This window comes from Cellulomonas endometrii (assembly GCF_949769265.1).
GTDB classification, from domain to species: Bacteria; Actinomycetota; Actinomycetes; order Actinomycetales; family Cellulomonadaceae; genus Cellulomonas; species Cellulomonas endometrii.
In genome coordinates this window covers 115344-171614 of sequence record NZ_CATKPC010000008.1, presented here as the reverse complement: position 1 = coordinate 171614, position 56271 = coordinate 115344, and the positions used below count along the sequence as shown (strand labels likewise).

Sequence of the window (56271 nt, the reverse complement as noted above, 5' to 3'; positions counted from 1 at the left end):
ATGTCCTACGGCGGCGACGCGGCGCACGTCGCGCTGACCGTGCTCCTGTGCGCGCAGTGGTACCGGTCCGCGGGGCGGCGCAGGGCGTCGGGGCGCGCGCGGCGTCCGGCGGCGCAGGACGCCTGAGGGTCAGGCGCGGGTGCTCGCGGCGCTCGCGGTCGGCTCTCCGGTCCGGGGCTCGACCACGCCGCGCTGCCGTCCGGCGGCCGCCAGCAGCGCGTCCATCGCCGCCGCCGGCTCCGGCCGCCCGAGCGCCCAGCCCTGGGCGGCGTCGCACCCGAGGTCCCGCAGCAGCGCGAGCGTCCGGGGGTCCTCGACGCCCTCCGCGACCACCTGCATGCCGAGCGCGTGCCCGAGGTCGACCGTCGACCGCAGGATCTCGGCGCACACCCGGTCGTCCAGCGCGGGCGCGACGAACGCCCGGTCCACCTTCAGCACCGTGAACGGCAGGCGGCGCAGGTAGTCGAGCGAGCCGTAGCCGACGCCGTAGTCGTCGACCGCGAGCTGCACGCCGAGGTCGGCGAGCGCCCGCAGGGTGCGCTCGGCCTGGACGCCGTCCCGCATGGCCATGGTCTCGGTGACCTCGATGCCGAGGGCGTCCGCCGGCAGGTCGTGCCGGGCGAGGGCGTCCCGCACGTCGGCCACCAGGCGCGGGTCGTCCAGGTCGTGGGCCGAGACGTTCACCGAGACGACGAACGACGGCGCCGCGGCGGACCGCCACCGCGCGCACTGCGCGAGCGCGGCGTCCAGCACGAACAGGGTCACGGGGCGGACCAGGCCGGTGCGCTCGGCGGCGGGCACGAACGCGACGGGCCCGAGCAGCCCGTGCTCGGGGTGCTGCCACCGGACCAGCGCCTCGGCGCCGGCGACCGCGCCACCGCGCACCGCCACGACCGGCTGGAAGTGCACGACGAGCTCCCCGCGGGCCACACCGTCGGCGAGGCCCCGCAGCAGGTCGGCCTCGGGCAGGGCCGTCCCGGACGCGTCGCACCCGCCGGTCCGGTCGAGCGCGACCCGCTCCGGCACGCGCCGCGCCACGGAGAGGGCGGCGTCGGCGCGGGCCACCAGGCCCTCGGAGCCGGCGGGCCGGGCCGTGGCGACCGCGACGCCGACGAGCGCGCCCGCCGTCAGGTCCATCCCGCGGACCGGCAGGGGCGCGCGCAGGGTCTCCAGCAGGCGCAGCGCGCACGCCTCGGCCTCGTCCGGCCCGGTGACGTCGAGCGCCACGCCGAAGACGTCCCGGCCCATCCGCCCGACGGTCGCCCCCGGCTCGGCGTCCGCGGCGACGGCCGCCGCGACCGAGCGCAGCAGGTCGTCGCCGACCCCGTACCCGAGGGTCTCCACGACCTCGCGGTAGCCGTCCAGCGAGACCAGCAGGAGGGCGGGCACGGTGCCGTCCGGGGCCTCCGACGCGGGCCGCTCCACGCGGACCGCGAGGCCGACCGAGCTCGCCAGCCCCGTCAGCGGGTCCGTGACGGCCAGGTGCTCCAGCCGGGCGTGCTGCCGGTGCATCTCGCGCACCAGCCCGCCGAACCGCGTCATGAACGCCACCATCAGCGCGATCCCGACCGAGCACACCTCGACCAGGTGCAGGTCCCCGCCGCGCAGCGCCTCGACGAGCAGCGTCCCGGGGAGCACCGCCACCGACGCGGACAGGAACGCGATGTGCACCCCCGTCAGCTCGCCGGTCGGCCGGGGCGACACGACGGCCGCCGCCGAGGGGTGCCGGGCCGCCGCCGCGAGCAGCACGTAGCCGAGCAGCCAGAGGGTGTCGAGCAGGTAGGCGCGGTCGCCGATCGCCGGCCAGTACGCACCGAGCTGATACAGCACGTCCGCGGCCATGATCACCAGGACCGACAGCGACGTGAGCTGGTGCGCGCGCGACCACGCGCCGACGGCGGCGAACGACCGGGCCAGCACGACCAGGAGCACCGCGTCGCCGACGGGGTACGCGGCGCCGACCAGCGTCGCCAGCGGCGCCTCGGCGAAGCCGCTCAGCGCGGGGTTGAGCACGAGCACCCACAGCATCAGCAGCCCGCCGCTGGCGACCATGAAGGCGTCGAGCAGCCAGACCGGCCGCCGGTTCGGGGGCGCGGGGAACGCGCGCACCAGCCCGGCCGCCAGCAGGGGATAGGACGCGACGTACGCGACGTCGGCGACCGAGGGGAACGGGTCGAGCCCGAGCCCGCGCTCCATCACCGTCCACACGGTGTCGCCGAGCACCCAGGCGAGCAGCCCGAGCGTCAGCAGCTGCCACGCGCGCCGCTGCGGCCCGGTGACGCGCCAGGTGGCCCGCGCCAGGGTCACCGCGGCGGCCAGGCACACGCCCACGTAGACGACGTCTCGCCCCGTGCCGCCCGGCATCAGCGCGTGCACGACCAGCCCGGCGCCCGCGGCGGCGAGCAGGCGCGGCGTCGTCGCCCGGCTGGTCCCTGTCACGGGGGTCTGATCGGCATCACGCGACCGTCCTTGACCCGTCAGGCGGGTGGATTCGCGTGCCGGGGGTCGCCGCGCACCTCAGGGCCCGTGTGGGTAGGGTCACGCCGCGGGGGTGAGGCATGAGGACCACGGGCGTGGGCGAGGTCGGCACGATGCGGGGGGAGGGCCGATGAGGCAGCAGCTGGTGCTCCGGGTGGTCGTGACGGTCACGCTGCTCCTGGGCGTGAACTACATCGCCTGGCGCTGGCTGGAGTCGGTGAACTGGTCGGCGTGGTGGATCGCGGTGCCGCTGGTGGTCGCCGAGACGTACTCGTTCCTCGACGTGTGCCTGTTCGGCATGACCATGTGGCGCGCGCGCCGTCGCCCGGAGCCGCCGGCGCCCGCGCCGGACCTCACCGTGGACGTGTTCGTCACGACGTACGACGAGCCGGTCGAGCTGGTCATGCGGACCGCCGTGGCCGCGCGCGACATCCGGTACCCGCACCGCACCTGGGTGCTCGACGACGGGTCCCGGCCCGACCTCGCGGCCGCGGCGCACGCGGCGGGCGTCGGGTACATCGAGCGGTCCGAGGACTGGACCGACCGGCCCCGGCACGCCAAGGCGGGCAACCTCAACAACGCGCTGTTCGTCACGGAGGGGGAGTTCCTGCTCATCCTCGACGCGGACCAGATCCCCGAGCCGCAGATCCTCGACCGCACGCTCGGCTACTTCGAGGACGACCGCGTCGCGCTCGTGCAGACCCCGCAGTTCTTCACGAACGTGGGGGAGGCCGACCCGCTCGGCAGCCAGGCGCCGCTGTTCTACGGCCCGATCCAGCAGGGCAAGGACGGCTGGAACGCGGCGTTCTTCTGCGGCTCCAACGCCGTCCTGCGCCGGGACGCGCTGATGCAGCTCGGCCTGGTCGGCTACGTCCGCGAGACCGGGCGGTCGGTGCGGGAGGCGCTGCACGCGTCCCGCCGGCTGCTCGCCCGGGCGCAGCGCGACGCGCCGGACGCGGCCCAGGCGGCGGTGCTGCACGAGGTCCAGGAGGCCGCCGCGCAGGCGCTCGGCGCGCTCGACGCCGGGGAGTCGCTGTCCGACGTGACCTACGGGTTCCAGCGGCGGGTGGACGCGATCTCGGCCTCGGTCGTCGCCCAGGACGTCGCGGGCATCCAGGCGGACCTCGCGGCCATCGCGGCGCTGCCGATCGCGCGGGACGACCAGATCGGGGCGGTCGTGGTCGACGAGCCCGCGCTCGCCCGCCTCGCGGACCGCGAGTGGTCCCCGCTCGGCGCGATCGAGTCGGTCCAGGCGCTGCTGCGGGCCGTCGACGTGGACCGCTCCGGCGAGGCGCAGGCCGTCATGCCCGTCGCGACGCTGTCCGTCACGGAGGACATGGCCACCGCGATGCGGCTGCACTCCCTCGGCTGGCGGACCGTCTACCACCACGAGAGCCTCGCCCACGGGCTCGCGCCGGAGGACCTCGGCACGATGATGACCCAGCGCCTGCGCTGGGCCCAGGGCACCATGCAGGTGATGCTCAAGGAGAACCCCCTGGGCGTCCCAGGGCTGAGCGTGGGCCAGAAGCTCATGTACTTCGCCACGATGTGGTCGTACCTGTCGGGCTTCGCCGCGCTGGTCTACCTGGCCGCCCCGATCATCTTCCTGTGCTTCGGGGTGCTGCCGGTGACCGCGTGGACCGTCGACTTCTTCGTGCGGTTCATCCCGTTCTTCCTGGCCAGCCAGCTGCTGTTCCTGGTGGCGGCGCGCGGGGTGAAGACGTGGCGCGGCCAGCAGTACGCGCTGGCGCTGTTCCCGGTGTGGATCAAGGCCGTGTGGACCGCCGCCGCGAACGTGTGGTTCAAGCGGCCGCTCGGGTTCGCCGTGACCCCCAAGGTGCGGCCCGACGGCGCGCCCAGCCAGTGGCGCCTGGTGTGGCCGCAGCTGCTCGCGATGGTGCTGCTCGGGGTGTCCGTCGTGATCGGGGTCGTCCGCGCGGCGCTCGGGCTGTCCTGGTGGGTCGGCACCGCGGTGAACATCGTGTGGGTCGTCTACGACATGGTGGTCCTGAGCGTGGTGGTGCAGGCTCTGCGGTACCGCGGGTACACGCCGGCCGCCGACGAGGGGGCCGCGCAGGCCCCGGACGCGGCGCGCACGCGCCGCACGGCGTGAGGAGGACGTCTCGATGGAGCTGGTGACCGAGCAGGTCGGGCAGGCGGCGGTGGTGCACGTGGTGGGACGGCTGACGATGGCCGCCGCCGGTGAGCTGAAGGCCGCCGTCGACCGCGAGGTGGCCGCCGGCCGCACGCTCGTCGTCGTGGACCTGGAGCCGACGACGTTCCTCGACTCCTCCGGGCTCGGCGCCCTGGTCGGCGGGCTGCGGTCCGCGCGGGCGGCGGGCGGCGACCTGCGGATCGCCCGGGTCGGCGCGCAGGTCCGCACGGTGCTCGAGCTGACCACGATGGACCGGGTGCTCCGGCCGTACGCCACCGTCGAGGACGCGGTCGGTGCCGCCGGCTGACGGGGCCGTCGAGCTCCGCGTGGACGGCGCGGCGGAGCCCGGGTGGCTGGACGAGGTGCACGACGCGCTGGCACGGCTGTGGGCGGTGGCGCCGGCGGTGCCGGACGTCGACCGGTTCCGGTTCGAGACCGCGGTGATCGAGATCGCCACGAACATCGTCCGGCACACCCGGCCGGTCGGTCGCGGCCCCGTGCTCGCGCGGGCCCTGCTGCGCGCGCAGCCCGACCGGATCGAGGCCGAGCTGTCCGACACCGGGACGGCCGTGGACGTGGACCTGGACCCCGAGCCCGTGGACGACCTCGCCGAGAGCGGGCGGGGGATCGCCCTGGTGCTGCGCGCGGTCGACAGCCTCAGCCTGGTGCGCGAGGGCGACCGGAACACCTGGCGGCTGTCCCGGGTGTGGGCGCGCTGACCCGCGGGCCCGACCTGCGCGCGGCGTGGGGCGTGTCGTACCGTCGATGCCGATGAGCACGCAGACACCGCCCCTCGAGGAGCGCCGCCTGGAGGCCCTGCACCGGCTGGGCGCGCTGGACTCGCCCGCCGAGGACCGGTTCGACCGGGTGGTGCGGCTGGCCCGGCAGCTGTTCGGCGTCCCCACGGCCCTGGTCTCGCTCGTCGACCGCGACGTCGTCGTGCACAAGGCGATGCTCGGCTTCGACCAGCGGGTCGTCCCCCGCGAGGACGCCTTCTGCAGCACGACGGTGCAGAGCGACCACATGCTCGTGGTCCCGGACGCGTCGCAGGACCCGCGCTTCGTCGACAACCCGTACGTGGACCAGCCCGAGGGGCTGCGGTTCTACGCCGGGCAGCCGCTGGTGGCACCGGGCGGGTTCCGCGTCGGCACGCTCTGCATCGCGGACACCCGGCCCCGCGAGTTCCCCGCCGAGAGCGCCTCGCTGCTGCGGGACCTCGCGTCCTGGGTGGAGAAGGAGCTGGTCATCGACTCGGAGCTCCAGCGTGCCGCCGAGGTGCAGGCGGCCCTGCTGCCCCGGACGGCGCCGGACGTGCCCGGGTACGAGGTCGCGGGCGCGTGCCTGCCGAGCCGGGCCGTGGGCGGGGACTTCTACGACTGGAGGACCACCCGCGACGGCGGCGTGGTGCTGAGCCTGGTCGACGTGATGGGCAAGGGCGCCGGCGCGGGGATCATGGCCGCGTCGGTCCGCGCGGTGCTGCGCGGCTCGGCGCACGGCGCCGACGTCGCGCGGTCGCTGATGTACGCGGGCTCCCTCCTGCACGGGGACCTGTCGGGCGCCGGCGTGTTCGCGACCGCGTTCCACGCCGCGCTGGACGCCGCCACCGGCGACGTGACCTACGCGGACGCCGGGCACGGCCTCACCGTGCTGCTGCGCGCCGACGGGTCGCAGGAGCGGCTCGCGGCGACGGGCCTGCCGCTCGGCGTGCTCGACGAGGAGCCGCGCGAGCAGCGGACCGTCCACCTGGCGCCGGGAGACCTGCTCGTCACCTTCTCCGACGGCGTCCTGGACCTGGTCGACGGCTCGCTCGCCGCGGTGCCGCTGGTCGTGGACGCGCTGCGCGGGGCGGGATCGGCGGACGCGGCGGTCGACGCGGTGCTGCGGCTCGCCGCCGACCTGCGGGACCGCCCGGACGACCTCACCGTCGTGGCGCTGCGGCGCGCCGCCGACTGACGACCGCGCACCTCCCTCGCCGGGACGACACCTCTCGGCTGATCCCCGCGGCGCGTCAGCGGGCGAGGAGCGTCATCTCGGCGGAACGGGGTGCAGCACCACGTCGCGCAGCGCCCCGTCCGCCACCCGCGCCGTGAGGTACGTGCCCGTCGGCTGACGGCGCCGGTCCGTGGGGGAGCCGGGGTTCAGCAGGCGCGGGCCGCCGGGCGCCGTCGTGTCCCACGGGATGTGGCTGTGCCCGAACACGAGCACGTCGACGTCGGGGTACGCCGCGGCGCAGCGCGCCTCCCGCCCGGCCGCCTGGCCCGTCTCGTGCACCACCGCGAACCGGACGCCCTCCAGCGTCACCCGGGCCACCTCCGGCAGGCGGGCGCGCAGGTCCGCGCCGTCGTTGTTGCCCCAGCAGCCGACGACGCGCCGGGCCCGCGCCTCCAGCGCGTCGAGCAGGGTGACGTCCACCCAGTCGCCGGCGTGCAGCACCACGTCGGCGGCGTCGACCGCGTCCCACACCACGGGCGGGAGGTCGCGGGCGCGGCGCGGCAGGTGCGTGTCGGCGAGCAGCAGCAGGTCCACGCGGGTCTCCTCAGGCGGCGCGCTTGAGGGTCACGACGGTGAGGTCGTCGTCCGCGTGGCGGGTGTCCTCCACCAGGGAGAGCACGGCGTCGGCGGCAGCCTCGGCGGTGTCCGTCCCGCGCACCACGTCCCGCACCTGGTCGAGGTCGCCCATCGACCCCCCGATCGCGTCGAGCACCCCGTCGCTGAACGTGACGAGCAGGTCGCCGGGGCGCATCCGGGTCTGCACGCTCGTCCGGGCCGGGCCGGGGGCGATCCCGAGCGGCAGCCCGGTGGCCGACAGGCGCCGGGAGCTGCCGTCCTCGCCGATGATCATCGAGAGCCCGTGCCCGGCGTCGGTGTACGACACCCGGCCGTCGGTCGCGTCGACGTACGCGCGGAACATCGTGACGAACGCCCCGGCGTTGACCAGGTCGGCGTCCATGGCCCGCTCGGTCGCGGAGAGCGTCCCCGCCACGTCGTGCAGGCTGCCCTGCGCGTGCAGCACCGAGCGGGTCGTCGCCGCGAGGATCGCCGCCGCGGGGCCCTTGCCCATCACGTCCGCCAGGGTGAGCACGAGGCCGTCGGGCAGCCGCTGCCAGTCGTAGAAGTCGCCGCCCACCGACCCCGCCGGCACGAACCGCGCGGCGAGGCCGAAGCCCGGGACCTCCAGGCCGCGGGACGGCAGCAGGCTGGCCTGGACCTGCGCGGCCCGGCGCAGCTCGGTCCGCTCCGCGGTGACGTCCCGGAGGACGGTGACCACGCCACCACCGGAGCTCTCGGGGATCGGCGTGGAGGAGAACGTCACGATCCGCGGCTCGGGGGTCCCCGGCAGGCGGACGAGCAGGTCCTGGTCCCGCACGAGCTCCCCGGCCAGCGCCCGCCGGAACGGCAGCTCGTGCTCGGGCAGCACGGTGCCGTCCAGCCGGGACAGGCCCGCGAGGTCCGACGTGCTGTCCGCCGCGTCGAGCCGGGTGTGCCCGGCGAGCAGCAGCGTCGCGATGGGGTTCCGGACGACGACCCGACCGGCGGCGTCCACCACCCGCACGCCCTCGGACATGGTGTCGACCACGGTCGACAGCAGCGCGGCCTGCTCCTCGGCGCGGTCCCGCGCGGAGCCGAGGTCCCGCAGCAGCCGCCGCCGCTCGTCCCGCGCGATCGCGAGGGCCAGCCCGATGACCGACACCAGGCCGACGTACAGCTGCGCCACGGCGACCTGCGTCGTCGCGTCCGGCAGCCCGGCGAACGGGCCCATCCCCTGCAGCGTGAACTGGATGGTCACGACGCCGCAGATCATCGTGTGCAGGACGACGGAGCGGGTCGGCAGGCGCGAGCCCGCCCACACGGTGAGCGCGATGAGCGGGAAGATCACCGCGAGGTCGGAGAGCTCCAGGAACCACACCACGTACAGCACGGGCGCCAGCAGCAGCGCCGCGACGTAGTCCCCGGCGCTGCCGTCGGTCCACCACTCGATGCGCGCCAGCACGCCGCGACGGCTCTTGCGCTCGTGCAGCCACGTGCCGAACGTCCAGCCGAGCGTGCTGATGCCGATGATGCTCACCGTGTTGCGCGCGCACCACAGCAGCGCGGTCTCCCACGTCCACGGGGCGCCGCCGACCACGACGGCGAGCTCGACCAGCGGCGCGGACAGCACCGAGCTGGTCCCCGCGGCCAGCAGGAGCCACCACAGGTCCGGGACCCGGCGCAGCTGGCGGGTGCCGCGCGCGGCCCACACGTACGGCACCCCGACGGCCAGGATGGACGAGCAGACGAGCGCCTGCGCGACCGCCGCCCCCGCGCCGATCGCCGCCGAGGCGGGCGTCGAGCCGGTGGAGGCCACCACGGCCCAGGTCGCCCCCGCGAGCGCCAGCAGGTCGAGCCAGGGCCACGGCCGCCGGGCCCGGGCGACCAGCCAGAGCACCGACACGCCCGCCGCGGGCCACACGAGGCTGACCTCGGCGCCCTCGACGATCGTGGACCGCCCGAGGTAGCAGGCGCCGACGTACAGGGCCGTGAACACCACGACGACGCGCCAGTCGCGCGCGCTGGGCCGGCGACGGCGCCGCACCGGTGGCCGGGTCGTGACCTGCCGCTCTGCCGTCACCGCACCCTCTCTCCTCCGCCGACGTCTCGCGTCAGGCTACGGGGAAGCGCGCGGCACCGCGCGGCGGTCACCAGGACGTTCGTCCCTGATGCCGTACCGTCGGCGCCGTGGATCCGGCCCCCGCGCGGCGCGAGCCCGTGCCGACGGCGCGCCTGCAGCGCGCGCTCGTCGCGGCGCGGCTGGTGGCGGTCGCCGTCACGGTGCTGGGCCTCGGGTCGGGCGCGCACGTGCTGGGCGGGGGTCCGGCGCCGTCCGCGGGAGTCGTCGGCCTGGTCGCCGCGCCGGTGCTCCTGCTCGCCGCGGCGGTCGCCCGCCGGCCGCTGAGCCGGCCCGTGCTGCTGCCCGTGGCGCTCGCCGGTCAGCTCGGGGTGCACGCGGCGCTCTCCTGGCTCGGCGAGCCGGTCGCGGGCGGGCCGGTCACGCGCGGGGCGTCGGCGCTCGCGGGCCACGCCGCGCACGCCTCGGACGCCGCCGGCGTCGTGCCCGCGGTCGCCGCGCCGCACGCGCACCCGGACGACGCGCTGATGCTCGCCGCCCACGCCGTCGCGGTGGTGGTCGCCGTGCTGCTGCTCGTCGCGACCGAGCGCGGCGTGCTGGACCTCGCCCGCCGGTGGTCCGCGGTGCTGCCCGCGCTGCTCGGCAGCGCGCCCGGCCCGGTCGGGACGCGCTCCCGCCCGGTCCTCCCGGGGGTGCCGGCGCTGCGTCGCCTCCCGGTGCAGCACGGCGGGGTCGGGCGGCGCGGTCCGCCGGTGGTGCTGCGCCCCCGCGCGACCGCCGCCTGACCACGCACGCCCCTGAGCGGGTGCGCCAGGGCGACGGCCGCGCCGTCACCCCCGTCCCGGCGAGGCCGCGCGGCCGCCGGCGGGACGCCCCTGTCGCACACCCGGAGGAACCCCATGTCCGCAACCCCGCAGCACCCCCGCACCCTCGCCCGCGCCGCCGTCCGCACGGTCGCCGGGACCGCGGCGGCCACCACGCTGGCCGCCGCCCTCGTCCTGGGCTCGGCCGCCGGTGCGTCCGCCCACGTCCGGGTGGTCCCCGAGGCCACCGCCGCGGGCGGCTGGACCGTGCTCACGTTCCGCGTGCCGAACGAGTCGCCGACGGCGAGCACCACGCAGGTGTCCGTCGACCTGCCCACCGGCACCCCGCTGACCTCGGTGTCGACCCGGCCGGTCCCGGGCTGGACGGCGGCGGTCGAGGACGGCGCGCTGCCCGAGCCCGTCGAGGTGGACGGCGCCACGATCACGCAGGCCCCCGTCCGCGTGGTCTGGACGGCCGACGGCGACGGCATCGGCGACGGCGAGTTCGAGGAGTTCGCGCTGTCGGTCGGCCCGCTGCCGGCGCCCGGCACGGACGTCGTCCTCCCCGCGCACCAGACGTACTCGGACGGCGAGGTCGTCGACTGGGACGACGTCGCCGAGGGGGACGCAGAGCCGGAGCACCCGGCGCCCGTCTTCACGACCACCGAGGCCGCCGCGGACGGGCACGCCGCGACGGGCGGCGACGCGGCGCACCAGGGTGACGCGCCTGCCACGGGTGAGGCCGGGGGCGACTCGTCCGGCGCCCTGCCGACCGTGCTGGGTGCGCTGGGCCTCGCTGCCGGGGCCGTCGCGCTCGTCGTCGCCCTGCTGGCCTGGCGCCGGGCGGGGACCCCGGCCGGCCGCTGACCGCCGGACTCACGACGACGCCCCCGGAGCCGCAGGTCCGGGGGCGTCGTCGTGGCGTGAGGGGCGCTCAGCCCTCGACGGTGCGCTCCACGAGGTAGGAGGAGCCGTCCGCGCCGACGACCCGCACGAACTCCGTGCGCAGGGCGCGGTCCCGCTCCTGGTCGGCCTCGGCCACCTCGCGGTCGGGGGCCAGCGGGTCGCCGACCTGCGCCGGGCCGAAGACGCTGAGCAGCGCCGCCTCGCGACGGTCGCCCGCCCTGCCGATCGTGCCCATGCCGCACCCCTCCACCGATGATGAGTGCACTGATCATACGTGCACGTACGATCCGGCGCTACGATCGACTTCGTGACCACCGCGACCACGCCCGACGCCGTCGACGCCGCCGACCCCCTGGCCGTCGAGGCCCAGGTCTGCCTCGCGGTGTCCGCGGCGTCCCGCGCGCTGGTCGCGTTCTACAAGCCGCTGCTCGAGCCGCTCGGGCTCACCCACCCGCAGTACCTCGCGATGCTGGCGCTCTGGCAGCACGGGGACCTCACGCTCAAGGCGCTCGCCGAGCTGCTGCACCTCGAGCCCGCCACCACGTCGCCGCTCGTCCGCCGGCTGGAGGCCCTGGGGCTCGTGACCCGCGAGCGCAGCGGCGCGGACGAGCGCGCCCTGGCCATCCGGGTCACCGACCGCGGCCGGGCGATGCGGGAGCAGGCCGTCGGGATCCCCGCCGCCATGCTGGCCGGGCTGCGCCTGGACCTCGACCAGGTGGCGCAGGTCCGGGAGGCCGCGCACCTGCTGCTGGCGGCGTGCGAGTCCGCGGAGTCCGCCCGCGCCTGACGCGCCACGCCACGGTGCGCCCGCCGAGGTCGAGCGTCTCGCGCCGATCGGCACGCTGAACCCCTCGACCTCGCGGCACCCCCTCCGCCTCGCGGCCCGGCGACGACGCAGCCCGTCAGCGGGAGAGGGCGTCCTCCACGAGCACGCAGGGGTCGCCACCGGTGTGCTCGTCGCGGTACTCGCACGCCGCGCGGCGCAGCAGGGCGCCGACGGTGCGGCGGTCGGCGGGGTCGAGCGCGGCGAACACCGCGTCCTCCGCGGCGCCCACCCGGTGCTCCAGGTCGCCGAGCAGCGTGTCGGTCCCCTCGGTGGGCACGACCCGGCGCTGCCGCCGGTCGATCTCGGCGACCCGGCGGGCGACCAGCCCGGCGCGCTCGAGGTCGTCGAGCAGGTAGGTCATCACGGTCCGGTCGATGCCGAGGCTGGCGGCGAGCGCGGCCTGGCTGGGGTGCGCCCCGCGGACCACCTCGCGCAGCACCAGGTAGCCGCGGAACCCGTGCGGCACGCCCTCGACCGCGGACGTCAGCGCGCGCTCGTACGCCCGGAGCAGCACGCCGAGGGACCAGCCCAGGTCCGACGCGGGCTCGGTCGCGGCGTCGTCGGTCCCGGTGCCCCCGGTCGCGGTGTCGTGGCGCGTGACGCTCATGCGCCCGATGCTACGCCGCTCGCGTGGTTGAGCCAATCATCTGCGGGGCATACGATCTCACCGACCACTCGATGCGAAGAGGTGCACATGACGGACTACGGCCACGACCTGCTGTTCGGGTCGTTCATCACGCCGAGCAACGCGGCGCCCGAGCGCGTGGTCGCGCTCGCGCAGCTCTCCGAGCAGGCGGGCCTGGACCTCGTGACGTTCCAGGACCACCCGTACCAGCCGTCGTTCCTGGACACCTGGACCCTGCTGTCCTGGGTCGCCGCCCGCACCGAGCGCATCCGCCTCGCGCCGAACGTCGCGAACCTGCCGCTGCGCCCGCCCGCCGTGCTCGCCCGCTCGGTCGCCAGCCTGGACCTGCTGTCCGGGGGGCGCGTGGAGCTCGGGCTCGGCTCCGGCGCGTTCTGGGACGCGATCGAGGCCATGGGCGGCACGCGGCTCACCCCCGGCCAGGGGGTCGACGCGCTGAGCGAGGCCATCGACGTCATCCGCGCGCTGTGGGACACCGGCGAGCGGTCGCGGGTGGACCTCCCGGGGACGCACTGGTCGGCGGTCGGGGCGAAGCGCGGGCCCGCGCCGGCGCACCCCGTCGGCATCTGGGTGGGGGCGTACAAGCCGCGGATGCTGCGACTGACCGGCGAGAAGGGCGACGGCTGGCTGCCGTCGCTGTCCTACCTCGGTGGTGCGGGCGACCTCGACGGGGCCAACGCGCGGATCGACGACGCCGCCGCCGGTGCGGGTCGCGAGCCGGGGGCCGTGCGCCGGCTGCTGAACGTCGGCGGGCAGCTGACCTCGCGCCCGACCGGCTCGCTGCTGGCCGGCCCGCCCGAGCAGTGGGTCGAGGAGCTGGCGACCCTCGCGCTCGAGCACGGGACGAGCGGCTTCATCGTCACCGGGGACGACCCGACGGTGCTCGCGACCGTCGGCCAGGAGATCGCCCCCGCCGTGCGCGAGCTGGTCGCCGCGGAGCGCACGACGCGCGGCACGACCACGGGGTTCCCGGCGTGAGCGGGGACTTGGGGCACCCGCTGCAGGTCGGGGTCGAGCTGCCCGTCGACGCGGCGGCCCCCGACGCGGCGGTGCGGGCGGCCCGGCACGCCGAGCGGCTCGGCCTGGACCTCGTCGTCGTGCCGGACGCGCCGGGCGGGCTCGACCCGTGGACCACGCTCGGCTGGGTCGCGGCGAGCACGGAGGCCGTGGGCCTCATGACGCGCGACCTCCGCCTGGCCGACCGCCCGCCGGCCGTGCTGGCCCGCGCCGTCGCGAGCCTGGACCAGCTCGCGTCCGGCCGGGTCGCGCTGGGCCTCGCCCCGGCCGGCGACGCGGAAGCGCTGGGGGAGGGCGTCGCGGTGCTGCGCGGGATGTGGGACGCCGCCGACCCGCGGCCGCTCGTGCTCGACGGGCGGCACCACCGGGTCGCCGGCGCCCAGCGCGGCCCCGCCCCGGCGCACGAGCTCCCGGTGTGGCTGGGCGGCGCGCCCGGACCCGACGGCCTCGCGCTGGCCGCTCGGGCGGCGGACGGGTGGTGGCTCACGCCGCCGGGCGGCACGGACGCGGCCGGGCTGTCAGCCGGGCTGGCCGCCGAGCTGGACGAGGGGCTGGACGAGGGGCTGGACGAGGCGCTGCACGAGGAGCAGGACGCCCTGGACGCCGCGCTGACCGCCGCCGGCCGCGACCCCCGCGAGGTCCGCCGCGGCCTCGTCCTCGACGCCGGGGCCCTCCACGCCGGGGCCCTCGGGTCCGCACCGTCCGCCGCCGCGGCCCTGGCCGCGCTGGTCCTCGACGCGGGCGTCGGCACGCTCGTGCTCGCCGGCGCGGACGAGGCGGCGCTGGAGCGGTTCGCCGTCGACGTGCTTCCCCTGCTGCGCGCCCGGGTGGCGAGCGAGCGGGCCGCCCGCGGCACGGTCGTCGGCACGGTCCGGAGCGCCGCCGTGCTCGCGGCACGCCGCCCGGGCATCGACTACGCCGCGGTCCCCGAGGCGCTCGCGGGCTCCGCGGTGGAGCCGGGCGACGTCGGGTACGCGGCCGTGCGGTCGACGTACATGCGCGGCGGCCGGCCGGGGCTCGTCCTGCGGCCGGGCAGCACGGCGGAGGTCGTCGCGGCGCTGGCGTTCGCCCGGGGGCAGGACGTGCCGCTCGCGATCCGCAGCGGCGGGCACGGCATCAGCGGCCGGTCGACCAACGACGGCGGCATCGTCGTCGACCTCGGCCGGATGAACGCGATCGAGGTGCTGGACGTCGCGACCCGGCGGGTCCGGATCGAGCCCGGTGCGCGGTGGGGCGAGGTCGCCGAGGCCCTGCAGCCGTACGGCTGGGCGCTGACGTCCGGCGACTACGGCGGCGTCGGCGTCGGTGGGCTCGCGACGGCCGGCGGCATCGGGTTCCTCGTGCGGGAGCACGGCCTGACGCTCGACCACCTGCGCGCGGCGGAGGTGGTGCTGGCGGACGGATCGGTGGTGCGCGCGAGCGAGGACGAGAACCCGGACCTGTTCTGGGGCGTGCGCGGCGCCGGGGCCAACCTGGGCGTCGTCACGTCGTTCGAGTTCGAGGTGGACCAGGTCGGCGACGTCGGCTTCGCGCAGCTCGCCTTCGACGCGACCGACACCGAGCAGTTCCTGGTCGACTGGGGCGCCACCGTGGAGGCCGCCCCGCGCGACACGACGGCGTTCCTCATCATGGGCCCGCCGCGGGGCGGGCGGGTCGTCGCGCAGGTGATGGCGATGGTCGACTCCGACGACCCGGACACGATCATCGAGCGCCTCCAGCCGTTCGCGCTGATCGCCCCGCTCCTGCAGCAGCAGGTGCAGGTGGTCCCGTACAGCGCGGTGGTGTCCACCCCGGCGCACCACACCTCCGACGGCGAGCCGGTCACACGGACGGGGATGGCCGAGCACCTGACGCCCGCGCTCGCCGCCGACGCCGCCCGGCTGGTCCGCAGCGGGGTCACGCCGTTCTTCCAGATCCGCGCGGCCGGCGGTGCCGTGCACGACGTGCCCGCCGACGCGACCGCGTACGCGCACCGGTCGGCGAACTTCAGCGTGCTCGCGATGGGCAGCAGCCGCCGGCGGCTCGACGCGGTGTGGGACGCGATGGCCCACCACTTCGACGGGCTGTACGTGTCGTTCGAGACGGACCCCCGGCCGGAACGGGTCGCCGAGGCCTTCCCCGGGCCGACCCTGCAGCGGCTCCGCGAGCTGAAGCGCCGGTACGACCCGCACGACGTGTTCCGGCACAACTTCTCGGTCGCCGAGCCGCCCGCCGTGGTCGTGTAGTCCGTCCGGAGGCGGAGGCGCGACGCCGGAAGGACCACGGACCGGCCCCGGCGTACGCCCTGCGTCGTACCCGAAGATACGGCCGGCGGCCGATCCGCTCGCGGTGGTCGGTCCGCGACGATGGACGAGTCAGCACGCACGGGACCCCGGAGCAGCAGGAGCAGTCATGTCGTCGCAGGTGTGGATCGTCGTCGCAGGCCTCGTGGCCGTGATCGTCGTCGTCGGCCTGGGCGACCTGGTGCAGCGCGCCCGGGAGTCCCGCAGCCAGTCCCGCAGCTCCCGTCCGGCGGAGACGCTGGCCGGGTCGTCGCGCGAGCCGCTCGCCGCGCGGCGCTGAGCGTCACGGACGCCCGCACCCGGAGGGGGGTGCGGGCGTCCGTGCGCGTCCGGCTACTCGGCGAGCCCGAGCCGCTCGGCCGCGCGGCGCTCCAGGTCGTCGATCTGCTGCGCGTCGCCGCCGCCGGACTTCTTCGCGGCGGTGTCGGCGACCGGCTCGATGCCGCTCGAGTGGTCGGTGGTGCCGCCCGTGGCGCTGTCGGTCGTGCGGTCGTCGCTCATGTGCGGTCCTCTCGTCGCGGGTGCGCGTCGCCCTCAGTCTCGGCCGGGCGCCCCGCCCCCGCGACCGCTCGGGCCGGCTCAGGCGGTGCTCACGGCCGCGCCATGCGCCGCGCGGCCCGCATCCCGAACACCGCCGCCGGCCCGATGGTCGACCCGGGGCCGGGGTACGTGCGGCCCATGACGGACGCCGAGCTGTTCCCCGCGGAGTACAGCCCGCCGATCACCGTGCCGTCCTCGCGCAGCGCCCGCCCGTCGGCGTCGGTGAGCACGCCGCCCTTGGTGCCCAGGTCCCCGATGACGACCTGGAACGCCGTGAACGGCCCCCGCTCGATCGGCCCGAGGTTGGGGTTCGGGTGCACCGTGGGGTCGCCGTAGTACCGGTCGTAGGCGGAGTTCCCGCGGCCGAAGTCGCCGTCGACCCCCGACCGGGCGAAGCCGTTGAACCGCTGGATCGTCGCCCGGAACCGCGTGGGGTCGACGCCGGTCCGGCGCCCGAGCTCCTCGAGCGTCCCCGCCTTCACGTAGGTGCCGGCCTCGGCCATCGCCTTGAGGGCCCGCGGGTCGAGCGCGTAGTTGCGCAGGTAGCGGCGGGCGTGCCGCGCGTCGGCCACGAGCCAGTACGGGCCGTCGGGGTCGTGCGCCAGCATGTGGTGCCCGAGGTCGACGTAGGACTCCGACTCGTTCGCGAACCGGTCGCCGCGGGCGTCGACCAGGATCGAGTACGGCAGCGACCGCTCGCCGACCAGGAACGCGGGCCCGCCGCCGGGAGGCGCGGCGACCGAGGCGCCCCACCACGCGTCGTCCATGAGCTCGACGGCGGCGCCGACGGACTGGGCGATCTCGATCGGCAGCCCCAGGTTGCCGGGGTTGCCCGAGGGGTCGCCGTCGATGCCGTGGTGCTTCTGCCGCCAGGCGGTGTTGTGGTCGAAGCCGCCCCCGGCGAGCATCACGCCCCGGCGCGCCCGGACGGTCACCGGCCGGCCCTCGCGCGTGACCCGGACGCCGACGACGCGGTCGCCCTCCAGCACCAGCGACTCCAGCGGGCTCTCGAGCCACAGCGGCACGCCCTGCTTCTGCACGACCGCGTCGAGGAACGAGGTCGCGAGCGCCGCCCCGATCCCGGCGAGCCGCTGGCCGCGGGCGACCGCCCCGAGCGCCCGGAACACGAACCGCGCGCCGCGCACGAAGCCGCCGGGCGTCGACCAGGCCCGCTCCAGCAGCCACATGTCGTCGGTCTTGATCGGCAGCGGCACGGCGGCGCGGCAGGACGCCCACCAGTCGCCGATGACCTTGGTGTCGACCGGCCGGTGCTCCACCGACCGGCCGATCTTGCCGCCCGGCAGCTCCGGGTAGTAGTCGGGGTAGTCGGTGGCGCGGGTGAAGACCATGCCGTACCGCTCGGCGGTGGTGACGAAGTCGGCGACCCCGTCGACGAAGGCCTCCTTGCGCTCGCGCGACGAGGCGCGGCCGGCGTCGCCGATCGACGCCTCCATGTAGGTGAGCGCCTCGTCGCGGGAGTCACCCACGCCGTCGCGGCGCATCAGCGGGTTGTCCGGGAGCCACAGGCCACCGCCGGACATGGCGGTGCTGCCGCCCCACTTGTCGGTGCTCTCCAGCAGCAGCACGCTCAGGCCCTCGTCGACGGCACCGAGGGCGGTCGCGAACCCCGCGCCCCCCGTGCCGACCACGACGACGTCGTAGGTGTGGTCGAAGACCTCGGGCATCTGTCCTCCAGCGCGCGATACGGACACCGGTGTCCGGTTGTGTCCAGCATGCGCCCGCCGCGGTCCGAAGGCAATGGCCCCCGGGTCGCCGTGCGCCGGTCGTCAGCCTTCCGGGCGACCCGTCCCGCCCCGGCGTCCCCCTGCGGTCGCTGGCGTACCGCGGTCGCGGTACGCGGAGTCCCTCCCGCAGGATGACGACCGGTGCGAGGCGGGTGGGCAGGCTGGACGCATGACGCCGGACCGGCCGGCGGGCACCCGAGGAGGAGCCGTGCCCCGCACGCCCACGCCCGTCCCGGACGGCGTCCCCGTCGCCCCGGACGTGCGCCTGGCCGCCGCCCTGCACTCCGCCGGGGTGCGCGCCGGCCACCGCGTCTCCCTGCTCGTCGACCCGGGCCCGGTGCGCGGCGCCGTGGTCGCCGCCGCGTTCCGCCTCGGTGCCGTCCTGGTCGCCGCGAGCCCCGAGCTGGGCGAGCGGGCGGCGGCCGACGCGCACGCCGCGGCCGAGCCGGACGTGGTCGTCGCCGACCGGCGCGGGCAGCGCGTGGCCCGGCGGCTGCGGACCCCGTTCCTGCGGGTGGGGACCGAGCGCCGGCGCCTGGCCGTGGGCGGCGCCGTGCCCGTGCACGACCTGGTCACGCGTCACCTGCTGCTGGCCCTGCCCGCGGACCCCGGCCCCGACGGGGACGCCGCGCTGCTGTTCGCCGCCTCCGACGCCCCCGGCGAGGGGCCGCTCGGCGTGCACTGGACCCGGGCGGACCTGACGGCGCTCGCCGCGTCCGCACCGGGGTCCGCCACCGCGGCCCCCCACCGCGGACCCCGCGCGGCGACCACCGCGCTCGCGCGCGACCTCGTGGCGTCAGTCGTCGGCGGGCAGCACGAGGGTGGGCTCCGGCAGCTCGTCCGGCGCGTCGAGCAGGACGCCCCGCAGCGCGAGCACCAGGCCCCGGCGGACGGCCGGGCGCGCCCGCTCGGCGTCCTCCACGGCCAGGACGCCCTCGGCCATGGCGAACAGCAGCCGGACGTCGTCGACCGTCACGTCGGGCCGCACCCGGCCGCGCCCGCGCGCGTCGTCGAGCGCACCGGCGAGCAGGGCGGTGGCGCGGCGCTCGACCACCGCGAGCCCGGGGTCGGTGGCGTGCGTGGCGTGCACGGCGGCGAACAGCCCGGGGGCGTCGGCCTGCAGGGCGCTGATCTCCGCGACCAGGTGCTCGAGCAGCCGCTCGGGGGGGAGGGCCGCGACGTGCCGCTCGAGCGCCTCGACGCGCGCGGTGTAGACGGCGGCGATCAGGGCGGCGCGGTCGGGGAAGTGCCGGTAGAGCGTGCCGCGGCCGACGCCGGCGCGCTGCGCGACCCGGTCGAGCGGGACCGCGGCCCCGGCCTCCCGGAACACGCCCTCGGCCGCGGCGACGATCCTCGCCCGGTTCCGCACCGCGTCCCGTCGCTCGCCCACCCGGCCGAGGGTAGGGGACGGCCGGGCCGGTCGCGGGCGCTCAGCGGGGTGCGGTGACGAAGACGTCGAGCAGCTCGGGGTTGTGGGCGTGCACCAGGACCCCGAACACCACGAGGTCGAACAGCAGGTGCACGGCGACGACGTAGGTCAGCGACGTGCTCCGGGCGAAGATCCACCCCTGGACCAGCGCGAACGGGACGGTGAGCAGCGGCCCCCACTCCCGGTAGCCGAGCTCCCACAGGAACGACACGAACACGGTCGCCTGCAGGACGTTCGCGGTCCACAGCCCCACGTGCTGGCGGAGCAGCGCGAACACGGTGCAGACGAAGAACAGCTCGTCCCAGATGCCGACCGCGTTGACCCCGACGAACAGGCGCGCGATCTCCTGCCCGGTCGTGACCTCCGGCCAGTTGCGGTAGGCCCCGGAGCCGATGAAGTAGAACGGCAGGATGAGGTAGCCGGCCACCACCACGACCAGCAGGTACACGAGCTGCGCGCGGCCCCACCGCCGGCCCGTGCGCACCGGGAACCGGATCGAGCGCTGGCCGAACGCGTACCGGGACAGCGCCCACGGCACGAGGACGGCCAGCGACAGCGCGACCGTGAACCGCGCCATGCCGGCGTCGCTCAGGTCCGCCTCCAGCGAGATGGCGGAGATGATCGCCATCCCGGTCCCGATCAGCGCGAGGTCCCGCCCGAGCGCGCGGTCCACCGCGAGCGCCAGCGCGACGCCCGCGACCAGGGGCAGGTAGCCCACGGGGCGGACGTGCACCGCGAACAGCAGCACGGCGGAGCCGCAGACCAGCGCGGCGGCGAGCAGGCGCACCGGCGAGCCGATCGCCCACGGCGGGCGGGCGGCCGGCGCGGCGGTCGTGGGCGCGGTCGTCACCCTGCGAACGGTGCCACGGGTCCGGTCAGGCCGCGACCGGCTCGGCGACGTGCGCGGCGCGGAACCGCGCCACCGTCACGCTGAACACGAGCGGCACCACCGCGCACAGCAGCAGCGCCGGGCGCAGCCCGCTGCCGCCGTCCTCGGGCAGGAGCCCCGCCACCGGGGCCAGCACGCCGTCGGCCGCGCCCGCGAGCAGGCCCGCGACCCAGGGGCCGAGGGTGCCGCCCGCGTCGCCGGCCAGCGCCAGCAGCGCGAACATCGCGGCGCCGCCGAGCGGGAACCGGGCGGACGTCAGGGAGAACGTGCCGGGCCACAGCAGGCTGACCGAGAGCCCGCACAGCGCGCACGCCAGCAGGCTCACCGCGGGCGTGCCGGCGGTCGCCGCGACGACGTAGCAGACCGCCGCGGCGGCGCTCGACAGCATCAGCACCCGGTGCAGGGCGACCCGGTGCCCCCACAGCCCGTACGCCACCCGGCCCAGGCCCATCAGGACGGCGAACAGCCCCGGCCCGAGCAGGTCCCCGACCTCCTTGCCGACGCCGGTGCCCTGCTCGGCGAAGAACGACGACCACTGCGACACCGTCAGCTCGGCCGCGCCGCCGGTCATCATCAGCACGAGCGCGGCCAGGAACAGCGGGGTGCCCAGCATCGAGCGGATCGACGTCCGGTGCTCCTCGGGCACCGTCTCGGGCAGCGGCACGCGCAGGAACGCCACCAGGTTCGCCAGCGGGACCAGCGCCCACAGCACCGGCAGGACCGGCCACAGCCCGTGCCCGAGCAGCCCGAGCAGGGCCGTCGTCCCGACCACCACCGCGAGCTGGCCCCAGCAGTAGAACGAGTGCAGCAGGGCCATGCCGGCGGCCTTCTGCTCGAGAGGAGTGGGCAGGTGCTCGACGACCGGGCTCACCAGCACCTCCAGCAGGCCGCCGCCGACGGCGTAGACCACGACCGCGAGGCACAGCCCCACGAACGGGTCCGCGGTGACGAACGGCAGGACGGCGAGCAGCACCAGGCCGAGCGCGGCGAGCACGTGCGCGAGCACCAGCGGCCGGCGGTAGCCGATCCGGTCCACGACCCGCATGACGGACAGGTCGGTGAGCAGCTGCACGCCGAAGTTCAGCGCGGCCAGGCCGCCGAGCTGCGCGACGGGGATGTCGAACCGGGTGTGGAAGACGATGAACAGCAGCGGCGTCAGGTTGTTGACGACGGCCTGCACGACGTACCCGGCGTAGCTGGCGCGCCTGGTCGCGGCGAAGTCCGGCACGGGGTGGGGCGCGGGCAGGGTCGGGGTGCGTCGTCGGGCCACCGCGCGACCGTACCGGCTCGCGGTCAGTCGACCCGGACGACGATCCCGGTCACGCCGCCGAGCACCGCGCCGACCCCGGCGCGCACGGCGGCCGCGCAGCGCTCCGCGGTGAACGTCGCCGGGTCGTACGCCGACGCCGCGCCGTTGCCCTCCCCGCGGAACGAGGCGCCGGTCCAGTCGACGGCCGTCACGTTGGCGGTCGGCTCGGCGATCTCCGCCCCGACGACCAGGAACTGCTGGTCCAGGTGGCTGGCGCTCACCACGGCGAGGGGGTCGACCAGGTCGTTCCCCGCGCTGATGACCAGGTCCGCGCCCATCCCGGCGGCCTCGGCGATGTCCGGCACGAGGTCGGCGGGGGCCTCCGGCTCGAGGGTGCGCAGGTCGACGCCCTCCGCCTCGGCCCACTCCCGCACCGCGCCGGCGAGGGTCCGCGTCGGCTCGTCGTCGCCGCTGGTCAGCAGGACGACGCGGTAGCCCTCGCGCGGCCCGATCCCGTCCCAGGACCCGGCCTCGGGGACGACGGTCGCCTCGGGGCTGGGCGTCTCGCCGGGGGCGAGGAACCCGGAGCCGAGCTCGCCGACGGCGACGGGGCCGTCGTGGGGGCGGGTCCAGTCGCCGGCGCCGCACCCCGCGAGGAGCACGGCGAGCGCGAGCGCCGGGGCCGCGACCACGGCGCGGGCGGGGTGGCGGTGCACGGCACCCTTCCTACCCCACGGTGCCGGGGTCTCCGGCGGCCGGGGAGGGCCGCGCGTCGACCGTTCCGCGCGAGTTCGCCCGCGGTGCCCCGCGCGTTCACGCGGGGGCGGCAGATTGCCCGGGCCACCCACCGAGGAGTCCGATGCCGCGCCGCGCCCGTCCCGCCACCCCCGCCCGCCCGACGCGCTCGACCGGGGCGGGTGGAACGTCCGAGCGGACACGCCGGCGGCGTGTCGGTCCGCACGTTCCACCCGGCGGGTCGCGCGGTGGGTCGCGCGGCGGGTCGCGTGCGCTGGTCGCGCTGCTGCTCGTGCTGGGCGGGGTGCTCGCGGGCGCCGCGCCGGCCGCCGCGCACGGGTTCACCTCCGTGGTGTTCGCCTACGTGACCGCGCCCCGGGACGGGGTGGTCCGCTCCGAGCTCGGCCTCGAGTACGACCTGCTCGTCGTGTCGGCGGCCGACGCGCAGGGGGACGACCCGCTGTTCCAGGACGGCACCGCGGCCTTCGAGAGCGGCGACCCGGGCGAGCAGTCCGCCGCGCTGGAGGACCACGCCGGCACCGTGCTGGCGTACGTGGGCGACCGGTACACGGTGACGTCCGCGGGGGAGGACTGCGTGCCCCGCCAGGCCGGGGAGGTGCGGATCGAGCAGCGCGAGGGCGTCCCGTACGCCTTCCTCACGCTCGACCACACGTGCGCCGCGTCCGACGGCGCGCACGAGATCAGCAGCACGCTGTTCGGCGACGACGAGGGCTACGTCACGGGGACCACCACGGTCGTGACGTACGCGCTCGACGCGACGTCGGGGAGCGCCGCGCTGGACGCCGCGCAGCCGTCGTTCTCCACCGAGCAGTCGGGCTGGGAGCGGTTCGCCGAGTTCTTCACCCTCGGCGCCGAGCACCTGCTGTTCGGCCTCGACCACGTCCTGTTCCTGCTGGCGGTGATCGTCGGGTCGCGGCGGCTGCGCGAGATCGTGCTGACGGCGACCGCGTTCACCGTGGCGCACTCGATCACGTTCGTCCTCGCGGCCACCGGGCTCGTGCACGTCTCCGGCGCCGTGGTGGAGCCGGTCATCGCGCTGTCCATCGCCGTGGTCGCCGGCTGGCACCTGTGGCGGATCCGGGACCGCGGCGAGCACGCGGGCGAGCTCGCGCCCGGCACCGGCCGGCTGGGGCTGGACCGGTCCGGCTGGGTGCGCGTCGGCGTCGTGCTGGTGTTCGGGCTGGTGCACGGGCTGGGCTTCGCCGGGGCGCTCGGGATCGACGAGCCGTGGTCCTGGACGCTCCTGTGGTCGCTGCTCGTGTTCAACGTCGGCATCGAGGCCGTGCAGCTGGCGATCATCGCCGTGGTGTTCCCCGTGCTCGCGCTGCTGCGACGGCGGGTGCCCGGCGTCGCGACGTGGGTCACGGGGACCGTCGCGGCCGGCGTGGCCGTCATGGGCCTGGTCTGGTTCGTGCAGCGCCTGTGGGGCGGCTGAGCCCCGGCCAGGTGTTCCGGGGGGTGCCACGCGGCCGATCGGCAAGGTTCACGGGGCGTTTACCTGCGACGTACAGGTTGTCCTTGATCTTCCGGTTCTACCGATTTCTCCGGTTTCTCAGCTTCTCCCACCTCGGATCGAAGAGAACGGACGACGCATGTCCTCCAGCACGAGAGCCCCCCGCGGGCGCGCCCGGCAGCTGTCGGTGCGCCTCACGGCGCTCGCCGTCGGCACCGTCATGGCGGTCGGCGGCATCGCGGCAGCCGCGCCGGCGACCGCCGCCGACACCACCTACACCGGCCTCGTCCTCGGCGTCGGCGCCGACGAGACCCAGCGCATGGTCACCTGGTACACCTCGGCCGACACGCAGCAGGTCGTCCAGGTCGCCCCCACCTCCTCGGTGGTGGCCGGCGCGTTCCCCGCCGGCTCGCCGACCTACTCCGCCACCGGCTCGGCGAACATCGCCTCCAGCGGCGGCTTCAACCGGCACGCGACGATCACGGGCCTGAAGGAGCACACCACGTACTCGTACCGGGTCGGCTCCGAGGGCGCGTGGTCGCAGGCGTACTCCTTCGCGACCCAGTCGTTCGAAGGCGAGTACGACTTCCTGTTCCTCGGCGACCCGCAGATCGGCTCGTCGGGCAACGTGGCCAAGGACCAGGCGGGCTGGCAGGACACCCTCGACGTCGCGCTCGCGGCGAACCCGCAGGCGGAGATCCTCGTCTCCGGCGGCGACCAGGTCGAGACGGCCAACACCGAGGCCCAGTGGGACGCGTTCCTCGCGCCCGACCAGCTGCGCCAGTACCCGTTCGGCGCGACGATCGGCAACCACGACGTCGGCGGCAAGGCCTACGAGCAGCACCTGGCCACGCCCAACACCGACCGGTCCGCCGCGCTGTACGCCAACGGCCAGCCGACGTCCAACACCTCGGGCGGCGACTACTGGTACATGTACAAGGACGTGCTGTTCATCGACCTGAACAGCAACTCCTACGCGACCGCCACGGGCGGCGGCGGCGACGCGGCGCACATCGCCTACGTCACGGACGTGATCGACCAGCACGGCGCGGACGCCAAGTACACGGTCCTCGTCTACCACCACTCGATCTACTCGCCGGCCGACCACGCGCAGGACAACGACAACAAGGCCCGCCGCGTCGACTTCCCGACCGCGTTCTCGAACCTCGGCGTCGACCTGGTGCTCCAGGGCCACGACCACTCGTACTCGCGCAGCTACCTGATCAAGAACGGCGAGAAGGCCGACCCGGCCGAGCAGCCCGGTCAGGACGAGGTCTTCGCCGGCCCCGGCGGCGTGCTGTACGTGACGGCCAACTCGGCCTCGGGCTCGAAGTACTACGACATCACCGAGCCCGACGGCAGCGGCACGTCGGGCGCGGGCAACGGGGCGGACCCGCTGAACCCGGACAGCTACTGGTACAACTCGGTCCAGAACCAGGAGCACGTCCGCTCCTACGTCAAGGTGCAGGTCCGCAGCGACAAGCTGGTGGTCGAGGGCATCCGCTCCGGCACGTGCGACGCGCCGAACGCGGCCGTCGAGCTCGGCAAGGTCTCCTGGTGCGGCCCGGACAGCGGCGCCACCGCGGCGCAGCCGGTCGGCTCGGTCGTCGACTCCGTGGTCGTCCACCCGTACCACGGCGACGGGCAGGAGATCCAGGTCGCGGTCCCCGAGGCCGCCCCGGGCGAGTTCGGCTGGACCATCGACGGCCACAACGGCCTGGTGGACCTCGGCACCGCGGTCGACAACGCCGGCGAGTTCTTCGAGGCGACGGGCGCGATCAACCCGATCGCCGTCTCCGACACCCGCCGCTCGCAGGCCCCCTGGTCGATCTCGGCCTCGGTCGGCGACTTCCGGGACGCCGGCAAGACCTTCGACGGCTCGGCCCTGGGCTGGACCCCGAAGGTCGTCGAGGAGGGTGCCGGTGCCCGCGCCGGCGCGCCCGTTGCCTCCGGGTTCGACGGCGGCAACGGCCTGTCGGTCTCCCGGGCGCTCGGCGCGGCCGACCAGGGCCACGAGACCGGCACCGCGAAGCTCGGCGCGGACCTCGACCTGAAGATCCCCGGCGACGTCGAGCAGGGCACGTACCGCGCGACGCTCACCATCACGGCCCTGAGCAGCTGATCGCCCGGGACCACCTCCGGGCGGTGGGGCGGGTGCCGGACGGCGCCCGCCCCACCGCCCGTGCCCCCCCGTCCTCCCCGCACCCCCGAGGTCCCGATGCCGCACCCCCGCACGCCGGCCGCCCTCCGCAGCCTCCTCGTCCTGCTGACCGCCGTGGCCGCGCTCGTCGGCACCGGCAGCGCCGCGACGGCCGCCGCCGATCCTGCCGCCGGGGCCGACGACGTCACGTGGACCGTGCGCACCGCGTCCAACGACTTCGGCTCCGACCGCACCGGGTTCGCGTACAGCGTGGAGCCCGGCTCCTCCGTCGAGGACGCCCTGGTGGTCGCCAACCACGGGGACGAGCCGCTGGACCTCGCCGTCTACGCCGCCGACGGGTACACCACCGAGAGCGGCCAGCTCGACCTGCTCACCCCCGACCTGGAGTCGACGGGCGTCGGCGCCTGGCTGACCACCGGGAGCGGCAGCGTCACCGTGGAGCCCGGCGCGACCGTCGAGCTGCCGTTCACCGTCGCGGTCCCGGACGACGCGACGCCGGGTGACTACGCCGGCGGGGTGCTGACCTCGCTCGTCCAGGCCGACGCGGCCGAGGGCATCACCGTCGACCGCCGGCTCGGCATCCGCGTCGACCTGCGCGTCGGCGGCGAGCTGGCACCCGCGCTCGCCGTCGAGGACGTGCGCGTCGGGTACAGCGGCACCCCGAACCCGGCCGCGGGCGGCGACGCGACGGTCACCTACACGCTGCACAACACGGGCAACACCGCGCTGTCCGCCCACCAGGACGTCGCGGTGTCCGGCCCGTTCGGGCTGCTGCGGGCCGACGCCGGTGACGTCGGGGCGCCGCCGCAGCTGCTGCCGGGGGAGGAGTGGACCGTGTCCGTGCCGGTCGCCGGCGCGTGGCCCACGCTGCGGCTCGGTGCCGAGGTCACGGTCACGCCCACGCTCACCGACGCGGCGGGGTCGACGTCGTCGCTGACGCCGGTGACGGGCACCGCGCACACCTGGGCGGTCCCGTGGACGCTGCTCGTGGTGCTGCTGCTCCTCGCGACCGCGGCCGTCCTGCTGCCGCGTCTCGCCCGGCGCCGCCGGCGGGACCGGGCCGCCGCCGAGGAGCGCCGCGTGCAGGAGCGCGTCGACGCGGAGCTCCGGGCGCGGCAGGCCGGGGAGGCGGTGCCGACGCCACGGGTGCGCTGAGCGCGCGGGTCGCGCGGCGCTGAGCGCACCGGAGGCCGGGACGGCGCTGAGCGCGCAGCGGTGACGCGCGTCTCGCCGGCCACGGGTCAGACCGTCGCGTCCGCGGCCGATCGGGAGGGCACCCGAGGCGCGCACCCCAGCGCCTCACGTGCTCGAAGCGAGGCCCCTCATGCGTGGTTGGCGTGACCAGTCCATCGGCCGCCGGATGTCCGCGGTGTTCGGCTCCCTGATCGCGGTGCTCGTGCTGGCCATCGCGGTGGGCATCGTGACCGCGCAGACGCAGCGCTCGTACGCCGACCAGGTCGCGGCCGCCGACCGCGTGCTGCGCCTGGCCGACGACGCCCGGTTCCAGATCGCCGACGCCACCGGGTGGCAGGGCCTGGTCCTGGCCGACGTCACGGCGTTCGGCCCGGAGGCGGCGCTCGCGGACGACTCCCAGAACCGGGCGGGCGTGCTGCAGGCGCAGCAGGACGTGCAGGCCTGGTTCGCGGACCTGGACCTGACCGGCGCGACCCCCGAGGAGCAGCAGGCGTTCGCGGCGCTCGAGCCCGCGTGGGACTCGTTCTTCGCCGGTGACGCCGAGGTGGTGGCGCTGCTCGCCACCGGCGACCCGGACGACTACCGCGCCGCGCTGACGAGCATCAACGAGGGCAGCGCGGGGGAGTCGTACGCCCAGGTGCTCGAGCTCGCGGAGCAGGTGCAGGCGTCCGCCGGCGCCCGCGTCACGGCGCTGCAGGAGGCCCAGAGCGCGGCGCAGGAGCGCGGCCGGCTCGTGCTGGTCCTGGTCGGGGCCGCGGCCGCCGCGTTCGCGGTGTTCGCCGCGCGGAAGGTCACCCGGGACATCGCCGGGCCCGCGAGCCGCATCCGGGACGTCGCTGCCGCGATGGCCGACGGTGACCTGACCCGGCGCACCGGCCTCACGGGGGGCGGGGAGATCACCCGCGCCGGCGCCGCGCTCGACGCGGCGATCGCGTCCATGTCGGCGGTCGTCCGGCAGGTGGCGAGCACGGCGGACCGGACCAGCGGGACGGCGGCCGCCCTGCGGGACGCCTCGCGCGACGGCGCGCGGGCGGCCGGGGAGACGTCCGCCCAGGCCGGCGCGGTCGCCGCGGCGGCGGAGCAGGTGTCGCGGACGGTGCAGACCGTCGCCGCGGGCACCGAGCAGATGGGTGCCAGCATCCGGGAGATCGCGCAGAACTCCGCGCAGGCCGCCCGCGTCGCCGGCGAGGCCACGGCCGTCGCCGAGGCGACGAACGAGCAGGTGGCGCGGCTGGGGGCGTCGAGCCAGGAGATCGGCAACGTCGTCAAGGTGATCACGTCCATCGCGGAGCAGACGAACCTGCTGGCGCTGAACGCGACGATCGAGGCGGCTCGCGCCGGGGAGGCGGGCAAGGGCTTCGCCGTCGTCGCCGGCGAGGTCAAGGAGCTCGCGCAGGAGACCGCCAAGGCGACCGAGGACATCGCCCGCCGGGTCGACGCGATCCAGGCCGACACGTCCGGCGCCGTGGTGGCGATCGGCGAGATCGCGGAGATCATCGCCCGCATCAACGACTACCAGCTGACGATCGCCTCGGCGGTCGAGCAGCAGACCGCCACGACCAACGAGATGTCCCGCGGCGTGGCCGAGGCGGCGCAGGGCGCGGCCGACATCGCGCAGAACGTCACGGCCGTCGCCGCCAGCGCGGGGACGAGCGCGCAGGCGCTCACCCAGGTCGACGGCAGCATGGACGGCGTCGTGGCGCTGTCGCACGAGATGGCGGGCAGGATCGCGGCGTTCCGCGTCTGACGAGCGCGCGGGCGTCCGGCCGCGCCCCCCCGAGGTCGTCATCTGCGCACGAGGTCGTCCCGCACACCTGACGACCTCGTGCCGGACTGACGACCTCGGCGCGCAGCCTGGCGCCGGCCGGGGGTCAGCCGCCGAGCTGCGAGCCGACCGCCCCCGCGCCGCCCGCCTTCGCCGCGTTCACCGCGCCGTAGGTGAGCAGCGGGGCGAGCGGGGAGCCCCGCAGGTCGCCGCCCGCCTCGAGGTGGTCCGCCTGCGCGCGCAGCGCACGGGCCACCGCGGGCGCGCCGCCGGCGCGGTGCCGCTCGACGGTGTCCGCGAGGGAGCGCAGCAGCTCGGGGGGCAGCGACGCCTCGACGTAGTCGGTGAGCGACAGCACCGAGACGAACAGCCGCCGGCGGGACCCCTGCGGCCGGGCGCCCAGCAGCAGGCCCCCCGCACCGTTCGGCACCAGGGCGACGCTCGTGGTCGGGCCGAGGGGCACGCGCCGCCGGAACCGGCCCAGGCGCACCACGACGAGCGCGCCGCCCGCCGGCTCGAGCCAGGTCGAGCGCCACAGCAGCCCGGCCGTGAGAAGCGCGAGCACGGGGACCGTCACGAGCACCGCCAGCCGGTTCTCCGGCTGCGTGACGGCGATGACGACCATGACCACCACGACCGCCACCGCCGTGGCGACCAGCCAGCGCCGGCCGGAGCGTGACGTCGGGACGGGCAGCCGCACCGCGTCGGGCGCGCTCACCGGCCGGCCCCGCCCGCGGGGACGGCCGCGTCGACGGCGACGGCGGCGAGGTCCCGCACGTGCGCCTCCAGGTCCTCCCGGCTGACGGGCGACGCCGTGACCGGGCCGCGGTCGCCCTCTCGCGCGGACAGCAGCCACGCGCCGCCGGGGCCGGTGAACAGGCCGCTCAGCGGCGGCTGCCGGTCGTCGACCGTCCGGACCACCACGTCCGCGCGCAGGAGCGCCGACCCGAGCCGCTCGGTGATCTCCAGCGGGGGCTCGGAGGGGTCGGGCACCTCGATCGCGGGGCCGGACCCGTCGGCCGTCCCCGGGTGCACGGCGGCGTCAAGCAGCAGGTCGCCGAGCGTGTCGGCCCGCGCGAGCGCGAACCGGTGCAGGCCGTCCGCGCTCACCTGCTCGACCAGCACGACGTCCCGCACCACGTGGGCGTACCAGAAGTCCTGCCCGATCACCGTGGTCCGCGCGACGCACACCACTGCGGGCGCGCCTCGGCGCAGGGCCACGAGCGACAGCACGTCCTCGCGGACCTGCAGCTCGACGGTCGGCTCGCCGACCGCCGCGGCCAGCGCCTCCGCCGTCGGGGGGTCGACGATGCCGCGGGCGAGCAGGCCGCGGTAGGCGGTGCGCAGCGCGAGGGCGCGGTCCGCGTCGGGCAGGGTCGCGAGGTGCGGCTGCACGACCAGGCTCTCGGGGCCGTGCAGCACCGCGAGCTCCTCGTCCGTGAGCACCTCGACGGGCACGGCGGCGGCCTCCGCGGCCGCGGTACCGGCGCTCACAGCAGCCCGAACGAGACGACGTCGAGGGCGCCCTTGCCGAAGTCCGAGACGGCGTCCTTGGCCTTGTCGACCTGCTCGCCGGCCCAGTCCGCGGCGCCGGAGACCGCGTCGGTGGTGGCGTTCCACGCGCCGACGGCGGCGTCCTTGACGTGACCGGCCGCGGAGCCGAGGAAGTCCCCGATGGCCTCGCGGTTGTCCCACACGAGGTTCCCCAGGCTCCACGCGCCGTACGCGAGCACCGCGCCGCCCGCGACCGCGAGGCCGACAGGCCCGAGCGCCACGACGCCCGCGCCCGCCGCCAGCAGGGCGCCCGCGCCGACCGCCCCGCCGAGCCCGAAGGCGCGCGTCGCCCACCCGCGGGCGCCGTCGTAGCCGCCGCCGGTGACGGTGTCGACCACGCCGGTGACGACGGTCAGCGGCAGGAACGCCTTGCCGAGGAGGCCGGCGGCGCGCGAGCCGATGATCTTGCCGAGGAACCCGCCCCCGGGCTTGCCGTTCTTGAACGCGTCGAGCGCGGCGTCCGCCTTCGCGAAGTTGTCGAGCATCGCCTGGTAGTGCGTGATCGGCGCGCCCGAGGCCTTGAGGAACTGCAGGTACGCCGTCGACTTGGTGGCCGACTTCACGACGCCCTGGATCACCTGCGCGAGCGCCACGCCGCCGGCGCCGACCCCGCCGAGCGCGGCGATGACGTCGCCGCTCTCGAACGCGCGCTGCAGGTACGCGTCGACGGCGGACGCCAGCGTCTGCGGGACCTCGACGGCCGAGAGCCGGTCCGCGACCTGCTGGTCCGTGGTCGCGACCGCGGTCAGGGCCGACCCGATCGCCTCCGCGTGCTGCTCGGCCTCGTCGTTGAGCGCGCGCTGGTCGGCGTCACGCCGGGCCGCCGCGCCGTCGGGGTCTCCCGCGGCCGTTATCACCGGCGGCAGCGTCGGGGCGGTGACCCGCCCGTCGTCGTCGACCCGGAACCCCGCGGCGACCGCGGCGTCGACCGTCGACAGCACCGCTGAGCGCGCGCGGCCCAGGTCGGTGGCGCCCGCGGCGAGCGCGGACCGGGCCGCCTCGAGCGCGTCCGCCAGCTCGAACCCCGTGGTCGCCTCGCGCGCCATCCGCTCCGAGGCGGCGCGCGCGGCGTCGCCGTCCCACACGTCGGTCAGCCGCGTGATCGCGGACCGCGCCGCCTCGACCTGGGACTCGACGGTCTGCTGCGCGGTCGCGACACCGGTCGCGGCCTCGGCGAGCGCCTCCGGGCGCCAGCCGCGCACGACCTCGAGCGTCAGCGCCGCCATCACTGTACCGCCATCGCGCCGAAGCGGCTCTGCACCGAGCTCTCCGCGCCGCGGTAGCCCGCCGCGGACCCGGACGCGCTCGCCGACATCCCGCGGACGTTCTCGCCGAGCACCTGCACCGCCGCGGCGACCCGCGTCGACACCCACACCGCCGCCCCGGCCGTCGCGGAGCCCGGCAGCGCGCCGTCGACGCCCGCGAAGGGCCCGGCGACGTCCACCTCCTGCAGCGCCGCGGCCGCGGCCTCGAGATCCGTCGCCGCGGTGTCCAGCGCCGCGATCGAGACGTCCACGCTCATGCTCGCCCGTTCCTCCGTGCTCGTCGTACCGATGTCGATCAGCCCGGTCACACCCGCCGGGTCCGGTTCGACCCGGTCGATTCAACCCGATCCGGGTCAGCCCAGCGCGATCGACGCAGCGCGATCACCCCAGCGGATCAGCCCAGCGCGCTGATCGCGCCGCCCCCGCCGAGCCCCACCAGCCGGGCCAGCGGCGACGAGGTCACCGCACCGCCCCGCTCCAGGTGCGCGGCGTGGGCGCGCAGGTCGGCCACCACGCGGGCCCCGTTGCCGACGCCGCGGGACTCCAGCGCATCGGCCAGCGCGCGCACCGCGTCGGCGGGCTGCGCGGCCTCCCGGCCGGAGCGCACGTCCAGCAGCGGGACGCTCGCGCGACGCCAGCCGGCCGCGCGCTCCACCGTCAGCTGCACCTGCGAGCGCCCGGCCGTCACGACCGCGTACGCGCGCCGGTCCAGCGCCACCGGCCGGACGCGGAACGACCGCCGCTCGGGGGACAGGACGCCGGCCGCCCGGTCGAGCGTGGCGTGCACCGCCCCGCGGCCCGACGGGTCGAGCTCCCGCAGCAGCACGACGTCGGCCGCACGGCCCCCCGCGGTCCCCGTTCCCGTCACGTCGGCGTCCCTCCTGTTCGCGGCGCCGGCTGCGCCGGGAGCCACGCTACACAGCGAGCCACGCCGGAGGGCGGCCGGGAACGACGAAGGCCCGGACCCCCGTGACGGGAACCCGGGCCTCGATGGTGCCCTCGATAGGATTCGAACCTACGACCTTCTGCTCCGGAGGCAGACGCTCTATCCACTGAGCTACGAGGGCGCTGGACCTGCATCGGACCGGCATCGCACCGAGTCGTACCGACCGGCGCGATGCATGAGACTACCAGCCCTTCAGTCCTCCCCGAGCAGCCCCGACAGGTACGAGCTCGCCTCGTCCACGGCGCGGGCGTCGTCACCGGCGGCGATGGCCTCGACCAGCGCGTCGTGGTTGTCGCCGTCCTGCAGGATCTGCGCGAAGTTGAACCGGATGTTGTCGGTGACGGCGTCGATCAGGTTCTCGTAGAGCGACAGCAGCACGGGGTTCCGTGCGGCGCGGGCGATCGCCCGGTGCAGCGCCAGGTCCGTGGCCACCATCGCGTCCAGCGCGCCGGACCGGTAGGCCTCCGCGCGCTGGTCGCGCAGCGCGGTGATGGTGCCCACGTCGGTCGTGGTGCGGCGGCGCGCGGCCAGCCGGGCCGCCTCGACCTCCAGGCTGCGGCGGACCTCGATGACGTCGCGCTGCCGGGCGTCGGCGATCTGGCGGCCCATGCTCACCGCGAGCTCGGACGTCGACAGCACGTAGGTGCCGGAGCCCTGCCGGCGCTCGACGAGCCCGGCGTGCACCAGGGACTGCACCGCCTCGCGCACGGTGTTGCGGCCGACGCCGAGCAGCTCCACCAGCGCCGGCTCCGGCGGGATGCGGGTGCCGACCGGCCAGTCGCCTGAGGTGATGCGCGCCCTGAGCTGGGCCACCGTCGCGTCGATGAGGCCGGTGCGTCGCGTCATGCGGGGTAGTCTCCCTGGTCAGTTGTGCCGCGATTCAACACGAAGCCGGCACCCGTCCGCCAGCGCCCGCCGCAGCGCGCCCTCCCTCTGCTCGAACCGAGGCCGCAATGCCGTCTGCCCCTGTGCCCGTCCGCTCCGCCGCGCCCTGGCGCGGTCGCCGGATCGTCCTGCTGGGCGTCGTGCTGGTCGCGCTGAACCTGCGGATCGCGGTCGCGTCGGTGTCCCCGATCCTCGACCTGGTGCGCGAGGACGTCGCGCTGTCGGCCACCGAGGCGGGCCTGCTGGGGACCATCCCGGTGATCTCGTTCGCGGCGTTCGGGTCGCTGACCCCGGTGCTCGCGCGGCGCCTCGGGCTCGAGCCGCTGCTGGTCCTGGCGATGCTGCTGTCCGTGACCGGCGAGGTCGTGCGGTCCGGGACGTCGACCGCCACGGGGTTCCTGGGCTGGACCGTCATCGCGCTGGCGGGCATGGGGATGGGGAACGTGCTGCTGCCCCCGGTGGTCAAGCGGTACTTCCCGGACCGCATCGGCGTCGTCACGTCGGTCTACTCGGTGACGATGTCGGTCAGCACGGCGCTGCCGGCTCTGCTCGCCGTGCCGGTGGCCGAGCGCCTCGGCTGGCGGGTGTCGCTGTCGGTCTGGTCGGTGGTCGGCGTGCTGGCGGCGCTGCCGTGGGTGGTCGTGGTGGTGCGGTCCGCGGCCGCCCGCGCGGAGCTCGCGGGGGTGCTGCGGCGCTCGCCCACGACGACGCCCGCGCTGACGTCCCGGCACCGTTCCGGCGGCCGGGTGTGGCGCAGCCCGCTCGCGTGGGGCATGGGCGTGACGTTCGCGATGAACTCGCTCAACGTCTACGCCATGTTCGCCTGGCTGCCGCAGATCCTCATCGACGACGGCACGTCGCCGCACGCCGCGGGGACGTGGCTGTCGGTGTACGCGATCCTCAGCCTGCCGCCCGCGCTCGTCGCGCCGATCGCCGCGGCCCGGATGCGGAACCCGATCGGGCTGATCGTCTTCTTCGTCGCGTGCTTCGTCGCGTCCTACGTCGGGCTGCTCGTGTCGCCGGACGGTCCGCTGTGGCTGTGGATCGTGCTGGGCGGGCTCGGCCCGGGCGCGTTCCCGGTGCTGCTGGCGCTCATCAACCTGCGGACGCGGACCTCGGCCGGGGCGGCGTCGCTGTCCGGCTTCACCCAGGGCGTCGGGTACGCGATCGCCGGGACCGGCCCGCTGCTGATCGGCGTGCTCTACGACGCGACCGGCGGCTGGACGGCGGCGCTGCTGTTCCTCATCGGCACGCTGGTCGTGCTGCTGGCGGCGGCCACCGTCGCGTGCCGGCCGGTCATGCTCGAGGACACCTGGGGCCCGCGCGGGTCGACGCCGCCCGCCTGACCCCGCCGCGGCGGCCCGGGTCCGCCGCCCGGCTCCGCCGCCTGTGGACGACGGTCGGGGCAGGTGCGGGGCGTCGCTACGCTTGTCCGGTGACCCCTGCTGAGCTCTCCGAGTCCCTGCGCGCCGCCCTCGCGGGTGCCGTCGCCGACGGGACGTTCGCCCTGCCCGCCGCCGACCTGCCCGAGACGGTGCACGTGGAGCGACCCCGGCAGCGCGAGCACGGCGACTGGGCGACCAACGTGGCCATGCAGCTGGCCAAGAAGGCCGGCACCAACCCGCGCGCCTTCGCGGAGGAGCTCGCGCGCCGCCTCGCGGACGCCCCGGGCGTCGCGAAGGTCGACGTGGCGGGCCCCGGGTTCCTCAACATCACGCTCGACACGGCCGCCGCGGGCGAGCTCGCCCGGTCGGTCGTCGAGGCCGGGCCCGCGTACGGGCGCGGCACCTCGCTGGCCGGGCAGAGCATCAACCTCGAGTTCGTCTCCGCCAACCCCACCGGGCCGATCCACATCGGCGGTGTCCGCTGGGCCGCGGTCGGGGACAGCCTGGCGCGCGTGCTGGAGGCGTCCGGCGCCCGCGTCGGCCGTGAGTACTACTTCAACGACCACGGCGCGCAGATCGACCGGTTCGCCCGCTCCCTGCTCGCCCGGGCGAAGGGCGAGGAGGCGCCGGAGGACGGCTACGGCGGTCAGTACATCGCCGACATCGCCGACGCCGTGATCGCGCAGGCCGCCGCGGCCGGGGAGCCCGACCCCCGCACGCTGCCGGACGCCGACGCGCAGGAGGTGTTCCGCGCCCGCGGGGTCGACCTCATGTTCGGCGAGATCAAGCAGGCCCTGCACGAGTTCGGCGTCGACTTCGACGTGTACTTCCACGAGGACACGCTCCACGAGACCGGCGCCGTCGAGCGCGCGGTCGCCCGGCTGCGCGAGCTCGGCCACATCTTCGAGGCCGACGGCGCGACCTGGCTCCGCACCACGGAGTTCGGGGACGACAAGGACCGCGTCATCATCAAGTCCGACGGCGAGGCCGCGTACATCGCGGGCGACCTGGCGTACTACCTCGACAAGCGGGAGCGCGGGTTCGACCGCGTGATCATCATGCTGGGCGCCGACCACCACGGGTACATCGGCCGCATGATGGCGATGTGCGCCGCGTTCGGCGACACCCCGGGCGTCAACCTCGAGATCCTCATCGGCCAGCTGGTCAACCTGGTCAAGGACGGCCAGCCGGTCCGCATGAGCAAGCGCGCGGGCACCGTCGTGACTCTCGAGGACCTGGTGGAGGCCGTCGGCGTGGACGCCGCGCGGTACTCGCTGGCGCGGTCCTCGGCGGACTCCTCGATCGACCTCGACCTCGACCTGCTCACGCGGGCGACCAACGAGAACCCCGTCTACTACGTGCAGTACGCGCACGCCCGGACGTGCTCGGTGGCGCGCAACGCCGCCGACGCGGGCGTGCGCCGCGAGGACGGCTTCGACGCCTCGCTGCTCGACCACGAGTCCGAGGCGGTGCTTCTCGGACGGCTCGCCGAGCTGCCGCGGATCGTCGCGCAGGCCGCCGAGCTCCGCGAGCCGCACCGCGTCGCCCGCTACCTGGAGGAGCTCGCCGGGGCGTACCACAAGTGGTACGACCAGCGCCGCGTCCTGCCGTTCGGGGACGAGCAGGTCGGTGACGTGCACCGCACCCGCCTGTGGCTCAACGACGCCACCCGCCAGGTCCTGGCGAACGGCCTGCACCTGCTCGGGGTCAGCGCGCCGGAGCGCATGTGACCGCGCAGCCGCTGGGCCTGCCGTGGTCCGCCAACGCCACGCGCGGGGCGGACGGCGCCGTGCGCGTCGCGGGCGTCCACGTGCGCGACCTGGCGGCGCAGCAGGGCACGCCCGCGTACGTGCTCGACGAGGCGGACTTCCGCGCCCGCGCCCGGGACCTGCGCGGGGCGTTCGAGCGCGCGTTCGGCGAGATCGGCGCCGGCGTGGACGTCTACTACGCCGGCAAGGCCTTCCTGTCCGTGGCCGTCGCGCGCTGGGCGCACGAGGAGGGCCTGCGGGTCGACACCTCCACCGGCGGCGAGCTCGCGGTCGCCCTGCGCGCCGGCGTCCCGGGGGAGCACCTGGGGCTGCACGGCAACAACAAGTCCGACGCCGAGATCGCGCGGGCGCTCGAGGCCGGGGTCGGACGGATCATCGTCGACTCCTTCGGGGAGATCGAGCGGGTCGGCGCCGCGGTGCGCGCCCGCGGCGCCGGTGCCCCGCCCGCGCCGGTGATGGTGCGCGTCACCACGGGCGTGCACGCCGGCGGCCACGAGTACATCTCGACCGCCCACGAGGACCAGAAGTTCGGCCTGTCGGTCGCGGCCCGGACCGGCGGCGACGACCCGGTCAGCCCCGCGATGGCGGCGCTCGAGGAGATCCTGCGCCGGCCCGAGCTGCGGCTGCTCGGCATCCACTCGCACATCGGCTCCCAGATCCTCGACCCCGCCGGGTTCGCCGTCGCGGCCGCCAGCGTGCTGGGCCTGCGCGCCGACCTGGCGGCCCGCACCGGTTACCTGGTGCCCGAGGTGGACCTGGGCGGCGGGTTCGGCATCGCGTACCTGCCGGGGGAGGTGCCGCTCGACACCGGGCGCATCGCGACGGAGATCGCCGCGGCCGTCGACTCCGCCTGCGCGGCGCTCGGCACGCCGGTGCCGCGGTTGTCCTTCGAGCCGGGACGCGCGGTCGTCGGCCCCACCACGCTCACCCTGTACACCGTCGGGACGGTGAAGCCCGTGCGCCTGGACGACGGCAGCGAGCGGCTGTACGTCTCGGTCGACGGCGGGATGAGCGACAACATCCGCCCCGCCCTGTACGGCGCGCACTACCACGCGGCCGTCGTGTCCCGCACGGGCTCGGCGGACACCGTCCTCGCGCGTGTCGTGGGCAAGCACTGCGAGAGCGGCGACATCGTCGTGCACCAGGTGCAGCTCCCCGCCGACGTCGCGCCGGGCGACCTGCTCGCCGTCGCGGCGACCGGCGCGTACGGGCGGTCGATGGCCTCCAACTACAACCACGTGCCGCGGCCGCCGGTCGTCGCGGTCGCCGACGGGGCGACCCGGGTGCTGGTCCGGCGCGAGACCGAGGACGACCTCCTGGCCCTCGACCTCGGCTGACCCTGCCCGATAGCATGTGCTATCGGAGGTGGCGGCCATGGGGTCAGGTGCGGTGGACGACGGTCAGAAGGAGCCCGCCGGCGACCTGAGCCCGTCGCCGGTCGAGGAGGCGTTCGGCGCCTACGTCACGGAGGCGGCAGCGAGGGCCGACCGGCTGCGGGCGGAGGCGGCGAGGTCGCTCGTCACGGCAGCCCGTCAGGCGGCGGCGATGGGCTGGAGCCAGCGCCGCATCGGCGCCGCGCTCGGGCGCAGCCAGCCCGAGGTGGCCCGTCTCCTCCGGCGGGTCGAGCTCGTGAGCTCCCCGCCGGGCGCCGTGTCCGTCGCCGCCGACGAGGACCGGAGCTCGCCGGGGCCGCTGGAGGAGCCGGCGTCGATGCTCGGGCGCGTGCTCGGCAGCCGGCGCGAGGCGGTCGTCGCGGCGGCTGAACGCAACGGCGCCTCGAACGTCCGGGTCTTCGGCTCCGTGGCCCGGGGTCAGGACGGACCGGACTCGGACGTGGACCTGCTCGTCGACCCCGGCCCGGAGATGGGGCTCTTCGAGCTGGCGCGGCTGGAGATCGAGCTGACGGAGATCCTCGGCCGCCGCGCCGACGTCGTCCCCGCGCGATCGCTCCGTCCGGTGGTCGCCGCGACGGTGCAGGCGATACCCCTGTGAGCGCGACGCCCGCTGCGCTGGTGGAGGAGGCGCTGGAGCACCTCGGCAGGGTGCGGGCCCACCTCGCGCTCGTGTCGTACCACCCGGATCTGGCGCTGGACGCGGTGTGCCTTCGGCTCGCCGCGGCGCTGGACTGCGTGGGTCGCCTGCCGCCCGACCTCCGGGACGCCGCGTGCGACGGTGCCTGGCCCGTCGTCCGCGGCATGCGCAACCGCATCGTCCACGGCTACAGCACGGTGGACCCGGTCATGGTGCTGAGGACGCTCGAGCGGCGGCTCGAGCCGCTCGAGCGCGGGCTCGACGACGTCGCCAGAGTGCTGCGGCAGTGAGGTCTCGTGCCTCGGTCGCGCAGGCGCGCCGGCCCAGGGTGTGGATGCACCGTCGGGGCCCGTGGTGCGGCCCCTATCCTGTGTCAGCGGCCGGGCGCCTCGGCGCCGGCCGTGTCCCAGCAGACCCCGGGAGCTCCCGGGCGTGATCGAGAGGCGCACGCGGTGACTGCACGCGACGAGACCGGCCGGCACGCCCGGCCCGCGACGACGGAGCGCCCGGCGGTGCGGGTCGCCCTGCTCGGCTGCGGCGTCGTGGGCACGGAGGTCGTGCGGCTGCTCACCACGCAGTCGGAGGACCTCGCCGCCCGCGTCGGCGCCCCGCTGGAGCTCGTCGGCGTGGCCGTGCGCGACGTGGACGCCGAGCGCGACCCCGTCGTCGACCGGTCGCTGCTGACCTCCGACGCCGAGGCGCTGGTGACGAAGGCGGACGTCGTCGTCGAGGTCGTCGGCGGCATCGAGCCCGCCCGGTCGCTGCTGCTGCGCGCGATCGAGCACGGGGCTGCGGTCGTCACGGCGAACAAGGCGCTGCTCGCCGAGGACGGCCCCACGCTCTACCAGGCGGCGGACGCCGCGGGCGTCGACGTGTACTTCGAGGCCGCGGTCGCCGGGGCGATCCCGCTGGTCCGGCCCGTGCGCGAGTCGCTCACCGGCGACCGCGTGCACCGCGTCCTCGGCATCGTGAACGGCACGACCAACTACGTGCTCGACCGGATGGCCACCGACGGTCTCGACCTCGACGCGGCCGTCGCCGAGGCGCAGGCGCTCGGGTACGCGGAGGCCGACCCGACGGCCGACGTCGAGGGGTTCGACGCCGCGGCGAAGGCCGCGATCCTCGCCTCGCTGGCGTTCCACACCCGGGTCTCGCTCGAGGACGTCGACCGCCAGGGCATCACGGCGGTCACCGCGGACGACGTCGCCTGGGCCGGCCGCACCGGGCACGTCATCAAGCTGCTCGCGATCGCCGAGCGGCGCACCACCGAGGACGGCGGCGACGGCGTCCAGGTGCGCGTGCACCCGTCGCTCGTCCCGCTGGCCCACCCGCTGGCCGGCGTGCGGGGCGCGTTCAACGCCGTGTTCGTCGAGGCCGAGGCCGCGGGCGAGCTCATGTTCTACGGCCGGGGCGCCGGCGGTGCGCCGACCGCGTCGGCGGTGCTCGGCGACGTGGTGTCCGCGGCCCGGCACCGGGTGCACGGCGGGCGCGGCCCCGCCGAGTCCTGGTACGCCGCCCTGCCGGTGCTGCCCGCCGAGTCGGCGCGCACCCGCTACCAGGTCCGGCTCGACGTCGACGACCGCCCCGGCGTGCTGGCCCAGGTGTCCGCGGTGCTCGCGGAGCACGGGGTCTCCATCGAGGCCGTGCGGCAGTCGCCTGCCGACGCGACCAGCACCGACGAGGCCCCGGGCGTCGCCCGCCTCGTCATCACCACGCACGAGGCGCCGGAGGCCGCGCTGGCCGCCACCGTCGCCGCGATCGGCGACCTCGGCTCCGTCCGCCAGGTCGTGTCCGTCCTGCGAGTCGAGGGAGCCTGATGGCCCACCAGTGGCGCGGCGTGATCCGCGAGTACGCGGACCGCCTGCCGGCGCACGTCCAGGAGCGCGTCGTGACGCTCGGCGAGGGCGGCACGCCGCTCGTCCCCGCCCCCGCGCTCTCGGCGCTGACCGGCGCGGAGGTGTTCGTCAAGGTCGAGGGCATGAACCCGACCGGGTCCTTCAAGGACCGCGGCATGACGACCGCGATGTCCGCGGCCGCGGGCCGCGGCGCGAAGGCCGTCGTGTGCGCGTCCACCGGCAACACCTCGGCGTCGGCCGCGGCGTACGCGACGGCCGCCGGGATGGTCTGCGCGGTGCTCGTGCCGGACGGCAAGATCGCGATGGGCAAGCTCAGCCAGGCCGTCGCGCACGGCGCGCGGCTGCTGCAGGTCGACGGCAACTTCGACGACTGCCTGGTCGCCGCGCGCAAGCTCGCCGAGGCGTACCCGGTGGAGCTGGTCAACTCCGTGAACCCGGACCGCATCGAGGGCCAGAAGACCGGCGCGTTCGAGATCGTCGACGCCCTGGGCGACGCCCCCGACATCCACGCGCTGCCCGTCGGCAACGCCGGCAACATCACCGCGTACTGGAAGGGCTTCCGCGAGTACGCGGGCCTCGACGCCGGCGCGGAGCACGGCGCGGTCGCCACGCACACGCCGATCATGTGGGGCTTCCAGGCGGCCGGCGCCGCGCCGATCGTGCGCGGGTACCCGATCACCGAGCCCGAGACCATCGCCACGGCGATCCGGATCGGCAACCCCGCGTCCTGGACGCAGGCGGAGGCGGCGCGCGACCTGTCGGGCGGGCTCATCGACGCGGTGACGGACGACGAGATCCTCGCCGCGCACCGCGTGCTGTCCTCGCAGGTCGGCGTGTTCGTCGAGCCGGCGTCGGCCGCGGGCGTCGCGGGCATCCTCAAGATGGCGGAGGCCGGGCGCGTGCCGGCGGGCGCGCGGATCGTCGTCACCGTCACCGGCCACGGCCTCAAGGACCCCCAGTGGGCCCTGCGCACCGCGGACGGCACCGAGGTCGAGACCACCCGCGTGCGGCCCGACGTGGTCGAGATCGCCGCGGCCCTCGGCCTCGGCTGAGCCGGCCGTGCGACTGGGAGCCGACCGGGCGCGGGTGCGCGTCCCGGCGACGAGCGCCAACCTCGGCCCGGGCTTCGACGCGCTGGGGCTGGCGCTCGCGCTGTACGACGACGTCGAGGTGCGCGCCCTCGGGTCCGCCGACGTGGTCGTCGACGTGGTGGGGGAGGGCGCCGACGACGTCCCCACCGGGGACGACCACCTGGTGGTGCGGGCCCTGCGGCACGCGCTCGACCACGTGGGCGCGCCGCAGACGGGCCTGCACCTGACCTGCCGCAACCGGATCCCGCACGGCCGGGGGCTCGGGTCGTCGGCCGGCGCCGTCGTGGCGGGCCTGCTCGCGGCGCGCGCGCTGGTCGCGGAGCCCGAGTCGCTCGACGACGACGTCGTGCTGCGGCTCGCCACGGAGCTGGAGGGTCACCCGGACAACGCGGCGCCCGCGCTGCTCGGCGGTGCGACGGTCGCGTGGTCGGACGACGCGGCGGGCACGGTGCACGCCGCCCGCCTGGCGGTGCACGAGACGATCGCGCCGGTCGTGGTGGTCCCCGGGACCCGGCTCGCCACGTCCCACGCCCGCGGCGTGCTTCCGGAGACGGTCCCGCACCGGGACGCCGCGTTCCAGGCGGGCCGCGCGGCCCTGCTCGTCGAGGCGCTCGGCCGCCGGCCGGACCTGCTGCTGCCCGCCACGCAGGACCGGCTGCACCAGGGCTACCGCCGGCCCGTGATGGCCGAGAGCATGGCGCTGGTCGACGCGCTGCGCGCCCGCGGCGTGCCCGCGGTGGTGTCCGGCGCCGGCCCGACCGTGCTCGTGCTGGCCCGCGGTGCGGGTGAACCCGCGGAGGGGGCGCCCGCGGCGACCGACGCCGACACCGCGCTCGACCAGGTGTTCGGCGGTGCGATGGGCGGCTGGCGCATCCTGCGGCTCGCGATCGACACGGCCGGAGCGGCGTGGCGGAGGCTGCCCTGACGGGTGGGCCCGGTGCTATGCTGAGCCCGTTCCCCGGACCTCGTCCTGATATCCGCTCAGCCTTTTTCCGGTGCAGCGCCGCTCAGGTGCCCCGCCCCGCGAAGGCCCGGGTCCCCGGAGATCCGAGACCGGGAACGATCCAGCCCACGTGAGTCGCCGCTCCAGCGCGACACGTGCGGCTTCACCGACGCACCGGCCCCCCACGAGGGACCGGACGCGGACCGCGCCCCGACGGTGGGTGGCGGTCCCCGACGAGGGGGAAGGGTCCTTCGTGACAGACACCATCGAGACCGCCGTGAGCACCGGCTCCGGCGGCTCAGCCCGTGGCGGTGCCATCTCCGCGATGCGCATGCCCGAGCTGCAGGCGCTCGCCGCCCAGCTCGGCGTGACGGGCACGTCCCGGATGCGCAAGAGCGATCTGGTCGACGCCATCCAGGCCCGGAACGGCGGGGGCGAGCGCCCCGCGCGTCGCGCCGCGTCCCGCGCCGCCGGCCCGTCCGACGCGCCCGCGGCCGAGCACACCGCGCCGCAGGCCGAGCTGCCCGCGGCCGAGCAGCCCGCCCCCACCGCCGACGCCTCCGGCGACGAGCCCCGTGCGCGGCGCCGCCGCCCCGTGCGGGCCGCCTCCGAGGCGCCCGCCGCGGACGAGTCCGGGGACTCCCGCGGCCGCGCCGTCGACGTCCTCGCGAACCTCGAGGCCGCGCTCGACTCCCGCCAGGGCGGGCAGCAGACCGGCGAGCCGCGTGACGACCGCGCCGCCCGTGCGGCCGAGGCCGTCGGCTCCGTGACCGGTGAGCGCCGTTCGCGCCGCGCCGGCCGCGGTGCCGGCGCGCCGACGGTCGACGTGACCCTCCCCGAGGGGCCGACCACCGCCGGCGACCGGGACGGCCGCGGCGAGCGCGAGGGCCGTGACGGCCAGCGCCAGCGCCAGCAGGACCGGGGCCAGCAGGGCCAGCAGCCGGCCGTGCAGCCGGAGCGGCAGGACCGCGCGCAGCCGCAGACCCGCGGCCAGCAGCAGGACCGCGCTCCGCAGGACGAGGACGACGAGCGCGGCGGCCGCCGCCGGCGCTCCCGCGACCGGTACCGCGACCGCGACCGCACCAAGCGGGGCCGTGGCACGCGGGGCACCGACGTCGACGCGTACGAGCCCGTCGAGGTGGACGAGGACGACGTCCTGGTCCCGATCGGCGGCATCCTCGACGTGCTGGACTCGTACGCGTTCGTCCGCACCACGGGCTACCTGCCCGGCGCGACCGACGTCTACCTGCCGCTCGGCCAGGTCCGCAAGGCCGGTCTCCGCCGCGGTGACGCCATCACGGGCGCCGTCCGCGCGCCCCGGGAGGGCGAGGCGCAGCCGCAGCAGGGCGGCAACCGCCCCAACAAGGCCAACGCCCTGGTGCGTCTCGACACGGTCAACGGCATGTCGCCGGAGCAGGCGCGCCAGCGCCCGGAGTTCTCCAAGCTGACGCCGCTGTACCCGCAGGACCGCCTGCGGCTCGAGAACGACCCGCACCAGCTGACGCCGCGGGTGATCGACATCGTCGCCCCGATCGGCAAGGGCCAGCGCGGCCTCATCGTCGCGCCGCCGAAGGCCGGCAAGACGATCATCATGCAGCAGATCGCGAACGCGATCACCGCGAACAACCCCGAGGTCCACCTCATGGTCGTGCTCGTCGACGAGCGCCCCGAGGAGGTCACCGACATGGAGCGGACCGTGAAGGGCGAGGTCATCGCCTCGACCTTCGACCGCCCCGCCTCGGACCACACCATGGTCGCGGAGCTCGCCATCGAGCGGGCCAAGCGCCTGGTCGAGCTCGGCCAGGACGTCGTGGTGCTGCTCGACTCGCTGACCCGGCTGTCCCGCGCGTACAACCTGGCGGCCCCGGCCTCCGGGCGCATCCTCTCGGGTGGTGTCGACGCCTCGGCGCTCTACCCGCCCAAGCGGTTCTTCGGCGCGGCCCGCAACATCGAGAACGGCGGCTCGCTGACGATCCTCGCCTCGGCGCTGGTGGAGACCGGCTCCAAGATGGACGAGGTCATCTTCGAGGAGTTCAAGGGCACCGGGAACATGGAGCTCCGGCTCTCCCGCTCGCTCGCGGACAAGCGCATCTTCCCGGCCGTGGACGTCAACGCCTCCGGCACGCGGCGCGAGGAGATCCTCATCGCGCCGGACGAGCTCAAGATCGTCTGGAAGCTCCGCCGCGTCATGGGCGCGCTCGACCAGCAGCAGTCGATCGAGCTGCTGCTCGGCAAGCTCCGCGAGACGAAGTCGAACGTGGAGTTCCTGCTCCAGGTGCAGAAGACGACCCCGGGCATGGGCGGCAAGAACGACGACTGACGCCACGGTGCGTCGCGGGGCGGCACTCCCTCGCGGGGGTGCCGCCCCGCTGCGCGTCCGGCGGGCTGTGGAGCGCCTCAGGCGCCGGGGGTGCGGGCGCCCCGGCGGGCGGAGAGCGCGTCCTCGTACCAGGCGAGCGTCTGCCGGGTGATCTCCCCGGCCTCGAACCGCTGCGCCGCGACGCGCTGCGGCCCCGTCGCCGCCCGCCGGGCCGCCGGGTCGTCGACCCAGCGCGCCAGCGTCCGCGCGAACGCCGGGGTGTCCCGGGGGTCGACGAGCTGCGGCTCCAGCCCCGCCATCGGGGTGCGGTAGCCCGGGTTGTCCCCGGCGAGCACGACACCGCCGGCGTCGGCGAGCGCCTCGACCACGGACATCCCGAAGCTCTCTCCGCCGGTGGACGGCAGGGCGACGACGTCCGCGCCGGCGAGCAGCGCCGCCTTGTCCTCCTCGGCCACGAAACCGGGGAAGTCGACGCGGTCGGCCAGCCCGGCGGCGCGGGCCCGGTCGCGCAGCTCGTCCAGCAGCGGGCCGCGCCCGGCGAGCGTCAGCGTCCACGGCCGCTGGGTGCGGGGCATGGCGGCGACGGCGGCGAGCAGCTCGCGGGGCCCCTTGCGCTCGACGAGGCGCCCGAGGAAGACGATCCGCACCGGCGCGTCGTCCGGCCGGGGTGCGGGGGCGACGTGCTCGGCGGGCAGCTCGACGGGGCCGCCGATGACGGGCACCTCGCGCCCGTAGGCCTCCCGGACCGACTCGGCGGCGGCGGACGACAGGGCGCTGATCGCGTCGAACCGCCGCAGCCGCCGGCGCTCCAGCAGGCCGAGCGCGCGGATGCCCCAGCGCGTCGCGGCGTCCTGCGGGTAGATGACGAAGTGCCCGACGACGGCCGTGCCCGGGCGCGCGGCGGACACGACCCGCCCGGCGAGCACCGGGCTGTACGGCATGGTCACGTGCAGGACGTCGAACGGCACGGCGTCGAGCAGCGCCCGGATGCCCGCCCGGGACGCGGGCAGCGGCGTCCCCAGGCGGTTGCCGTTGAACTTCACGCCGACGGTGCGGCCGAGCACGTGGAGGTTCGGCAGGTCCGTCCGCGTCGTGGTGGAGGTGAGGTAGTGCACCTCGTGGCCGAGCGCCGTGAGCCGGCGGCCGAGGGTGAGGACGATCTGCTGCACCCCGTCGGGGCGGTCGAGGCCGTCGTCGATCACCAGGCCGATGCGAAGCATGCCCTCATCGTAGGCGGCGGGAAGATTTCCGCCCCGGCCGCTGTTCTGGCAGACTGTTCCGTCGGTCTGCGGTTCACGTGCGCGGCTCGCGCGCACGACCCGGAGGCCCAACCCGAGGAGAACACCTGTGAAGACTGACATCCACCCCGAGTACGTGGTGACCCAGGTGACCTGCACCTGTGGCAACACGTTCACCACGCGCTCCACCTCGACCTCCGGTGAGATCCGGGCCGACGTGTGCAGCGCCTGCCACCCGTTCTACACGGGCAAGCAGAAGATCCTCGACACCGGTGGCCGCGTGGCCCGGTTCGAGGCGCGCTACGGCAAGCGCTCGGCCAACTAGCGACTTCGACGCCGGTGACCGTCGGCCCCTCGCGGGCCGCGGTCACCGGCGTCTTCGCATGTCCGGGCCCCGGCCGACGCAGCTGACGGGTCGCCCGGAACCCGTCCGCAGCGCCCGAGGAGACAGCGATGACCGACCCGTTCGTGGCCGCACGCCCGCTGCTGGACGAGCACGCCCGGATCGAGAAGCAGCTCTCGGACCCGGCGGTGCACGCCGACCAGGCGCTCGCCCGGAACCTGGGCCGCCGGTACGCCGAGCTCGGCCGGGTCGCGCAGGCGCACGGCGCGTGGCGGGCCGCCGCGGAGGACCTCGCCGACGCGCGCGAGCTCGCGCAGGACGACGCCGCGTTCGCGGCCGAGCTCCCTGTGCTCGCCGAGGCGGAGGAGCACGCGGCCGAGAAGCTGCGCCGCGTCCTGGTCCCGCGCGACCCCGACGACGCCCGCGACGTGATCCTCGAGATCAAGGCGGGGGAGGGCGGCGAGGAGTCCGCCCTGTTCGCCGCCGACCTGCTGCGGATGTACCTCCGCTACGCGGAGCGGCGCGGCTGGCGGACCGAGACGCTGGAGTCGACGGCGTCCGACCTCGGCGGGTACAAGGACGTGCAGGTCGCCGTGAAGGCGCGCGGGGCCGTGACGGACCCGGCCGAGGGCGTCTGGGCGAGCCTGAAGTACGAGGGCGGCGTGCACCGCGTGCAGCGGGTGCCCGTCACCGAGTCCCAGGGCCGCATCCACACGTCGGCCGCGGGCGTCCTGGTCTTCCCCGAGGCGGAGGACGCCGGCGAGGTCGAGATCGACCCGAACGACCTGCGCATCGACGTCTACCGCTCGTCCGGCCCGGGCGGGCAGTCGGTCAACACCACGGACTCCGCGGTGCGGATCACCCACGTGCCGACCGGCATCGTCGTGTCCATGCAGAACGAGAAGTCCCAGCTGCAGAACCGCGAGCAGGCGATGCGCGTGCTCCGCGCCCGGCTGCTGGCGGCCCGCCAGGAGGAGGCCGCCGCGGCGGCGAGCGCGGCCCGGCGGTCGCAGGTGCGCACCGTGGACCGCTCGGAGCGGATCCGGACCTACAACTACCCGGAGAACCGGATCGCGGACCACCGCACCGGGTACAAGGCCTACAACCTGGACGCCGTCCTGGACGGCGACCTCGGCCCGGTCGTGCAGTCCGCGATCGACGCCGACGAGGCCGCCCGCCTGGCGAGCGCCGGGGAGCCGGGCGCGTGACCGCCGCCCCGACGATGCGGGCCCTGGTCGACGCCGCGGCCCGGGTGCTCGCCGACGCGGGGGTCGGGTCGCCGCGGCACGACGCGACCGCCCTGGCCGCGTACGCCCTCGGGCTGCCCCGCCTGGACCTCGTGCTCGCGCCGCCCGTGCCGGACGGGTTCACCGAGGAGTTCGCGGGCCTGGTGGACCGGCGGCGCCGGCGGGAGCCCCTGCAGCACATCGTCGGCTCGACGGTGTTCCGGTACCTGACGCTCCGCGTCGAGCCGGGCGTGTTCGTGCCCCGCCCCGAGACCGAGACCGTGGCGCAGGTGGCGGTCGACGAGGCCGCGCGGCTGGCGACGCTGGGGGAGTCCCCGCTGGTCGTGGACCTGTGCTGCGGCGCGGGCGGCATCGCGCTGTCGGTGGACACCGAGGTGCCCGGGTCCCGCGTCGCGGCGGTCGACGCGTCGCCCGAGGCGGTCGCCCTGACGCGGCACAACAGCGGGGCCGCCGGGAGCCTGTCGCTCCGCGTCGAGCAGGGCGACGTCCGCGACCCGGCGCTGCTGGCCGACCTGGACGGCACCGTCGACGTCCTCGTGTCGAACCCGCCGTACATCCCGCCGGACGCCGTGCCGGTCGACCCGGAGGTGCGGGACCACGACCCCGACCTCGCCCTGTACGGCGGCGGGGTCGACGGCCTGGAGGTGCCGCGCGCGGTGCTCGCGGCCGCCGCCCGGCTGCTCGTGCCCGGCGGGCTCCTCGTCATGGAGCACGCCGAGGTCCAGGACGCGGCGGCCCGCGCCGCCGCCGAGGCGACCGGGGCGTTCGACGCGATCGAGAGCCGGCCCGACCTGACCGGCCGGCCGCGGATGCTCGTCGCCCGCCGCCGCCCGGCACCCGGCGCCCCGCTCGCCGCCGCTACCGCACCCGCACCCGCGGGCGAGCCGCGACCTGAGCCCCGCCCGGGCGTGAAAGACTCGCAGCCGTGAGTGCCGACCGCGTGCTGGACGCCACCGACCCCGCGACCTGGGGCCCCGCCCTCGACGCCGCCGTGCACACGGTCTCCCGAGGGGGGCTCGTGGTGCTCCCGACGGACACCGTGTACGGGATCGGCGCCGACGCCTTCACCCCCGACGCGGTCGCCGCGCTGCTGGCCGCGAAGGGCCGGGGACGGCAGATGCCCCCGCCGGTGCTCATGCCCGACGTGCGCACCCTGGACGGCCTCGCGATGGGCGTCCCGGCCGCGGCCCGCGACCTCGCCGAGGCGTTCTGGCCCGGCGGGCTGACGATCATCGTCGTCGCGCAGCCCTCCCTCGCGTGGGACCTGGGCGACACGCACGGCACGGTGGCCCTGCGGGTGCCGGACCACCCGGTCGCGCTGGCCCTGCTGACCCGCACCGGGCCGATGGCGGTCTCCAGCGCGAACCGCACGGGGCAGCCCTCCGCGCTCGAGGTCGCCGAGGCGCACGAGCAGCTCGGCGACAGCGTGCAGGTCTACCTCGACGGCGGCCGGACGCCCGGCCAGGTGGCGTCGACGATCGTGGACGCGACGGGCGACGAGCTCCGGGTGGTCCGCCAGGGCGCGATCGGCCTGGAGCGGCTCCGCGAGGTCGCGCCGGTGGTGGGTGACCCCGGCCGGTGAGGGCGTACCTCCTGCTCCTGCTGATCGCCGCGGCGGCGACCTACCTGCTGACGCCGGTCGCCCGGTGGTGCGCGCTGCGGTGGGGGGCCATCACGGCGGTGCGGTCGCGGGACGTGCACTCGATCCCGACGCCACGCCTCGGCGGGCTGGCGATGTGGGCCGGGATCATGGTCGGGCTGCTGATGGCGAGCCGGCTGCCGTTCCTCCAGGACGTCTTCGACAACCCGCGCCCGATCATCGGCATCGCCGCCGCTGCCACGATGGTGTGCGCGCTCGGCGTGGCCGACGACATCTGGGACCTCGACTGGATGACCAAGCTGGTCGGCCAGGTGCTCCCCGCGTTCGTCATGGCGTCGATGGGCGTGCAGCTCTACCAGCTGCCGATCGACGGCGTGATCGTGGGCTCGGACCGCATCTGGCTGGGGCTGACGGTGCTCGTCGTCGTGGTCGCGATGAACGCGGTGAACTTCGTCGACGGCCTGGACGGGCTGGCGGCCGGGCTGGTCGCGATCGGCGGGGCGGGGTTCTTCCTTTACTCGTACGCGCTGACCCGCGGCGCGAGCCCGGGGGACTACTCGAACCTGGCGACGCTCGTCGTCGCGCTGCTGGTGGGGGCGTGCGTGGGCTTCCTGCCGCACAACTTCCACCCCGCCCGGATCTTCATGGGCGACTCCGGGTCGATGCTCATCGGCCTGGTGATCGCCGCGGCGGGTATCCAGGTGACGGGGCAGATCGACCCCGCGATGACCCGGGAGTCATTCCCGGCGTTCCTGCCGATCCTGCTGCCGCTGGCCGTGCTGCTGCTGCCGCTGCTCGACATGGGCCTGGCGGTCGTCCGGCGCGTCGGGACGGGCAAGTCCCCGTTCCACCCGGACCGGATGCACCTGCACCACCGGATGCTCGCCCTGGGGCACTCGCACCGGCGCGCCGTGATCATCCTGTACGTCTGGACCTTCGTGTTCACCGGGGCGGCGGTCGCCCTCGTGTGGTTCTCCACGACCGCGGTGCTCGTCGGCCTCGCCGTCGGGGTGCTCGCCGCCCTGGCGCTCACGCTCGGCCCCCTGCGCGGCCGCGCCACGCCGGGCAGCACGGGCCGCACCGGGACGGCCGGGGGCGGCGGGGACGCCGGCCCGCCGCGGCCCGCAGCGCCCGCGGCCGCCCCGACCACCGCCGCCTCACCGGCCGAGCCCCCCCGCCGCCCGCACGACGCGCACGCCCGCGCCGACCACCGCGCGCCCGCCCGGCACGCCGCCGACCCGCACCGCCGGGCGTGGCACGGGACCGGCGCGCCGCTGACCGCCCTGAACGACGCCGACCCGAGGACGGACCACCGATGACCGAGCCCACCGCCGCACCGACGCCCCGCGCGGGGGACAGCCCCGAGGTGTCCGCCGTCTTCCGCACCGCCCTGCGGGACATGGTCGTGCTGGTCGCCGGCGTGACCGTGCTCGGCGTCGCGATCGGCTACCTGGTCGCCGGTCTGCCCGGGGTGTGGGGCGCGCTGATCGGCGCCGCCATCGCCCTGCTCTTCTCCGGCACGACCACGCTGTCGATGCTCAAGACCACGGGCACGGCCCCGGGCACGATGATGGCCGTGATCATGGGCACCTGGCTCGGCAAGCTGGTCGTGGTCGTCGTGCTGCTGGCGGTGCTGCGCGGCATGGACTTCTACGACCGGTACGTGCTGGCCGTGGTGGTGGCGGTGGCGGTCATCGGATCGGCGCTGCTCGACTACCGCGCCGTGGCGCGCGGGCGGGTGCCGTACGTGTCCCCTGCAGGTACCTCCGGGGCCGTCTCGAATCAGGACGACCCGGACGGCGGCAGCCGCTCCGTACGTTAGGCTTCCTGCCGAACCACCCACGACGGCCGGGTCCCGGTGGCGCGACCCGTGTGCAACGGGGCGCGAGTCCCCGGAGCCTTCGACCTACAGGAGACTGCTCTGTCCAGCCTTGCGACGATCCTGCCGCTCGCAGCCGAAGGCGAGTCCGGGTTCCACAAGCCGTCGATCGCGGAGTTCTTCCCGCCGGCCATCTGGTTCGAGGGCACGATCTTCGAGATCAACCGCATCCAGGTCGTGCGCTTCGTCGCCGTCGCCGTGCTGCTGACCGTCATGGTCATCGCCGCCCGCCGCGCGCGCCTCGTGCCGCGCCGCGGCCAGAACGTCGCCGAGCTGCTGCTCGACTTCGTCCGCGTGAACGTCGCCGAGGACATCATCGGCAAGGAGAAGGCGCACAAGTACGTCGCCCTCCTGACCACGATCTTCTTCGCGATCCTCGCCTTCAACATCACCGGCGTGATCCCGCTGCTGAACATCGCGGGGACGTCGGTGATCGGCCTGCCGATCATGCTGGCCCTCTGGGTGTACGTCATGTACATCGGGGCGGGCGTGAAGGCCCACGGCGTCGGCGGGTTCCTCAAGAACAGCCTGTTCCCCCCGGGCGTCCCGTGGCCGCTGTACGGGCTGCTCGCGCCGGTGGAGTTCCTGCAGGTCTTCGTTCTGCGGCCCGTGACGCTCGCCATCCGGCTCATGGCCAACATGGTCGCCGGGCACCTGATGCTCGTGCTGTGCTTCTCGGCCACGCAGTACCTGCTCTTCGAGGCGAGCGGCGGCCTCAAGCCGTTCGGCGCCCTCACCCTCGCGGGCGGCTTCGCGATCACCCTGTTCGAGGTGTTCGTCGCCGCGCTGCAGGCCTACATCTTCGTCGTCCTGACGGCTGTCTACCTCAGCCAGTCGGTCGAAGAGGAGCACTGACCCAGCACCACCCGGGGGTCCTCACGGACCCCCGCCCCCACGACCGCCGGCCGACCGGCCGGCGGCCAAACGGAAGGAACGAGCAAGCGTGTCTCTTCTGACGGACCCCAGCGTCATCCTCGCGGCCGAGAACGCCGTCTCCGGCAACATCGCCACCGTCGGCTACGGCCTCGCGGTCCTGGGCCCGGGCATCGGCCTCGGCATCCTCATCGGCAAGACCGTCGAGGGCATGGCGCGTCAGCCCGAGGTCGCCGGCCAGCTGCGCACCACCATGTTCATCGGCATCGGCTTCGTCGAGGTGCTCGGCCTCCTCGGCCTCATCACGGGCTTCCTCTTCTCGTGATCACCGCCGCGCTCCCCGCGGCGAGCATCCTGGCCGCGGAGACCGAGGAGGTCGAGGGCGTCCAGCTGCTGCTCCCGGCCGGCTACGACATCCTGTGGTCCACGGTCGTCCTGGTCGTCATCGCCGTCGTCTTCTACAAGCTCGTGCTGCCGAAGTTCCAGGCGGTGCTCGACGAGCGCACGGAGAAGATCGAGGGCGGTCTCGCCAAGGCCGCCAGCGCCCAGGAGGACGCTGCCCGGGCCAAGGCCGAGTACGAGCAGCAGCTCCAGGACGCCCGGACCGAGGCTGCGCGCATCCGCGAGGACGCGCGCGGCGAGGCCGGTCAGATCGTCGCGGAGGCCCGTGAGAAGGCGACCGCCGAGGCGGCTCGCATCGCGGAGAACGCCCAGCGCCAGATCGAGGCGGAGCGCCAGCAGGCGGCCGTCTCGCTGCGCACCGAGGTCGGCACGCTCGCCACGGAGCTCGCGTCGAAGATCGTCGGCGAGTCGCTCGCGGACGAGGCGCGTCGCTCGCGCGTCGTCGAGCGGTTCCTGGACGAGCTCGACGAGCAGACCACGGCGACCGCGGGTAAGGGGAACTGATGCGAGGGACGAGCCGGGCGTCGCTGGTCGCCGCGGAGGGCCGGTTCGAGCCGGTGCTGCGCGAGGCCGGCGCGCAGGGGCGGCTGCTCGGCGAGCAGCTGTTCGCGCTGACCGACGCGCTGGACTCGTCCGGCTCGCTGCGGCGCACCCTGACCGACCCGTCGGCCGACGCCGAGGCCAAGGCCACGCTGGTCGCGCGGCTGCTGTCGGCGGCCGACCCCCGCGTGGTCGAGGCCGCGCAGGGGCTCGTGCGGGCCCGCTGGTCCGCCGAGCCCGACCTGGCCGAGGCCGTCGAGCACCTGGCCTTCTCGGCCGTGCTCGCGTCGGCCGAGGCGGACGGCACGATCGGCACGGTCCAGGAGGAGCTCTTCCGGATCGGCCGCGCGCTCGCCGGGCAGCGGGAGGTGCGCCGCCTGCTCTACTCGGACACGGTGCACGCCCACGCCCGCGGCGACCTGGTCGACAGGCTGCTCGCCGGCGGCGGCACCCCCGCGACCCAGGTGCTCGCGCGCCGGGCCGCCGTGGCGCCGCGCGGCCGCCGGTACGTCGCCACGCTCGGCCACCTGGGTGACCTGATCGCCGAGCGGCGCAGCCGCACGGTGGCCAACGTCACCAGCGCCGCGGAGCTGGGCACCGCCCAGCGGCAGCGGCTCGCGGACATCCTGGCCCGCACGTACGGGCGGGAGATGCAGGTGCAGGTCCTGGTGGACCCGCACGTCCTCGGGGGCCTGCGGGTGCAGGTCGGCCCCGAGGTGATCGACGCGACCGTGCTGGCACGGCTGGCGGACGCACGACGACGACTTGCCAGCTGACGGGCCCGACGGCCCAGCCCGGAACTACGTGTGAGCGCACGCCCCCGGCGTGCGACACGACAGGAGAGATGCCATGAGCGAGCTGCAGATCCGGCCGGAGGACATCCGCGCCGCGCTGGACAGCTTCGTCACGACGTACGAGCCTTCCGGCGTCGCCGCCGAGGAGGTCGGCCGCGTCACCCTCGCCGGCGACGGGATCGCCCAGGTCGAGGGCCTGCCCGGTGTGATGGCCAACGAGCTGCTCCGCTTCGAGGACGGCACGCTCGGTCTCGCGCAGAACCTGGACGTCCGCGAGATCGGCGTCATCGTCCTGGGCGAGTTCACCGGCATCGAGGAGGGCCAGGAGGTCCGCCGCACCGGCGAGGTCCTGTCCGTCCCCGTCGGCGACGCGTTCCTCGGCCGCGTGGTCGACCCGCTGGGCCAGCCGATCGACGGCCTGGGCGAGATCGAGTCCGAGGGCCGCCGCGCGCTCGAGCTCCAGGCGCCCGGCGTCATGGCGCGCAAGAGCGTGCACGAGCCGCTGCAGACCGGCATCAAGGCCATCGACTCGATGATCCCGATCGGCCGCGGCCAGCGGCAGCTCGTCATCGGCGACCGCCAGACCGGCAAGACGGCCATCGCGATCGACACGATCCTCAACCAGAAGGCCAACTGGGAGACGGGCGACCCGGACCAGCAGGTCCGCTGCATCTACGTCGCCATCGGCCAGAAGGGCTCCACGATCGCCGCCGTCCGCGGCGCGCTCGAGGAGGCCGGCGCCCTGGAGTACACGACGATCGTCGCGGCCCCCGCGTCCGACCCGGCCGGCTTCAAGTACCTGGCGCCGTACACCGGCTCGGCCATCGGCCAGCACTGGATGTACGCCGGCAAGCACGTCCTCATCGTGTTCGACGACCTGTCGAAGCAGGCCGAGGCGTACCGCGCCGTGTCGCTGCTCCTGCGCCGCCCGCCGGGCCGCGAGGCCTACCCGGGCGACGTGTTCTACCTGCACTCCCGCCTGCTGGAGCGTTGCGCGAAGCTGTCCGACGAGCTCGGTGGCGGCTCGATGACCGGTCTGCCGTTCATCGAGACCAAGGCCAACGACGTCTCGGCGTACATCCCGACCAACGTCATCTCCATCACGGACGGGCAGATCTTCCTGCAGTCCGACCTGTTCAACGCCGACCAGCGCCCCGCCGTCGACGTGGGCATCTCGGTGTCCCGCGTCGGTGGTGCCGCGCAGGTCAAGGCGATGAAGCAGGTGTCCGGCACGCTGAAGCTCGACCTCGCGCAGTACCGGTCGCTCGAGGCGTTCGCCATGTTCGCCTCCGACCTGGACGCCGCGTCCCGCGCGCAGCTGACCCGGGGTGCCCGCCTGATGGAGCTGCTCAAGCAGCCCCAGTACTCGCCGTTCCCGGTCGAGGACCAGGTCGTGTCCATCTGGGCCGGCACCAAGGGCAAGCTGGACGACGTGCCGATCGAGGACGTCCGCCGGTTCGAGACCGAGCTGCTGGACCACCTGCGTCGCAACTCCGACGTGCTGACGTCCATCGCGGACACCGGCAAGCTCGGGGACGACCTGGAGGCCAAGCTCGCCGAGGCCGTGGACGAGTTCCGCTCGAACTTCCTCAAGGCCGACGGGACGCCGCTCGTCGGCGCCGGCGAGCCGGACGAGGAGACCCCGGTCGAGCAGGAGCAGATCGTCCGGCAGAAGAAGGGCTGACATGGCCGGGCAGCAGCGCGTCTACCGGCAGCGGATCAAGTCGACGCAGTCGCTGAAGAAGATGTTCCGCGCGCAGGAGCTGATCGCCGCGTCGCGCATCGGGCGCGCCCGTGCGCGGATGGCGTCCGCGTCGCCGTACGCCCGGGCCATCACCCGGGCGGTCTCGGCCGTGGCCACGCACTCGGACATCTCCCACCCGCTGCTCGTGCAGCGCACGGACACCCAGCGGGTCGCCGTGCTGCTCATCGCCTCGGACCGCGGCATGGCGGGCGCCTACTCGGCGTCCGTCATCCGCGAGACGGAGCGCCTGGTCGAGCGGCTCCAGGGCGAGGGCAAGGAGGTCGCCCTCTACGTGAGCGGCCGCCGCGCCGAGGCCTACTACCGGTTCCGTCGCCGCGAGCTCGCGGCGACGTGGACCGGGCAGTCCGACGCCCCGACGTCCGACCTAGCGGAGGAGATCGCGAGCACGCTGCTCGAGGCCTTCGCCGCCCCGGCGGACCAGGGCGGCGTGGGGGAGCTGCACATCGTGTCGACGCAGTTCGTCAACATGGTGAGCCAGCGCCCGCAGGTCATCCGGATGCTGCCGCTCGAGGTCGTCGAGGGCGTGGCCCCGTCGAACGGCGAGGCGCTGCCCCTGTACGAGTTCGAGCCGGACCCGGACCAGGTGCTGGACGCGCTGCTGCCGCGCTACGTGCGCAGCCGCATCTTCTCCTGCCTGCTGCAGGCCGC

Annotated in this window: 54 protein-coding genes, 1 tRNA gene and 1 pseudogene (2 of these 56 running past the window's edge); 37 read left to right on the top strand and 19 right to left on the bottom strand. The window is 75.6% G+C overall.

The genetic code is table 11. The features are described 5' to 3' along the window. Positions 1–126, top strand: the 3' end of a protein-coding gene (locus tag QNH85_RS11000; RefSeq protein WP_282946455.1) for a cytochrome c oxidase assembly protein. The gene continues 663 nt to the left of window position 1, outside the view; 126 of the gene's 789 nt are visible here — the last part of the coding sequence; its start codon lies off the left edge, out of view; it ends in the stop codon at positions 124–126. A 3-nt stretch (positions 127–129) separates the two neighbouring features. Here the strand turns inward: QNH85_RS11000 and QNH85_RS10995 are convergent, their stop codons facing one another. After that, on the bottom strand, positions 130–2439 hold the full coding sequence (locus tag QNH85_RS10995; RefSeq protein ID WP_282946454.1) for a putative bifunctional diguanylate cyclase/phosphodiesterase: 2310 nt from the start codon (positions 2437–2439) through the stop codon (positions 130–132). 169 nt (positions 2440–2608) lie between these two features. On the opposite strand from QNH85_RS10995, the gene QNH85_RS10990 reads away from it, so the two are divergent. Genes QNH85_RS10990 through QNH85_RS10975 form a run of 4 tightly spaced genes read left to right on the top strand, consistent with a single transcriptional unit; the run spans position 2609 to position 6586 of the window. Continuing rightward, entirely contained in the window at positions 2609–4591 is a 1983-nt protein-coding gene (locus QNH85_RS10990) for a glycosyltransferase family 2 protein (protein WP_282946453.1), read from the top strand. Positions 4592–4604: 13 nt separating this feature from the next. Beyond that, a complete protein-coding gene (locus QNH85_RS10985; RefSeq protein WP_282946451.1) occupies positions 4605–4940 on the top strand; it encodes an STAS domain-containing protein in 336 nt (111 codons plus the stop codon). Further along, entirely contained in the window at positions 4927–5352 is a 426-nt protein-coding gene (locus tag QNH85_RS10980) for an ATP-binding protein (protein WP_282946450.1), read from the top strand. Before QNH85_RS10985 ends, QNH85_RS10980 begins: the two co-directional genes overlap by 14 nt. Positions 5353–5404: 52 nt before the next feature. Beyond that, positions 5405–6586 carry a PP2C family protein-serine/threonine phosphatase gene (locus tag QNH85_RS10975; RefSeq protein WP_282946448.1) on the top strand — a complete coding sequence of 394 codons (1182 nt, stop codon included), beginning with the start codon at positions 5405–5407 and terminating at the stop codon, positions 6584–6586. Positions 6587–6658: 72 nt separating this feature from the next. Here the strand turns inward: QNH85_RS10975 and QNH85_RS10970 are convergent, their stop codons facing one another. Beyond that, a complete protein-coding gene (locus QNH85_RS10970) occupies positions 6659–7159 on the bottom strand; it encodes a metallophosphoesterase family protein (RefSeq protein WP_282946446.1) in 501 nt (166 codons plus the stop codon). Between the two features lie 10 nt (positions 7160–7169). Continuing rightward, positions 7170–9242 carry a SpoIIE family protein phosphatase gene (locus tag QNH85_RS10965; RefSeq protein WP_282946444.1) on the bottom strand — a complete coding sequence of 691 codons (2073 nt, stop codon included), beginning with the start codon at positions 9240–9242 and terminating at the stop codon, positions 7170–7172. A gap of 107 nt (positions 9243–9349) precedes the next feature. On the opposite strand from QNH85_RS10965, the gene QNH85_RS10960 reads away from it, so the two are divergent. Together QNH85_RS10960 and QNH85_RS10955 are read left to right on the top strand one after the other, a co-directional pair. Then, complete coding sequence (locus QNH85_RS10960) at positions 9350–10024, top strand: hypothetical protein (RefSeq protein WP_282946443.1); 675 nt, start codon at positions 9350–9352, stop codon at positions 10022–10024. A 114-nt stretch (positions 10025–10138) separates the two neighbouring features. Then, entirely contained in the window at positions 10139–10909 is a 771-nt protein-coding gene (locus tag QNH85_RS10955) for a YcnI family copper-binding membrane protein (RefSeq protein ID WP_282946442.1), read from the top strand. A gap of 67 nt (positions 10910–10976) precedes the next feature. On the opposite strand, the gene QNH85_RS10950 is transcribed toward QNH85_RS10955, so the two are convergent. Further along, a complete protein-coding gene (locus tag QNH85_RS10950; protein WP_282946441.1) occupies positions 10977–11183 on the bottom strand; it encodes a hypothetical protein in 207 nt (68 codons plus the stop codon). Positions 11184–11255: 72 nt separating this feature from the next. Between QNH85_RS10950 and QNH85_RS10945 the strand changes: the two genes are divergently transcribed. Beyond that, positions 11256–11735, top strand: coding sequence for a MarR family winged helix-turn-helix transcriptional regulator (locus QNH85_RS10945; RefSeq protein WP_282946440.1), 480 nt, complete (start codon positions 11256–11258; stop codon positions 11733–11735). Between the two features lie 115 nt (positions 11736–11850). Here QNH85_RS10945 and QNH85_RS10940 read toward each other — a convergent pair whose 3' ends face one another. Continuing rightward, positions 11851–12381 carry a MarR family winged helix-turn-helix transcriptional regulator gene (locus QNH85_RS10940; RefSeq protein WP_282946439.1) on the bottom strand — a complete coding sequence of 177 codons (531 nt, stop codon included), beginning with the start codon at positions 12379–12381 and terminating at the stop codon, positions 11851–11853. 87 nt (positions 12382–12468) lie between these two features. On the opposite strand from QNH85_RS10940, the gene QNH85_RS10935 reads away from it, so the two are divergent. From QNH85_RS10935 to QNH85_RS10925, 3 genes are all read left to right on the top strand, one after another. Continuing rightward, entirely contained in the window at positions 12469–13395 is a 927-nt protein-coding gene (locus QNH85_RS10935; RefSeq protein WP_282946438.1) for an LLM class flavin-dependent oxidoreductase, read from the top strand. Further along, the gene (locus QNH85_RS10930) at positions 13392–15659 is read left to right on the top strand and encodes an LLM class flavin-dependent oxidoreductase (RefSeq protein ID WP_282946437.1); all 2268 of its coding nucleotides are present in this window, start codon (positions 13392–13394) and stop codon (positions 15657–15659) included. Before QNH85_RS10935 ends, QNH85_RS10930 begins: the two co-directional genes overlap by 4 nt. Positions 15660–15825: 166 nt before the next feature. Then, positions 15826–15996 (top strand): hypothetical protein, encoded by a 171-nt coding sequence (locus QNH85_RS10925; protein WP_282946436.1) that lies wholly within the window; start codon positions 15826–15828, stop codon positions 15994–15996. Between the two features lie 53 nt (positions 15997–16049). Here QNH85_RS10925 and QNH85_RS10920 read toward each other — a convergent pair whose 3' ends face one another. Both QNH85_RS10920 and QNH85_RS10915 read right to left on the bottom strand, forming a co-directional pair. After that, entirely contained in the window at positions 16050–16217 is a 168-nt protein-coding gene (locus QNH85_RS10920) for a hypothetical protein (RefSeq protein WP_282946435.1), read from the bottom strand. Positions 16218–16306: 89 nt separating this feature from the next. Continuing rightward, positions 16307–17941, bottom strand: coding sequence for an FAD-binding protein (locus tag QNH85_RS10915; RefSeq protein WP_282946433.1), 1635 nt, complete (start codon positions 17939–17941; stop codon positions 16307–16309). A 73-nt stretch (positions 17942–18014) separates the two neighbouring features. Here QNH85_RS10915 and QNH85_RS20025 point away from each other — a divergent pair. Beyond that, a pseudogene (locus tag QNH85_RS20025) lies at positions 18015–18461 on the top strand (hypothetical protein); the annotation flags it as partial. Between the two features lie 336 nt (positions 18462–18797). Here the strand turns inward: QNH85_RS20025 and QNH85_RS10910 are convergent. Genes QNH85_RS10910 through QNH85_RS10895 form a run of 4 tightly spaced genes read right to left on the bottom strand, consistent with a single transcriptional unit; the run spans position 18798 to position 22284 of the window. Then, the gene (locus tag QNH85_RS10910) at positions 18798–19391 is read right to left on the bottom strand and encodes a TetR/AcrR family transcriptional regulator (RefSeq protein WP_282946431.1); all 594 of its coding nucleotides are present in this window, start codon (positions 19389–19391) and stop codon (positions 18798–18800) included. Between the two features lie 40 nt (positions 19392–19431). Beyond that, positions 19432–20280: a CPBP family glutamic-type intramembrane protease gene (locus tag QNH85_RS10905; RefSeq protein ID WP_428830394.1), complete on the bottom strand. Its 849-nt coding sequence runs from the start codon at positions 20278–20280 to the stop codon at positions 19432–19434. Positions 20281–20305: 25 nt separating this feature from the next. Next, a complete protein-coding gene (locus tag QNH85_RS10900; protein WP_282946429.1) occupies positions 20306–21589 on the bottom strand; it encodes an MFS transporter in 1284 nt (427 codons plus the stop codon). Between the two features lie 23 nt (positions 21590–21612). Beyond that, positions 21613–22284, bottom strand: a complete 672-nt coding sequence (locus QNH85_RS10895; RefSeq protein WP_282946427.1) for a type 1 periplasmic-binding domain-containing protein — start codon at positions 22282–22284, stop codon at positions 21613–21615. Between the two features lie 311 nt (positions 22285–22595). Here QNH85_RS10895 and QNH85_RS10890 point away from each other — a divergent pair, with 311 nt between their 5' ends. The 4 genes from QNH85_RS10890 (at position 22596) to QNH85_RS10875 (ending at position 28879) form a co-directional block, all read left to right on the top strand. Beyond that, positions 22596–23759, top strand: coding sequence for a HupE/UreJ family protein (locus QNH85_RS10890; protein WP_282946425.1), 1164 nt, complete (start codon positions 22596–22598; stop codon positions 23757–23759). 157 nt (positions 23760–23916) lie between these two features. Beyond that, positions 23917–25899, top strand: a complete 1983-nt coding sequence (locus QNH85_RS10885) for a purple acid phosphatase family protein (protein WP_282946424.1) — start codon at positions 23917–23919, stop codon at positions 25897–25899. Positions 25900–25995: 96 nt separating this feature from the next. Continuing rightward, positions 25996–27093: a WxL protein peptidoglycan domain-containing protein gene (locus QNH85_RS10880; protein ID WP_282946423.1), complete on the top strand. Its 1098-nt coding sequence runs from the start codon at positions 25996–25998 to the stop codon at positions 27091–27093. Positions 27094–27262: 169 nt separating this feature from the next. Further along, on the top strand, positions 27263–28879 hold the full coding sequence (locus QNH85_RS10875; protein ID WP_282946421.1) for a methyl-accepting chemotaxis protein: 1617 nt from the start codon (positions 27263–27265) through the stop codon (positions 28877–28879). 124 nt (positions 28880–29003) lie between these two features. On the opposite strand, the gene QNH85_RS10870 is transcribed toward QNH85_RS10875, so the two are convergent. The 7 genes from QNH85_RS10870 to QNH85_RS10840 all read right to left on the bottom strand — a co-directional run bounded on the left by QNH85_RS10870 (position 29004) and on the right by QNH85_RS10840 (position 33508). Beyond that, entirely contained in the window at positions 29004–29615 is a 612-nt protein-coding gene (locus QNH85_RS10870) for a hypothetical protein (RefSeq protein WP_282946419.1), read from the bottom strand. Then, positions 29612–30391 carry a hypothetical protein gene (locus QNH85_RS10865; RefSeq protein ID WP_282946418.1) on the bottom strand — a complete coding sequence of 260 codons (780 nt, stop codon included), beginning with the start codon at positions 30389–30391 and terminating at the stop codon, positions 29612–29614. The genes QNH85_RS10870 and QNH85_RS10865 overlap by 4 nt, the downstream gene beginning before the upstream one ends. After that, a complete protein-coding gene (locus QNH85_RS10860) occupies positions 30388–31677 on the bottom strand; it encodes a WXG100 family type VII secretion target (RefSeq protein WP_282946417.1) in 1290 nt (429 codons plus the stop codon). Before QNH85_RS10860 ends, QNH85_RS10865 begins: the two co-directional genes overlap by 4 nt. Next, complete coding sequence (locus QNH85_RS10855) at positions 31677–31973, bottom strand: hypothetical protein (RefSeq protein ID WP_282946415.1); 297 nt, start codon at positions 31971–31973, stop codon at positions 31677–31679. The genes QNH85_RS10860 and QNH85_RS10855 overlap by 1 nt, the downstream gene beginning before the upstream one ends. Positions 31974–32110: 137 nt before the next feature. After that, on the bottom strand, positions 32111–32584 hold the full coding sequence (locus QNH85_RS10850) for a hypothetical protein (protein WP_282946414.1): 474 nt from the start codon (positions 32582–32584) through the stop codon (positions 32111–32113). Positions 32585–32707: 123 nt separating this feature from the next. Beyond that, positions 32708–32783 (bottom strand) — tRNA-Arg (locus QNH85_RS10845). Between the two features lie 71 nt (positions 32784–32854). After that, complete coding sequence (locus QNH85_RS10840; RefSeq protein ID WP_213282244.1) at positions 32855–33508, bottom strand: FadR/GntR family transcriptional regulator; 654 nt, start codon at positions 33506–33508, stop codon at positions 32855–32857. A 107-nt stretch (positions 33509–33615) separates the two neighbouring features. On the opposite strand from QNH85_RS10840, the gene QNH85_RS10835 reads away from it, so the two are divergent. From QNH85_RS10835 to rho, 9 genes are all read left to right on the top strand, one after another. Then, positions 33616–34893, top strand: a complete 1278-nt coding sequence (locus tag QNH85_RS10835; RefSeq protein WP_282946411.1) for a CynX/NimT family MFS transporter — start codon at positions 33616–33618, stop codon at positions 34891–34893. 89 nt (positions 34894–34982) lie between these two features. Then, positions 34983–36662, top strand: a complete 1680-nt coding sequence (gene argS / locus QNH85_RS10830) for an arginine--tRNA ligase (protein WP_282946410.1) — start codon at positions 34983–34985, stop codon at positions 36660–36662. After that, positions 36659–38038, top strand: coding sequence for a diaminopimelate decarboxylase (gene lysA / locus QNH85_RS10825; RefSeq protein ID WP_282946409.1), 1380 nt, complete (start codon positions 36659–36661; stop codon positions 38036–38038). Before argS ends, lysA begins: the two co-directional genes overlap by 4 nt. Before the next feature lie 52 nt (positions 38039–38090). After that, positions 38091–38693, top strand: coding sequence for a nucleotidyltransferase family protein (locus QNH85_RS10820; RefSeq protein WP_282946408.1), 603 nt, complete (start codon positions 38091–38093; stop codon positions 38691–38693). After that, positions 38690–39022: a HepT-like ribonuclease domain-containing protein gene (locus tag QNH85_RS10815; RefSeq protein ID WP_282946407.1), complete on the top strand. Its 333-nt coding sequence runs from the start codon at positions 38690–38692 to the stop codon at positions 39020–39022. Before QNH85_RS10820 ends, QNH85_RS10815 begins: the two co-directional genes overlap by 4 nt. Before the next feature lie 162 nt (positions 39023–39184). Next, positions 39185–40549: a homoserine dehydrogenase gene (locus tag QNH85_RS10810; RefSeq protein ID WP_282946406.1), complete on the top strand. Its 1365-nt coding sequence runs from the start codon at positions 39185–39187 to the stop codon at positions 40547–40549. Beyond that, positions 40549–41640, top strand: a complete 1092-nt coding sequence (gene thrC, locus QNH85_RS10805; RefSeq protein ID WP_282946405.1) for a threonine synthase — start codon at positions 40549–40551, stop codon at positions 41638–41640. The genes QNH85_RS10810 and thrC overlap by 1 nt, the downstream gene beginning before the upstream one ends. Positions 41641–41647: 7 nt before the next feature. Further along, entirely contained in the window at positions 41648–42604 is a 957-nt protein-coding gene (gene thrB, locus QNH85_RS10800; protein WP_282946404.1) for a homoserine kinase, read from the top strand. A 271-nt stretch (positions 42605–42875) separates the two neighbouring features. After that, positions 42876–44942: a transcription termination factor Rho gene (gene rho, locus QNH85_RS10795; protein WP_282946403.1), complete on the top strand. Its 2067-nt coding sequence runs from the start codon at positions 42876–42878 to the stop codon at positions 44940–44942. A 77-nt stretch (positions 44943–45019) separates the two neighbouring features. Here rho and QNH85_RS10790 read toward each other — a convergent pair whose 3' ends face one another. Beyond that, complete coding sequence (locus tag QNH85_RS10790) at positions 45020–46162, bottom strand: glycosyltransferase family 4 protein (protein WP_282946402.1); 1143 nt, start codon at positions 46160–46162, stop codon at positions 45020–45022. Between the two features lie 127 nt (positions 46163–46289). Between QNH85_RS10790 and rpmE the strand changes: the two genes are divergently transcribed. The 12 genes from rpmE to QNH85_RS10730 all read left to right on the top strand — a co-directional run. After that, positions 46290–46505 carry a 50S ribosomal protein L31 gene (rpmE, locus tag QNH85_RS10785; RefSeq protein WP_213282255.1) on the top strand — a complete coding sequence of 72 codons (216 nt, stop codon included), beginning with the start codon at positions 46290–46292 and terminating at the stop codon, positions 46503–46505. A 128-nt stretch (positions 46506–46633) separates the two neighbouring features. Further along, positions 46634–47731, top strand: coding sequence for a peptide chain release factor 1 (gene prfA, locus QNH85_RS10780; protein ID WP_282946401.1), 1098 nt, complete (start codon positions 46634–46636; stop codon positions 47729–47731). A 14-nt stretch (positions 47732–47745) separates the two neighbouring features. Beyond that, positions 47746–48699 (top strand): peptide chain release factor N(5)-glutamine methyltransferase, encoded by a 954-nt coding sequence (gene prmC, locus QNH85_RS10775; protein ID WP_282946479.1) that lies wholly within the window; start codon positions 47746–47748, stop codon positions 48697–48699. After that, a complete protein-coding gene (locus tag QNH85_RS10770; RefSeq protein WP_282946400.1) occupies positions 48696–49352 on the top strand; it encodes an L-threonylcarbamoyladenylate synthase in 657 nt (218 codons plus the stop codon). The genes prmC and QNH85_RS10770 overlap by 4 nt, the downstream gene beginning before the upstream one ends. Beyond that, positions 49349–50689, top strand: a complete 1341-nt coding sequence (locus QNH85_RS10765) for an MraY family glycosyltransferase (protein WP_346016310.1) — start codon at positions 49349–49351, stop codon at positions 50687–50689. The genes QNH85_RS10770 and QNH85_RS10765 overlap by 4 nt, the downstream gene beginning before the upstream one ends. Beyond that, the gene (locus QNH85_RS10760; RefSeq protein ID WP_282946399.1) at positions 50686–51192 is read left to right on the top strand and encodes a Cg1360 family ATP-synthase-associated protein; all 507 of its coding nucleotides are present in this window, start codon (positions 50686–50688) and stop codon (positions 51190–51192) included. Before QNH85_RS10765 ends, QNH85_RS10760 begins: the two co-directional genes overlap by 4 nt. Before the next feature lie 120 nt (positions 51193–51312). Then, entirely contained in the window at positions 51313–52104 is a 792-nt protein-coding gene (atpB, locus tag QNH85_RS10755) for a F0F1 ATP synthase subunit A (RefSeq protein WP_282946477.1), read from the top strand. Positions 52105–52201: 97 nt separating this feature from the next. After that, on the top strand, positions 52202–52447 hold the full coding sequence (gene atpE / locus QNH85_RS10750) for an ATP synthase F0 subunit C (RefSeq protein WP_282946475.1): 246 nt from the start codon (positions 52202–52204) through the stop codon (positions 52445–52447). After that, positions 52444–53028, top strand: coding sequence for a F0F1 ATP synthase subunit B (locus QNH85_RS10745; RefSeq protein ID WP_428830393.1), 585 nt, complete (start codon positions 52444–52446; stop codon positions 53026–53028). The genes atpE and QNH85_RS10745 overlap by 4 nt, the downstream gene beginning before the upstream one ends. Next, on the top strand, positions 53028–53840 hold the full coding sequence (locus QNH85_RS10740; RefSeq protein WP_282946398.1) for a F0F1 ATP synthase subunit delta: 813 nt from the start codon (positions 53028–53030) through the stop codon (positions 53838–53840). The genes QNH85_RS10745 and QNH85_RS10740 overlap by 1 nt, the downstream gene beginning before the upstream one ends. A gap of 73 nt (positions 53841–53913) precedes the next feature. Then, positions 53914–55542: a F0F1 ATP synthase subunit alpha gene (atpA, locus tag QNH85_RS10735; RefSeq protein WP_282946396.1), complete on the top strand. Its 1629-nt coding sequence runs from the start codon at positions 53914–53916 to the stop codon at positions 55540–55542. A 1-nt stretch (position 55543) separates the two neighbouring features. Next, positions 55544–56271 carry the 5' portion of a F0F1 ATP synthase subunit gamma gene (locus QNH85_RS10730; RefSeq protein ID WP_213282261.1) on the top strand. 163 nt of this gene lie beyond the right edge of the window, so only the first 728 of its 891 coding nucleotides appear in the window; its start codon is at positions 55544–55546; its stop codon lies off the right edge, out of view.

Excerpts from the sequence above, each read along its gene's own strand:
- QNH85_RS10990 (WP_282946453.1), top strand. The coding sequence starts at position 2,609 with ATGAGGCAGCAGCTGGTGCTCCGGGTGGTCGTGACGGTCACGCTGCTC.
- QNH85_RS10985 (WP_282946451.1), top strand. The coding sequence starts at position 4,605 with ATGGAGCTGGTGACCGAGCAGGTCGGGCAGGCGGCGGTGGTGCACGTG.
- QNH85_RS10975 (WP_282946448.1), top strand. The coding sequence starts at position 5,405 with ATGAGCACGCAGACACCGCCCCTCGAGGAGCGCCGCCTGGAGGCCCTG.
- QNH85_RS10955 (WP_282946442.1), top strand. The coding sequence starts at position 10,139 with ATGTCCGCAACCCCGCAGCACCCCCGCACCCTCGCCCGCGCCGCCGTC.
- QNH85_RS10950 (WP_282946441.1), bottom strand. The coding sequence starts at position 11,183 with ATGGGCACGATCGGCAGGGCGGGCGACCGTCGCGAGGCGGCGCTGCTC.
- QNH85_RS10940 (WP_282946439.1), bottom strand. The coding sequence starts at position 12,381 with ATGAGCGTCACGCGCCACGACACCGCGACCGGGGGCACCGGGACCGAC.
- QNH85_RS10935 (WP_282946438.1), top strand. The coding sequence starts at position 12,469 with ATGACGGACTACGGCCACGACCTGCTGTTCGGGTCGTTCATCACGCCG.
- QNH85_RS10925 (WP_282946436.1), top strand. The coding sequence starts at position 15,826 with ATGTCGTCGCAGGTGTGGATCGTCGTCGCAGGCCTCGTGGCCGTGATC.
- QNH85_RS10920 (WP_282946435.1), bottom strand. The coding sequence starts at position 16,217 with ATGAGCGACGACCGCACGACCGACAGCGCCACGGGCGGCACCACCGAC.
- QNH85_RS10915 (WP_282946433.1), bottom strand. The coding sequence starts at position 17,941 with ATGCCCGAGGTCTTCGACCACACCTACGACGTCGTCGTGGTCGGCACG.
- QNH85_RS10885 (WP_282946424.1), top strand. The coding sequence starts at position 23,917 with ATGTCCTCCAGCACGAGAGCCCCCCGCGGGCGCGCCCGGCAGCTGTCG.
- QNH85_RS10880 (WP_282946423.1), top strand. The coding sequence starts at position 25,996 with ATGCCGCACCCCCGCACGCCGGCCGCCCTCCGCAGCCTCCTCGTCCTG.
- QNH85_RS10875 (WP_282946421.1), top strand. The coding sequence starts at position 27,263 with ATGCGTGGTTGGCGTGACCAGTCCATCGGCCGCCGGATGTCCGCGGTG.
- QNH85_RS10860 (WP_282946417.1), bottom strand. The coding sequence starts at position 31,677 with ATGGCGGCGCTGACGCTCGAGGTCGTGCGCGGCTGGCGCCCGGAGGCG.
- QNH85_RS10855 (WP_282946415.1), bottom strand. The coding sequence starts at position 31,973 with ATGAGCGTGGACGTCTCGATCGCGGCGCTGGACACCGCGGCGACGGAT.
- QNH85_RS10840 (WP_213282244.1), bottom strand. The coding sequence starts at position 33,508 with ATGACGCGACGCACCGGCCTCATCGACGCGACGGTGGCCCAGCTCAGG.
- QNH85_RS10835 (WP_282946411.1), top strand. The coding sequence starts at position 33,616 with ATGCCGTCTGCCCCTGTGCCCGTCCGCTCCGCCGCGCCCTGGCGCGGT.
- thrC (WP_282946405.1), top strand. The coding sequence starts at position 40,549 with ATGGCCCACCAGTGGCGCGGCGTGATCCGCGAGTACGCGGACCGCCTG.
- QNH85_RS10790 (WP_282946402.1), bottom strand. The coding sequence starts at position 46,162 with ATGCTTCGCATCGGCCTGGTGATCGACGACGGCCTCGACCGCCCCGAC.
- prfA (WP_282946401.1), top strand. The coding sequence starts at position 46,634 with ATGACCGACCCGTTCGTGGCCGCACGCCCGCTGCTGGACGAGCACGCC.
- prmC (WP_282946479.1), top strand. The coding sequence starts at position 47,746 with ATGCGGGCCCTGGTCGACGCCGCGGCCCGGGTGCTCGCCGACGCGGGG.
- QNH85_RS10760 (WP_282946399.1), top strand. The coding sequence starts at position 50,686 with ATGACCGAGCCCACCGCCGCACCGACGCCCCGCGCGGGGGACAGCCCC.
- QNH85_RS10740 (WP_282946398.1), top strand. The coding sequence starts at position 53,028 with ATGCGAGGGACGAGCCGGGCGTCGCTGGTCGCCGCGGAGGGCCGGTTC.
- atpA (WP_282946396.1), top strand. The coding sequence starts at position 53,914 with ATGAGCGAGCTGCAGATCCGGCCGGAGGACATCCGCGCCGCGCTGGAC.